Here is a 56,244-nt window from a genome sequence, read left to right as displayed (position 1 = left end):
GGTCTGCATCGGCCTGTCGGACGACCAGCTGGAACTGCTGGGCCAGTCGAAGGATGCGCTGAAAGTCAGCCGGCGCGACCTGGCCTACGTGCTGGCCACGAAAAAGCTGGGCGCCACCACCGTGGCCGCCACCATGATCTGCGCGCGCCTGGCCGGCATCGAGGTGTTCGTCACGGGCGGCATCGGCGGCGTGCACCGCGGCGCCGAGACCAGCTTCGACATCTCCGCCGACCTGCAGGAACTGGCGCAGACGGGCGTGGCCGTCGTGTGCGCCGGCGTGAAGTCGATCCTGGACATCGGCCTGACGCTGGAATACCTGGAGACGCACGGCGTGCCGGTCATCAGCGTGGGCCAGCCGGGTTTCCCCGCCTTCTTCACGCGCGAAAGCGGTTTCAACGCCGACTTCCAGCTCGACAGCCCGGAAGACCAGGCACGCTTCATCCGCACCAAGTGGCAGCTCGGCCTGGCCGGCGGCGTGGTGGTCAGCAATCCGGTGCCGGAAGCGGCGGCCATGCGCAACGACGAGATCGACGGCATCATCGCCCAGGCGCTGCGCGAGGCCGACGAACAGGGCGTCAAGGGCAAGGCCGTCACGCCCTTCCTGCTGGCGCGCATCAAGGAACTGACGGGCGGGCGCAGCCTGGCCACGAACATCGCCCTCGTCAAGCACAATGCCCTGGTCGGCGCGCGGCTGGCCGTCGCGCTGGGCAGGACGGCCCACGAGTAAGACCCAACCGCAGCAAGCATTGCGAGCACGCCCATGTCGATCGACCTGAAGCAGTTGAAATACTTCCTGGCGGTGGCCGAAGAAAAGAGCTTCAGCCGCGCCGCCGAACGCCTGCACATCTCGCAGCCTCCCCTGTCGCAGCAGATCATGAAGCTCGAGAGCGAGCTCGGGGTGCGCCTGTTCGCGCGCACCACGCGCAGCTTCGAGCTGACCGTGGCCGGCAAGGCCTTGATGCACGAGGCGGCCGACCTGCTGGGCCGCATGCGCATGACCATCGACACCATCCGCCAGATCGACCGCGGCGAGGTCGGAAGGCTGCGCGTGGGCATCGTGGGCTCGGCGATGTGGGGGCCGATCCCGGGCCTGCTGGAGCAGTTCCAGAGCCAGTACCCGCGCGTGACCTGGACCATCCACGAACTCGGTCCGAACGACCAGTGGGATGCGCTGCGCGCGAAGCAGATCGACGTGGGTTTCTGGCGCGAGCCGCGCGTGGACGACGACGCGCTCAGGCACGCCAGCCTGCGCCAGGAGCTGGCGTTCCAGGAGAGCTTCTGCGTGGCCGTCAATGCGCGCCATCCGCTGGCGCAGCGGGACGCGGTCGACCTGGCCGACATCGCGGGCGAGCCGATGCTGACGCTGCACCTGGACCAGTCGGCCGAGCCGCGCTACCTGATCCAGTGCTGCGTGGCCGCCGGCTTCCAGCCCACCATCTTCCAGGAAGCGGCGGAGCCGCAGACGCTGCTGGCCATGGTGGGCGCGGGCCTGGGCGTGGCCCTGATGCCGCAGACCACCAGCCGCATCGGCTGGCCGGGCGTGCGCTTCCTGCCCATCCGGGCCGACGCGCCGTCGGCCAACCTGTACATCACGTATCCGGTGCAGGACGACGCGCCCGTGGTCAGGGCCTTCCTCAACATCCTCCATCCAGCGGAATAGCGTGCAATGGTGGGCACGGCCGTGCCCACCCTACCGTGGTCGCGGCAGCGACGCGATCAATGCGTGGCGCCGCCCGCCTCGGTTACGTCCTCGTCGGCCGTGACGCTCACCTCGACGGCGATGCGCAGGCCGTCGACGATGTCCTTCAATGCCATCGAGGGCGGACGCTCCGGACGGTCGGCCGCCTGCTCGGGCAGGAAGGGCACGTGGATGAAGCCCGCCTTCAGGGCGCTGTGGCCGACGGCATGGTGCATCAGGCCGTAGAACACGTGGTTGCAGACGAAGGTGCCGGCCGTCTGCGAGACGCCGGCCGGGAAGCCGCGCAGGCGCAGCGCGCGCACGATGGCCTTGATCGGCAGCGTGCTGAAATAGGCGGCGGGGCCGCCCGCGATGATCGCCGTGTCGACCGGCTGGGCGCCCGCGTTGTCGACGATGGTGGCGTCGTCGATGTTGATCGCCACCCGCTCGACCGAGATCTCGGGACGGCCGCCGGCCTGGCCCACGGCGATGACGATGTCCGGCTGCACGGCCGCCACGGCTTCCAGCAGCGCGACGTTCACGCGCCCGAATTCGCAGGGCAGCTGGCGCGCCACCACCTGGAAGCCGGGCCCGGACCAGCCGTCGAGCGCGCGCGCCGCTTCCCAGGACGGATTGATGGCGGCGCCGTTGAAGGGCTCGAAGCCGGTCAGCAGGATGGTCTTGGTGGCGGTCGGTGTTGCGCTGGTGGGGGTCGTCGTCGTCATGTTTCGCTCATTCGTACATCAGTGATGCATCAGGAAATACAGCAGGAAGATGTTCGCGACGAGCACCGGCAGGGCGGTCGGCACCTGGGCCTTGATCACGGCGTGCTTGTCCGGCAGTTCCAGCAAGGCCGCCGGCACCACGTTGAAATTGGCCGCCATCGGCGTCATCAGGGTGCCGCAGTAGGCGCTGAACATGCCGATCGCGGCCATCACGGCCGGATTCGCATGGTAGCTGCCGACCAGCACCGGAATGCCGATGCCGCCCGCGATCACGGGAAAGGCCGCGAAGCCGTTGCCCATCACGACGGTAAATAATGCCATGCCGATGCAAAACGCGGCGCAGGCGAGGAATGGCGAATCGAGCGGGATCGCCGTCGTGACGACGTGGGCCACCGCCTTGCCCACCCCTGCCTCGGCGAACAGCAGGCCCAGCACGGCCAGCATGTGCGGCAGCACGACGGCCCAGCCCATCGCGTCGACCAGGCGGCGCGCCTCGCGCACGCCCTGCCACGGCGTGGCGCGGGTGACCACGCAGGCCAGCGCCAGCGCGGCCACGGCGCCACAGCCCATGCTCACCAGCGTCAGGTTCTTCGGATCGAGCAGCGGACGCAGGTCGACCGTCGCATCCTTGAGCAGCGTGGAGCCGATCACGGTGACGACGGGAATCGCCAGCGCCGGCAGCAGCAGCCTGCCGCCCAGGCGCGCGCTGCTGGCAAGACGTTCGTCTTCCGGCGGCACGGCGGCGCGTCCGGGGCGCACCAGGCCGCAGCCGGCGACGAGCGCCATCGCGATCATCAGCGCTCCCGCCGCCGCCGCCGGCAAGCGCTCGCCTGCCAGGTACAGCAAGGCGTACATGCCCCAGAACAGCGCGGTGGAGAAGCGGCGCGGATTGGCGCGGTCGCGCAGATTCATGACGGCGACGGCTGCGAACAGCAGGCCCACCAGCACGTAGAAATGGTCGATCGAGACGATCATCGCGCCACCTCGCGGCGCAGGCGTGCGTCCAGCCGGCGCAGGTTCCAGGCGTGCACCACGAACGCCGTGATGGCCGTCGGGATGCCCCACAGCGCCATGTGCAGCGGATCGACCTCGATGCCTTCGGCGCGCAGGATGGTCTGCATCAGCACGATGGCGCCGAAGGCGACGAAGATGTCCTCGCCGAAGAACAGGCCGACGTTGTCGGTGGCCGCGCTCATGGCGCGGATGCGCAGGCGCTGCGCCTCGTCCAGGGTGCCGCCCCGTTGCTGCGCTGCCGCCTCGGCCGCCGCCTCGGCCATGGGCGCCACCAGCGGGCGCACCATGTTCGGATGGCCGCCCAGGCTCGTCAGGCCGAACGCGGCCGCCGTCTCGCGCGCCAGCAGGTAGACGGTGAGCAGGCGCCCCGCCGTGGCCGAGCGCACCCGGGCGATGCGCGTCTGCGCGTACTCCTTCAGGCCGAAGCGTTCGAGCAGGCCGATCGCGGCCAGCGGCAGCAGCAGGATCAGCGGCAGGTTGCGGGTCTTGACGAAGGCGCTGCCCAGGGTCTCGAGGATCTGCAGCGGCGCCATCGCCGCGGCGGCACCGGTGACGCCGCAGGCGGCGACCACGACGAGCACCGGATGGGCGCGCAGCAGGAATCCGGCCACGACGACGGCGATGCCGAGCAGCGGCCACAGGTTGACGGCGGTATGCATGGGATGTCGACTGAGTTGTTGTTGTAAGAATATTACCTCAGTGCTCGATCCATCATGCATGAGCCGGCGCCGCGGCCGTCGTCCGCGGCGGCGTCGCTTTTACGCAGGATAACGCCGACCTGCACACGCCGGCTGGCGCATATTGAGCGCACGCATGATGCTCGCCGCCCCGCACCGTAACCTCTTTCCGTCTTTGCTCATCGTTCCGGGACCGATCATGCGTGCCTTCACTTCCCCTTCTTCACGGCTGTCGTCCTGCCTGCTGGCGGCGGTCGTCGCTGCCGGCCTGAACGGCTGCGGCGGCGAAGTCGCCGTCGGCTTCGGCTGGCATTCCGGGCCGCACTGGCCCGACCATCCGGACTGGCCCAGCTATCCCGACCGTCCGCAGGGCGCGACGGGCCTGTTCCCGATCGCCGGCGACATCTGCGGCCAGTGCACCACCACGCGCGACGGCACGGGCCCGGACGCGCGTTTCAACGCGCCGCAAGGCATCGGCGCCGACGATGCGGGCAACCTGTACGTGGCGGAGCCGGCCAGCGCCGTCATCCGCAAGATCACGCCGGCCGGCGTGGTCACCACGCTGGCTGGCAGTCCCGGCGTCATTGGCCAGGCGGATGGACAGGGCGCCGCGGCGCGCTTCAACACGCCCACCCGGCTCACCACCGATGCCGGTGCCAACGTCTATGTCACCGACACGGGCAATTCCACCGTGCGCCGCATCACGTCAGGGGGACTGGCCGGCACCGTGGCCGGCAGCGGCAGCTGCGGGAGCCAGGACGGCCGCGGCACGTTCGCGCAATTCTGCTCGCCGCGCGGCATCGCGCTCGACCGCCACGGCAACCTGTGGGTGGCCGACAGCGGCAACCACACGGTGCGCCGCATCGACCAGGCCGGCAACGTCAGCACCGTGGCCGGCAGCCCCGGCGTGTGCGGCAGCCGCGACGGCAAGGGCGGGCAGGCGCGCTTCTGCGACCCGCAAGATGTCGGCGTGGACCAGTGGGACAATGTGTACGTCGTCGACACGGGCAACTCGACCGTGCGCATGATCGACGAGGACGGCACGGTGACGACGCTGGCGGGCCAGGCGGGGCAATGCGGCAGCAACGACGGCAGCCCGGGCGTGTCGCGGCTGTGCGCGCCGTCCGGCATCGCCGTCGAGGGCAACGACCTGTACGTCACGGACACGGGCAATGCGACGGTGCGCCGCATCAACCTCGACAACGTCACCAGCACGGTGGCGGGGGTGCCGGGCCGCCAGCAGATCGTGCTGGGCGCCCTGCCCGGCGGCCTGGAGCGCCCGATCGGCATCACGCTGGCGCCGGACCGCTCGTTCGCGCTGACCGCGCACAATATGGTGGTCAAGCTGCTGCCGCCGCGCTGAGGCGCGGCAAGCCGGCGTCTGTCGAACGGCTCGCTGCGTCAAACTCGATGCGACAGACTCAAGGCGGCAGACTCAATGCGGCAAATGCAGGCGTTCGAGCAACAGGTCGAGCGGTGCCCAGCCGTCCGCACCGGCTTCGATCGACGCAGGCGCCACACCCTGGATGACGTCGCGCTTGAAGGACTGCGGGGCAAACCAGAGCCGGCCATCACGCCTGACCACCTGGGACCAGCGCACCCGGTTGCCATCCAGGTGGACGAGGATGGGGCCATGCTCCAGCGGAAACACCAGCTGCCCCCACTCGCCCATGCCGTTGTCGACATCCTTGAGACCGGGCTTGTCGTCACCGAGCAGCACCTGCTCGATGCGGAAGCGGGTGTGCTGGCAGCCGCCTTCGTTGCTCACGCACACGAAGGGCCGGCCATCGGGCGTCGTCGTCGGGCACGAGGACGGGCACTCGGGTGCGCCGCGCGGCACCAGCGTGATCCGCTCGACGCGGCCGACCAGCAGCGATTCCCCGGCCAGTGCCGGAATCCCGGCGCCGCACAGGGATGCCGCAGCGAGTGCCATGCACCAAAGGCGGCGCATCGATGCCTCAGGCGGGCCGCACGGGCGTCGCCGCGTCCTTGCCGATCGCCGTGTTCCACTGGCGCACGCGCCAGCTTTTCACGAGACCGTGGGTGACGTAGGGGTCGGCCTGCGCGAAGCGTTCGGCCGCCTCCGGCGAATCGCCGGAGAACAGCAGCAGCGCGGTGTCGAACGGGTCGGGCAGCGCGCCGGCGATCACGAGTTCGCCGCGTTCGTGGGCATCCCAGCCCAGTTTCAGGTGCGCGTCGCGGAATTCGCCGCGGCGTTCGAAATAATCGTCGGACAGCTCATACATCAAGAGGTAGTGCACGTGGTCTCCCTGACAGGTGGTCGAAAACACAATGAGTGTAGACCATATCGGGCAAGCCTTCAGGCCGGTCGCCAGCGCCACGCGACACCGTATCAGTGCCCACCGTTCCCGGCCGCGCGCAGGGCCGCGGCCTGCGCCACGATGGCGGCCGCATGCCGGCTCGCCTGCGCCACCTGCGCGGGACTCAAGTCCTTGCCGACGATGTGCAGGAAGGGACCGTTGAACGGAATCGCCTCCTGCTCCGCCGCGCCGTCGAGCTCGACCATGATGTCACGCAGCGCCATGCCGTAGGCCAGCGCGTCCTGGGGGTTGACGACGATGGCCGGATTGTCGAACAGCAGGCCCGTGAACAGCAGGTACAGCCCGGTCCAGCTGCCCTGTTCCGCGCGTCCCCGCGCCAGACCGCTGACGCGCTCCTTCCATTCCCTGACGAGCGGATCGTCGGGCCGGGTCTGCAGCGCACTGGGGTCGCCGAACGGCCCCTCCTCCAAGAGTGGCCCGAGCGCCTCGTCCAGGCCGCCCCGTGCCGCGCGCTCCAGGTAATCGGTGCGCGCCATCTTCATCCGCTCCGTCAGCGCGCCGCAGAAGCGCGCGGGGTCGGCGATCGGCTCGGCCACGGCCGTGTCGAGCCGCGTCGCGGGCTGCGGCAGGCGGCCGTCGCGCTGCCAGGCGCTGCAGGCGTTCAGCAGCCACCAGGCGCGGTAGGCATCCGTGGGGTCGGCGCTAGCGCCCAGTGTGTCGAGACGCTGGGCCAGGGTGGCGGCCGGCGGCGGCATCGGTGCCGCCGGCGCGGCCGTCAGCCGCTCCGACAGCCAGGGTTCCGGCGACATGGCCCCTGGCGCCGGCGCGGACGCCAGGACGGCTGGCACGTCCACGGGATCCGTGCCACCGGCATCGCGGCGCGCCAGCGAAATGCCCAGGCAGGCGCCGAGGCCGAGGCCCATCGCCAGTACTGCCGCTGCCGTCTTCGTCCGTTCTACGCTGCCCCCCACCGCCTCCAATTCCTGGCGCCAGCCTAGCAAAGGGGAAGGATGCCAACAACGGGCGCGCTGTAACAAGCTGTTGCAGGAATACCAATCCGGCCTTTCTGTAGCCTATAGTCAACACTTTTGATGGGCAGCGCACGGAAAAACGGCGTGGCAGGCGTAGACTGAATGCATGAGCAAACGCGCGAGCATGGCGCAAACGAAAGCAAGAGCAAGAGCACGATCGGCAGCACGACCAGGAGCACGACCAGGAGCACGATGATGAGCACGATGAGCACCCGCAACAAGATTGCCGCCGGCATGGCCGGCTTCGCCAGCATGGTCTGGCTGGGCCTGACGGCGGCCGTGGCCGCCAACCAGCGCCGCCTCGTGTTCAATCCCAACGTCGAGCGCGAAGTAAAGAGTCCGCGCAGCAGCGGCCACCGCACCCGCCCCGTCGTGCTGCGCGCGAAGGACGGCACGCGCCTGTCCGGCTGGCTGATGACGCCGCGCATCGCGGGCCGCCACCCGGCCGTCGTCTATTTCGGCGGACGCTCCGAGGAAGTGTCCTGGGTCGTGCGCGACGCGGGCAAGCTGTTTCCCGACATGGCCGTGCTGGCCGTGAACTACCGCGGCTATGGCGAGTCGCATGGCGTGCCGGCCGAGATCCACATGGTCGAGGATGGCTGCATGCTGTTCGACTGGATGGCGGCCCGCGTCCACGTCGACCCTGACCGCATCGCCGTGGTCGGGCGCAGCCTCGGTTCCGGCGTGGCCGTGCAGGTCGCCAAGGAGCGGCCCGCCCATTCCGTCGTGCTGATCACGCCTTACGATTCGATCGTCGCGATCGCCAAGCGCAAGTTCCGCGTGATGCCGGTCGAGTACATGCTGCGCCACCGCTTCGAGTCGATCAAGTACGCGCCCGCGCTCAAGGCGCCGACCTATGTGCTGCGCGCGGCCAGCGACGACATCGTGCCCCACTCGCACACCGACCAGCTGGTCGCCAAGCTGGCCACGCTGTGCGGCGACGACGTCGTGCCCGGTTCCGACCACCTCGACATCCCCTACCTGGAAGACACGCAGGCGCGCATCGCCCGCTTCCTCACGACGCAGTTCGCCCGTCCGCTCGAGGCCGCCGCCGGCGGCACCGCCACGCTGCCCGCCATCCTCGAGACGGCGGCGCAGGCCGACGGCATCGTGCTGGCAAGCACGGCCCAGCTGGAAGAAGCACACCATTGATGCCCGCTCGACGCCCATTGGCGTCATGACGCTGCCAATTATTTGTGGTTTTCCGTGAGAAAGTGCCAAAAGTTGTCGCCATTTATATTTCAACTAAATAAATTGCGAAGTAAAATCGAATTTGCCACGAGTAAACGGACTGATGCATAGTTGCCAAGCCGGATCGCGCCGACCGCCGCCATGCGGGAGCGCACCGCCCGCTGTACCGGGCCCGGCGTCCGGCCCCGACGCGATCTCCATCGCGACCCCAGGACTTCTTCAGTGTTGAGCGAGCCGCCGGCGTTTGCGCCGCGGCCACGCCATGTCCTGCCGTCGCGAGCGCCCGTGCAAAGCCGCCCAACGCAGCCGTTGTGCCGGTTACAATATAGGATTCCCAGGAGCACACCATGAGATTCAAGCAGTTCAGTATGGCGATCGCGGCCTTCTGCCTCGCCGGCGGCGCCGCTGCCGCTGCGATGCCCAGGTTCGCCGTCGTCTACGATGCTGGCGGCAAGTTCGACAAGTCGTTCAACCAGTCCGCGGCCGAGGGCGTCGAGCGCTTCAAGAAGGAAACCGGCCTGAACGTCTTCGAAGCCCAGGCCAGCAGCGATACCCAGGCCGAACAGGTGCTGCGCGCGCTGGCGCGCAAGAAGCTCGAGCTGATCGTGTCGATCGGTTTCTCCCAGACCCAGGCCGTGCAGAAGGTCGCGGCGGAATACCCGAAGGTGCACTTCGCGATCATCGACGGCAATGCCGTCGGCAAGAACATCAATTCGATCCTGTTCAAGGAACAGGAAGGCTCCTACCTGGTCGGCATCGCCGCGGCGATGGCCGCCAAGTCGGGCAAGGTCGGCTTCGTGGGCGGCATGGACATTCCGCTGATCCGCGCCTTCGCCTGCGGCTACGTGCAGGGCGCGAAGGCCGTCAATCCGAAGATCGAGGTGCAGCAGAACATGGTGGGCACCACCGCCGCGGCCTGGAACGACCCGGCCAAGGGCGGCGAGCTGGCCCGCGCCCAGTTCGACCGCGGCGCCGACGTGGTGTTCGCCGTGGCCGGGGGTTCCGGCCTGGGCGCGCTGCAGATGGCCAAGGCCAAGGGCAAGCTGGCGATCGGCGTGGACTCGAACCAGAACGACGTGCAGCCCGGTTTCGTCCTGACCTCGATGGTCAAGCAGGTCGGCAACGCCGCCTACGACGCCTTCACGCAGGCCAAGAACGGCCAGTTCCAGGCCGGCATGAGCTACAAGGGCCTGAAGGAAGGCGGCGTCGACTGGGCGCTCGACAAGAACAACCGCGCCATCGTCCCGGCGGCGATGGAGCAGCGCGTGACGGCGGCCCGTGCCGACATCATCAGCGGCAAGATCAAGGTCGTCGACTATCGCGCGGCCGGTTCCTGCCCGCAGTAAGCGCATCGATTTACCCGTACCACGAGGAAGCGCGCCGCGCCGGTCAGTCCGGCGCGGCGCGTTTTTTGAAAGCATGCATTCCAAACCAACGACAACAGACCGCTATGCAGCCAGCCGTAGAATTTCGCAACATTAGCAAAGCCTTCGGGGCGGTGCAGGCGAATGCCGACGTCAGCTTCGCGATCGCCAAGGGCTCGATCCACGGCGTGATCGGCGAGAACGGCGCCGGCAAGTCGACCCTGATGAGCATCCTGTACGGCTACTACAATGCCGACGACGGCCAGGTGCTGATCGACGGCCAGCCGCAGGACATCCGCACCAGCCACGAGGCCATCGCCCTGGGCATCGGCATGGTGCACCAGCACTTCATGCTGGTCGAGAACATGACGGTGCTCGACAACGTCATGCTGGGCAACGAGGGCGGCATCAAGCTGGCCGCCAAGCGCGGCGAGGTCGAAGCCAGGCTGCGCGAGATCTGCGCGCGCTACCGCCTCGACGTCGACCCGCGCGCCACCGTGCACGACCTGTCGGTGGGCGCCCAGCAGCGCGTCGAGATCCTCAAGCAGATCTACCGCAGCGCCGAGATCCTGATCCTGGACGAGCCGACCGCCGTGCTGACGGCGCAGGAGACGGCGTCGCTGTTCGAGATCCTGCGGCTGTTCAAGGAACAGGGCAAGACCATCATCCTGATCACCCACAAGCTCCAGGAGATCATGGACATCACCGACGAAGTGACGGTGATGCGCGCCGGCCGCGTGGTCGGCGCCGTCCAGACCCGCGAGACCTCGAAGGAGCAGCTGGCCAACATGATGGTGGGCCGCCCGATCCAGAGCGAGCTGCCGCGCGCGCCCTACAAGCCGGGCGCCGAGGTGATGAAGGTGTCGAACCTGCAGCTGAAGGATGCCAACGGCGTCGCCCTGCTGTCCGACATCGACTTCACGCTGCGCGCGGGCGAGATCGTCGCCATCGCGGGCGTCTCGGGCAACGGCCAGAGCGAACTGCTGGAGATCCTGTCGGGCATGCGCCTGCCGACCTCCGGCCGCGTCGAATTCCTCGGCAGCGACCTGCCCTATGGCGGCCGCGCCAACGCCGACGGCCTGCCGGCCACCTTCCGCCGGCTGGGCATCGGCCACGTGCCGGAAGACCGCCTGCGCGACGGTGTGATCAAGGATTTCTCGGTCATGCAGAACACCGTGTTCGGCTACCAGGACGAGGTCAAGAACCGCGTCGGCCTGTTCGACTTCAAGAAGATCGCCCAGCGCTGCGCGGGCCTGATGCAGGCCTTCGACGTGCGTCCGAACAATCCCGACCTGCGCATCGGCCTGCTCTCGGGCGGCAACCAGCAGAAGGTCGTGATCGCGCGCGAAGTCGCGGCCTGCCCGAAGCTGATGCTGGTGGGCCAGCCGACCCGCGGCGTCGACATCGGCACCATCGAAAGCATCCACACCCAGCTGCTGCGCCTGCGCGACGAAGGCGTGGCCATCCTGCTGTCCTCGGTGGAACTGGAAGAAGTGCGCGCGCTGGCCGACCGCATCATCGTGATGTCGGGCGGACGCATCACCGGCATCCTGCCGATCGACGAATTCGACACCACCCGCATCGGCCTCTTGATGGGCGGCTTGCACAAGTCCTGATCCGACATGAAAAAGACTGAACTACCTCGCTGGGCCACGGGTTTCGTCCTGCCCATCCTGAACCTGCTGTCGGCACTCGTCGTGGCCGGCTTCGTCATCCACCTGCTCGGCGAAAGCCCGACGGAATCGCTGGCGATCCTGTTCGACAGCGCGATCGTGAACCCGGAAGGCCTGGCCTACACGATGTTCTACGCGTCGACCTTCATCTTCACCGGCCTGGCGGTCTCGATCGCCATGCAGGCGGGCCTGTTCAACATCGGCGCCGAAGGCCAGATGTACGTGGGCGGCCTGGGCCTGACGCTGGCCATGCTGGCGTTCGACGCCCACCTGCCCGGCTGGCTGCTGATCCCGGCCGGCATGATCGGCGCCGCCCTGTTCGGCGCGCTGTGGGCCTTCCTGCCCGGCTACCTGCAGGCCAAGCGCGGCAGCCACGTGGTGGTCACGACCATCATGTTCAACTTCATCGCCGCCAGCCTGATGAACTACCTGATCATCAAGATGATCCCGGCGGGCGAGCAGAACCCGGCCTCGCGCGTGTTCTCCAGCGCCGCCGAGCTGCCGCTGCTGAACGCCTGGTTCCCCGTGCTGGGCGACACCCCGCTCAACATCTGCTTCCTGCTGGCGATCGCCGCCCTGGTACTCTACCGCTTCGCCGTGTGGCGTTCGTCCTGGGGCTACAAGCTGCGCGCCACCGGCCTGAACGCCCACGCCGCCCACTACGCGGGCGTGCGCATCAGCCGCACCATCATCGTGGCGATGCTCGTCTCGGGCGCGCTGGCGGGCCTGGCCTCGGTCAACTCGATCCTCGGCTCGACCCACTACCTGTCGCTGAACTTCCCGGCCGGCGCCGGCTTCATCGGCATCGCGATCGCGCTGATGGGACGCCAGACCCCCGTCGGCATCTTCCTGTCCTCCGTGCTGTTCGGCGCGCTGATCCAGGGCGGCTTCGATCTGTCGCTGGAAAAACCGAACATCCCGCAGGAGACCTTCATCTTCATCCAGGGCCTGATCATCCTGTTCTGCGGCGCGATGGAAAACTTCTATGCGCCGGCCCTGCTGAAACTCATCAACCTCACGAGCAAGAAAGAGGCATGACATGGAAGACTTCCACATCGCCAGCATCATCGTCTCCACCATCCGCAACGCGCCGGTCCTGATGTTCGCCGCCATGGCGGGCCTGTTCGCCGAACGTTCCGGCGTGGTGGACATCGGCCTGGAAGGCAAGATCCTCGCCTCGGCGTTCGTCTCGGCCGCCGTCGCCTATTCGACCCAGAACCCGTGGTACGGCATCCTCGCCGGCATCGCCGTGTCGGTGGCGCTGGCGATGGTGCAGGCCTTCGTCTCGATCACCCAGAAGGGCAACCAGCTGGTGTGCGGCATCGCGATCAACATCGCCATGAGCGGCCTGACCTTCGTGCTGGCGCAGTTCTTCTTCCAGCAGGGCGGACGCACGCCGGACCTGGGCGGCGCGCGCCTGGCCGACGTGGTCCTGCCCGGCACCGCCGCGCTGGAGAACATCCCCTTCATCGGCTGGCTGTACGGCCACGTGATCGGCAACCAGTCGGTCCTCGTGTACCTGGCCTTCCTGCTGGTGCCCGTCGTGCACTGGGTCGTCTACCACAGCCGCTTCGGCCTGCGCCTGCGCGCCTGCGGCGAGAACCCGCACGCGGCCGACGCGGCCGGCGTCTCGGTCGAGCGCACCCGCTACCTGGCGATGTTCGTCGCCGGCGTGCTGTGCTCGTTCTCGGGTGCCTACCTCGCCATCGTCCAGAGCGGCTTCTTCCTGCGCGACATGTCGGCCGGCGCGGGCTACCTGGCGCTGACGGCCCTCGTGTTCGGCAACTGGCGTCCCGTCTACACGGTGCTGGGCTGCCTGATGTTCGGCATGTTCGGCGCGATCCAGATCCAGCTCGAAGGCGTCGACCTGCCGGTGGTGGGACAGATCCCGGGTTCGCTGATCCAGATGATCCCGTACGTCGTGACGGTGCTGGTGCTGGCGGGCGTGATGGCCAAGTCGGTGGCGCCGAAGGCGATCGGCAAGCCGTTCGTCAAGTCGCGTTAAGCGCGTCAAGCGCGTCAAGCGCAAACGCCATGGTGGGCATCCCTGCCCGCCATGGCGTTCGTCTTTCCTTCATTCGTTGGAATACGCCGGCCGCTGCGACCGCGCGAACGTCCACGCCAATCCCACCCCCGCCGACGTCCCCGTCGACTTGCGCAGCAGCGGACTGTCCTCGTTGGCCGCGCCCGAATACGATTCCACACGCACGAAGCCGAACAGGCGCAGGTCCGGATCGACTCGCCAGGTGCCGCTCACGCCCGTGCGCACGAGCAGCAGGCCGGCGTCGGCCCGGTACGCCGCACGGTCTGGCGTCGCGTACTGCGGCGCCACCTCGTAGAAATAACGGTTGATGCGGCGGTCGCCGAACACGGCGCCCAGCTGCGCCTCCAACGTCCAGCGCGCGCCGTCGCCGCGCGTTTCCCACACGAGCCGCGGCTCCGTCGTCCAGCCCTGGCGGCGCAGCCCTCCCCTGCCCTCGATCACGGCGCGCAGCGGCAATTCGGCGCGCAGGCGGCCGCGCTCGCCGAAGTCGGCGAATTTGTATTTCACGCGCGGGCCGAATTCGACCAGCGTGCCGAGGTCGGGCATGCCGCGGCGCGCGGCGACGTCGTCCGAATGGGCGGGCAGCGCGCCGGAAAAGCCGATGTCGAACTCGACGCGGTCCGTATTCAGCAGCCGCGCGCCCACGCCGTTCTGGTCGGCGCGCAGCACCTTGCCGCGGTAGAGGAAGTACGGCAGCACGAGGCCGCGGTTGGAGCGGTCGTCGGCGCCGGGATAGGCGGGCATGGTCAGGGCGGCGGCGCCGATGCCGGCTTCCCACAGGGGGAGCGTGCGTTGTTCGGCGGGGTCGGCAGGGTCGGCGGCGGCGCTTGCCGAGGCGGCAAGCAGGATGGCGGCCAGGAGGGGTGGTGTCTTCATGATCGTCGGCGTGGTGGAGGCGCGATCATTCTACCGCCATCGAAACGTCGCCCCTGCGCAGGCAGGGGCCCAATTTGTGCGAACGCTACGTCTGCGCCGGCAGCACTTGGGCCCCTGCCTGCGCAGGGGCGACGGGTCAAACGGGACGGCTTACGGCCAGATCGCCTGCAGCAGCTCGGCCAGGTGATAGCCGCCCTTCACCAGCTGGGTACGCGCCAGCGCCGAACTCGGCACCGGGTAATCCTTCGGCACCTCCAGCGTCCAGGTGTAATAGGTCTCGCCCTTCTTGCTCGTCTGCGGCGTCAGCTTGCCGACGGTGACGCCCGCATAGGCCTGCTTGGAGGCCACGAGCGCATCGTCGGCCCACTGGTAGGCCCAGGTGATCGGCGCGCCCGTGTTCGGCGCCAGCGCTGGCCTGGAGTCGATCGCCCACTGGGCGAACTGGTCCGGCGTCTTCACGCGGTTGCGGCGGAAGGCGTAGTCGACCGTGGTGCTGTCCCAGTAGGAGTGGAACGGCTTCGTCAGCGCCTTCGGCACGCCCGGCTTGACTTCCTTCGGCTCGCCCGGCGGGATGACGCCGGCGCTGATCTTCTCGAGCCAGTCCTCGTTCATCAGCAGGTTGTTGCCGCCGCGCGAATCGAAGACGGCCGTCTCGTCGATCTCGGCCTGCGTCTTCGGCACGACGAACTTGCCGTCCTTGGACACGAAGGCCGCACCCACGTGCAGCGGCTGGTGGATGTCGCCGACCAGGTGGACGACGAGGATCAGCGCCTGGCGCTTGCTGAACTTGTGCGGGTTCGTCTCCGGCGTGTCCTTGCCCTGCAGGACGGAGATCGCCTGCTTGAGCGTCTGCACGATGTCGACGTCGGCCGTGCCCACGGCGCCATCGTGGTAATGGTCGAGCTGGAACGGCACGTCCGTGTAGTGGTATTCGCTGTGGCGCGGATTGGCGTTCACGTACTCGATCATGTCCGGCGTCTGCGGACCGCACCAGTTGCCCTTGACGCAGTCGGGCCAGGTGGAGACGGATTGCAGGGTTTCGCCCTGCAGCAGGATGGCCTTGACCTGGATTTCCGCATCGCTGCCCTTGAGCAGGCGGTCGGCGATGGCGCCCACGGCGCGGTGGCCGTCGGTGCCCCAGGCCAGGGCGCCCTGCGAGACGAAGGCGCCGGCCAGTGCGATGGCGCAAGCGAGTTGTTTCATGGTGGTTCCTCGGTTCGGTATGGAATTCAACGCAGCTTCGTGATCGGGGATTGCGCGGCCACACCGGCCGCGCCCGTTTCGGGATGCTGCTTCAGGAAGGCGATCAGCGCATCGAGGTCGGCGATGCCCGTGTCCTTGCGATTGCTTCCTTGCGCGAACATCGGGAAGCCGTCGCCCCCTTCGGCCAGGAAGTTGTTGGCGACGACGCGGTAGGTCTGCTTGTCCTGGACCGCCTTGCCGTCCACCTTCAGGCTGCCCGGGACGATGCGGCGGCCCTTCGGCTGCGTGCTGTCCCACTGGTAAGCGAGGTTGCGCGACGCCCCCAGCGTGGTCGAGCCTTCCTTGCGGTCCCACTGCTGTTCCAGCAGCGTGCGCAGCTGCGCGCCCGTCAGGTCCATCAGGACCAGGGTATTGTTGAACGGGGACACGGCCTGGGCCTGGCCGAACGTGACGACGCCGCCGTCTCCCGACTGCAGGTCGTTGCGCATGCCGCCCGGGTTCACGAAGCCGACCTGCGCGCCCTGCCCGCGCACGGCGGCCAGCGCGGCATCGGCGACCACGCCGCCCAGCATCGACTGGCCGGCATCGTTCTGCTTGCGGGTCACGAGCGGCGCGGCGATGCGCGCCACTTCCTTGTCGAGCACGGCCTGGCTGCGTGCGCGCACGTCCTTCAGCCATGCCGTCAGTTGCGCATCCGGGGTGAAGGCGCCCGGCGCCATCACGACGTTGCGCACGTCGATGTCCTCGACGGTGCCGCTGACGGGGTCGACCTTCATCTTGATGCGCGACAGCAGGTGGCCGTAGGCGTCGCCCTGGGTCACGACGCGGCCGTCGACCTTGCACAGGTAACCCTTGTGCGAGTGGCCCGAGATGACGAGGCGGATGGCCGGATCGAGGCGCTTGACGATGCCGACGATCGGACCTTCGAGGCCGTCGCAATAGACCTTGTCGAACGGTTCGCCCGTGTGGCCGCCTTCATGGATCAGCACGACGAAGACCTGGGCGCCGGCCGCGCGCATGGCGGGCAGCTGGGCGTTGATGGCGTCGGCCTCGTCGCCGAACGCCAGGCCGCGCACGCCCGACGACGTCACCACCGACGGCACGCCCTTCAGCACGGCGCCCACGAGGCCGACCTTGACGCCCTTGACGTCGACGACGCGCCACGCCGGCACGAGGGTCTTGCCGGTCTCCGTATCGGTGACGTTGGCGGCCAGGTAGGTGTAGCCGGCGCCCTTGAAGCCCTGGTCGTAGCGGCAGGCCTTTTCCGGACGCGGCGAATCGCAGCCGCCGTGCTGCTGGCGCAGCAGTTCCTTCTTGCCCGGATCGAATTCGTGGTTGCCCAGCGAGCTCGCGGCCAGGCCGATGCGGTCCATGGCGGCCAGCGTCGGCTCGTCGGCGAACAGGCCGGACAGCGCCGGGCTGGCGCCGATCAGGTCGCCGGCGGCGACGAGCAGCGTGTCCTTGTCTTCCTTGCGGAACGCCTGCATGGCGCCGCCGATCAGGTCGATGCCGCCGGCCTGGATCGTCACCGGTTCCTTCGCGCCCGGCGGCGTGTAGGTGTAGCGGGTCGGTTCCAGGTTGCCGTGGAAGTCGTTCAGGGCGACCAGGTTGATCTCGACGGGCGCGGAAGCGGTCGGTGGGCGGGATGCGGGCGTGGACGGCGCCGTGGCGCAACCGGCCAGCAGCAGGGCCAGCACGGCGCTGGAGACGAGGGTACGTGGGAACATTCGGTAAATACTTTTCGGAGTTGAAAGTAAAAGCGGGCCCGAAGGCCCGCTGAATGAAGCATTGTACGCTGCCGGGGACGTCACAACCATCCCCGGCCGGCGCGGTACGGCTTAGAAGTCGACCGACAGGGTCGCCGACACGAAGCGCGGCGAGCCTGCGTAGTAGAACACGTTCTTCGCAGCGTAGGTGCCGTAGGCGCGGGCGTTGGTCACGCTCTGCGACGACGGGTTGTAGTACTCCTTGCTGAAGATGTTGCTGGCGTTGAAGGTGATCTTCGGATTCTTCGCATAGCCCCAGTCAGCAAACTTGTAGCCGCCGTCGATGCCGAACAGGGTGTAGCCCGGCACGGTTTCGTCGTTGGTCAGCGTGGCCTGCTGCTTGCCGGTGGCCTTGCCCGTCAGGCGCGCCCAGAACGGACCGTTCTCGTACTGGATCGAGAAGCCGGCCTTCTGCTTCGGCGACAGCGGGAACTCGTTGCCGGCGGTCGGCAGGAACTGGTTGGTGCCGACTTGCAGGTTCTGCTTGACCTCGGTGTGGAGGTAGCCGTACGACACATAGGCGGACCAGCCGTTGATCGGGGTGTTGCCCGCTTCGACTTCGAAGCCGTAGTTCTTGACCTTGCCGACGTTGGTGGTCGAGCTCAGCTGGCTGATCGGGTCGAAGGCGGTCGCCATGCGGTCGCGGAAGTCGGTCGCGTAGACGTCGAAGGTACCGATCCAGGACTTGGCCTGGTGGCGGATACCGGCGTCGAAGCTGTACGATTTCTCGGGCTTGACGTCGTTGGTGATGGTGACGGCGCCCGTTTTCTGGTCGACCTTGATGTTGCCGTTGGTGGTCGCGTACACGAAGTTGCCCGGGGCCTTCATGTTCTTGGCCAGCGACGCGTACAGCTGGTCTTCGTTGGTCAGGTTGTAGCGGATGCCGAACTGCGGCAGCACGTCGTCATAGGTACGCTTGACCTGGTACATCACGTTCGCGCCCGTGCCTTCGTTCGGGAAGTTCTTGAAGTCGCGCTTGATGTGCGGAGTGCGCAGGCCGACGTTGATGCTCAGGCGGTCGTCCAGGAACGAGATGGTGTCCTGCACGAAGGCCTGGTAGGCGGTCGACGTGGTCTTCCAGTCGCGGCCCTGGTACAGGCTGCCGTTGGCGCGCTGCAGGCGGTCTTCGTCGATCCAGATGTCCGACATGTTGCCGGCATTGTCCACGCGCACGGCCGGCTGGGTCTGCTGGTGGCTGGCACGCTCCCACCACACGCCGGCGAGGACGTTGTGGTTGGCGACGGTCCAGTTGACCGAGGTGGTCACGCCCGGACGGCTAGTCTGGGTGACGCTGGCGCTGCCGACGATCACGCTGTCGAGCTTGTCGCCGTCGCCGTTCAGGTCGACGCCGCCGCCGATCAGGCCGGTGGCTTCCGACAGCAGCTTCTGCTGGGTGCCGCCGTTACCGAAGCCGTACCAGTAGTAAGGCACGATCTTCAGGTCGAGGTTGTCGGCCAGGCGGAACTTGGCGGTCGCCGACGCGATGGCGTTCTTGAACGGGTTGTTGGCCAGTTTGTAGAAAGCCGGCGACTGGTTGACGTCGACGTCGGCCTTGCCCGGGGTCGGGGTCTTGTGGCCGGCGAAAGTCGGCGCGAAGTCGTAGTAATAACCGTACTTGGCGAAGTCGGCGCGCGAGTAGCTCTGGAAGTTGTTGTTCTTCGCTTCGTTCCACAGGATCGTCGCGTGGATGTAGTTGAAGCGGTCCCAGTCGTAGTTGTAGCCGGCGTCGATGTGGTTACGCTGGGCTTCGCCCTCGCCTTTCCACTTGTCCGCCTTGGCGCGCGAGACCGAGATGAAGGCCTTCGACTTGCCGCCCGGCAGCAGGCCAGTGTCGTAGCGCACATAGCTCTTGTACATGTTCAGCTGACCGAAGGTCTGCATGAAGCGCACGCGCTGCTTGTCTTCCGGGTTGCAGGTCACGATGCCGAAGTTACCGCCCGATGCGCCCACCTGCGGCGAGTCGACGTCGGTCGAACCCTGGGTCACGAAGGTCGAGCAGGTGTTTTCCTGGTCGACGTATTCCTGCGGGTAGATCGAGAACGAACCCGAGTCGTTGACCGGTACGCCGTTGATGGTGGCGCCGATCTGGTCGCTGTTGAAGCCGCGCAGGGTCAGGCCGCCGCCGAACAGGCCGGTCGCATCGTAGTTGAAGCTGTTTACCGACGGCAGCAGTTCCAGCGCCTGGTAGGCGTTACCGGTCGGACGCTGCTTTTCCAGCTCCTGTGCGGTAATGGTCGAACGTGCTTTCGGTGCATCTTCCAACACCATCAAACCCATACCCGTCTTCTTGCCGGTAATGACCACTTCGCGCATCTGGCCTGCGTCGGCGTCGGTCTTCTGCGTGGCAGTCTGGGCGTGCGCCGCGGTCGCCAGGCATGCCATGTGGCATGCGACGGCGATCAGGCTCAAGCGCAGCTTGGGTTGGTGGTTAAAAGCGGATTGCATCAAGAACTCCCTAGAGTTTATTGTAAAAATTTCAACAGCAGCTATATTCTTGCAACTTCTGTATTCGGAGCATGGGTATGCTCCAAAAAAACAAAAAACGGTAGTGTAGAGGACGGATATTTCAGGCTGATGACCAATCGGCTGTGGATGCTTTTGTTTCGCCGATCTGGCGGAGCGGGGAAAACTTGCTAATTTTTCCAGCTCCAGCGTTCGATCATGCATGAGCCCTTCATGCCTGACAAATATGTTTTCTCTTAAACATTTATACGGAAACCGTATAAATTAGCGAGGAAAACCAACTTTGTTTTTCATCTCTGTTGTGCACTGCACTACGTAAACCGACGGCGCGATTATAGATGAGGCATGCTTTTGCGAAATTTTTTTGCCACTTTTTTAAGCATCCGCAGTGAGAAAGCGTGATTTTTGTCGCGCGGTCACCACATCGGTTACAGGCGTGAAGCGCCATACCGTCGTCATATGACAACGTTGCGGGCAGGAATACCGGCGGCAGGACGCCGCCGGTGGAGGGAATCTCGCGAAACGCTCAGCGCTTGGCGCTGCTGCGTTCCAGCGCCGCCATGTCGGCTTCGAACTTGGCGAAGCGCGCATCGAGCTGGCGTGCCAGGCGCGCCTTGCCGTCCTTGTCGAGGAAGCTGTAGCGGATGCTGTCATACGCCGTCTTCTTGATTTCCGCGTAGCTCGGCTTGTAGCGGCTGGCGAACAGCACGTATTCGTTGGACAGCGTGTGGCGGGTAACGCCGGCGTCGTCGGTCGAGATCACGTAGGGCACGCCGTACTTGCGGTACAGCGTGACCGGGTGGTTCTCGCCTTCGATGCCGCTGATGAAGGCATTCGAGGTCAGGTTGATCTCGACGGGGATGTCCTTGGCGCGCATTGCTTTCATCAATGCGGGGGCATTGGTCTCGTGGGCCAGGTCGATGCCGTGGCCGATGCGGTTGGCGCCGGCGATGTTCAGGGCCTGGTCGATATGGTACTGCAGGTCTTCCGGACGCACGTCGCCCAGCGCCAGCTCGCCCGCATGCATGGCCACCTTGACGTCCGGGTAGACCTTCTTCAGGAAGCGGAACATCTTCATGTGCAGCGTGTAGTCGCGCATCGGCACCATGCGGCTTTCCTGGCCGACGATGTTCACGCCGACGATCTTGCCGCCGCGGTGCGCCGCCTTGAAGGCCGACACCATCGACGAGAACACCTGGGACGGATTCAGCAAGCGCAGCACGTACAGCTGGTAGCGCATCGTGAAGCGCTCGTCGTCGATGCCGGCCGCTTCCTTGTCGATCGCGGCGACGAAGTCGGCCAGGTTGGCGGTGAATTTCGCATCCTGGTCCAGCGCCGTCATCCAGCCGCGCAGCTGCACGTCCAGCGCGGCATCGTTCTCGGCGTTCTGCCAGGCCTTGGCGTCGAAGTCGGCGTTCGCGACGAACGGCGCCAGCTTGTACATGGTCTCGATGTAGGCGACGTTCTCGCGCACCGCGCGTTCCTTCAGCTCGACCAGGCCGTCGTGGAAGTTGCCGCTGTCCGCGACGGGGCCGAAGTAGCCGAAGGTCGAGAAGAACTGGCGGTCCGGCGGCGGCTGGTCGGCGCCGTGGTTGTGGAAGTCCTTGCTCGACCAGCGCTGCAGCAGCTCGCGGTAGGTCTGGTCGTCGGCATAGACTTCGGCCGTCGTCAGGCAGGTGCGCGCCGCCGCCGGCTTGGCGCGGTCCGCGTCGATGGCGGCCTTGTCGGTCACGATCGTGTAGCTGCGCTTGTCGACGCAGAAGCCGCGCTTTTCCAGGAAGTCGACATAGGTCTCGGCATACACGGCGCCCGAGTAATGGTGATGCAGGTCGCCGCCCTTGGGCATCTGCGAGAAGAACAGCGTCAGTTCGGCCGTCTTCGGCGTACCTGCGATCAGGGCCGCGTAGTGGCGCGCGGTGGCGGCTTCGTTGGGGCTGGCGGCGGGCGCCGGCGTGCGGGCGGCGGCCGGGACGGCGAAGGCGGCGGCGACGCTGATGGACAGGGCGGCGGCAAGCAGGTTTTTCTGCATCATATGGTCTCGGGTAGTCGGTTGGCCCGTCGCCTGCGCAGGGGCGACGGTACTGGAATGCTCAGGCCTGCCGTTCTTCCCCAGCCCGCTCATGCACCAGCAGCCCCGCCGCATAGGTGGCGCGGATGGCGCGGTCGTCGCCCAGCAGGGCCAGCGCGAACAGCGTTTCCTCGAGGCTGTCGGCATTCGCCGTGCGGCGCGCCAGCAGCGGCGTGGCCCTGGGGTCGAGGACGATGAAGTCGGCCTCGGCGCCGGCCGCGAAATTGCCGATGGTGCCCTCGAGCTGCATGCTGCGCGCGGCGCCCAGCGTGGCGAGGTAGAACATGCGCAAGGCCGGGAGATAGCTGCCTTTCAATCGTGCAACTTTATACGCTTCATTCATTGTTTGCAATATCGAGAACGACGTGCCCGCGCCCACGTCCGTGCCCAGCGCGACCATGGCCCCGGCCGCGTCGGCGCGCGCCAGGTCGAACAGGCCGCTGCCCAGGAACAGGTTCGAGGTCGGGCAGTGGGCGATCGCCGATCCCGTATCGGCCATCAGGCGGAAGTCCTCGTCGTCCAGCCAGATGCAGTGGCCGAACAGCGCGCGCGGGCGCATCAGGCCATAGTGCTCGTACACGGACAGGTAGCTGCGCTGCTGCGGGAACAGTTCACGCACCCAGGCGCACTCGTCGCGGTTCTCCGCCACGTGGGTCTGGATGATGGTGTCCGGCCAGGCGCGCGCCAGCTCGCCGGTGGCGGCCAGCTGCGCCTCGGTCGAGGTGGGCGCGAAGCGCGGCGTGATCGCGTACATGGCGCGGCCCTTGCCGTGCCAGCGGCGGATCAGGTCTTCGCTCGCGCGCATGTCGGCCGTGTCGCGCAGGAAGTCCGGGCAGTGGCGGTCCATCAGCACCTTGCCGGCCGCCATGCGCAGGTTGCGCGCGGCGCTCGCCTCGAACAGCGCATCGACGGAGTGGGCGTGCACGGTGCAGTAGACGGCGGCCGTCGTGGTGCCGTTGCGCAGTAGTTCGTCGAGGAAGAAGTCGGCCGTGGCGCGCGCGTGCGCCGGGTGGGCGAAGCGGCCCTCGGTGGGAAAGGTATAGGTCTCCAGCCAGGGCAGCAGGCCCGGGGCCGGCGAGGCGATCATGTCCGTCTGCGGGAAATGCAGGTGGGTGTCGATGAAGCCGGGGCAGATGATCTTGCCGGACCAGTCGGTGACGGGCGTGCCGGGCGGCAGCGTGCCCGCCAGCGCGGCATGATCGCCGGCCGCCACGACGCGCCCCTGCGCATCGACGACGAGCAGGCCGTCCGCATGCCAGGCGTGGGCCGCGTCGGCAAACGCCGGATCGGCGTGGAAATGCAGCAGGCTCGCGCGGAAGGCCTGCAAGGTGGAGGGTACGTTGGACATCAGCTTCTTTCGGGTAATGCGTGGCCGGGGCCGGGCGCGAACGCCCGCTCCCAGGCCATCAGCAGTTGCGCGGCCACGGCCACGGCGATGACGGCGGGCTGCTTGCCGTCGATGCCGGGCACGCCCACGGGGCAGACCATGGCATCGAGGCGCGCGCCGTCGACACCGCGCTCCAGGAGGCGGCGCTCGAACTGCTTGCGTTTCGTATCGGATCCGATCAGCCCGAACCAGTCGTCGGTCGGGCGCTTCAGGATGGTTTCGGCCAGGCGCTGGTCGAGCGCGTGGCTGTGCGTCATGACGAGGAAAAACGTGCCCGGCGCGGCGTGCTGCGCCAGCGCCTCGGGCGCGTCGGTCGCCTCGACGGTCACATTATGCGGCAGATTCGCCGGGAACATGGCGTCGCGCTCGTCGACCCAGGTCACGCGGCATGGCAGCCCGGCCAGCGCGCGCACGATGGCGGCGCCCACGTGGCCCGCGCCGAACAGCATCACCCGGGCACGCGGCGCCGCCACCAGGTCGGCCAGCCAGCGCCGGCCTTCCGCATCGCGCAGCAGGTGGGTAGCGGCCGCACGGTCGAACGCCGGTCCCGGCCCCGCCAGGGGCTTGCCGTCCCCGTCGCACAGGGCCAGGTCCGGCGCGCCGTCGAAGGCGACCAGGCGCCAGGTGTCGGCGTGGCGGCGCGCCGCCAGTGCGGCCAGGTGCGCGCCGTCGGCATGCTCGAAAGCGAGATGCGCCACGCCGCCGCAGCATTGGCCCAGGCTGGGGCCGAGCGGGAAGCGTTCCAGGCGGCGCGCCTCCCCGCTCGCCAGCATCGCGCGCGCGATCTCGACGGCGCGCAGTTCGAGGTGGCCGCCGCCGATCGTGTCCCACTGGCGTGCGGCGTCGACGAGCATGCGCGCACCGGCCTCGCGCGGCACCGAACCTTCGACCCGCGCGACCGTCACCAGCACGGCGGGCCGCGCCGCCGTTTGCAGCCAGTCGTCCATGTCAGCCTTCGGCGAAGGGGGAGGCTTCGACCGCCGCGACCGCATCCAGGATCGCTTCCGCCGTCGCCGGCGCCCGCAGCGGCGGGTTCACACGGTGTCCACCGACGCTGGAGATGGCGTCGCGGATGGCGAAGAACACGGAGAACGGCAGCAGCAGCGGCGGTTCGCCCACGGCCTTGGAGCGGTGGATCGAATCCTCGACGTTGCGGTTATCGAACAGGCGCACGCGGAAATCCTCGGGGCAGTCGGACACGGCGGGGATCTTGTACGTCGACGGCGCATGCGTCATCAGCTTGCCGCCGTCGTTCCACCACAATTCTTCCGTCGTCAGCCAGCCCATGCCCTGGATGAAGGCGCCTTCGACCTGGCCGATGTCCAGCGCGGGATTCAGGGAGTTGCCGGCGTCGTACAGGCAGTCCGCGCGCAGCAGCTTCCATTCGCCGGTGAGCGTGTCGACCACCACTTCGGCCACCGCCGCGCCGTAGGCGAAATACGAGAACGGACGGCCCGTCATCGTCTTCGCATCCCAGTGCAGGCCGGGCGTGGCGTAGTAGCCGTCCGACCACAGCTGCACGCGCGACAGGTAGGCGCGGGCGACCAGTTCGCCGAACGGCACCTCATGGCCGTCCACGAACACGGTGTCGGCGGCGAAGCGCACGTCGTCGGCCTTGCCGCCCCAGGTCCTGGCCGCGTAGTCCGCCAGGCGGTCGCGGATCTGGCGCGCCGCGTCCTGCGCGGCCTTGCCGTTCAGGTCTGCACCCGTCGACGCGGCCGTGGCCGAGGTGTTCGCGACCTTGTCCGTGCGCGTGGCCGTGATGCGCACGCGCGCCAGGTCCACGCCCAGCTCGTGCGCCACCACCTGCATCACCTTGGTGTTGACGCCCTGCCCCATCTCGGTGCCGCCGTGGTTCACGAGGACGGAGCCGTCCACGTACACGTGCACGAGGGCGCCGGCCTGGTTCAGGTGGGTCACGTTGAAGGCGATGCCGAACTTCACGGGCGTCAGCGCCAGGCCTTTCTTCAGCACGGGACTCGTGCGGTTGTAGGCGTCGATGGCCGCGCGGCGCGCGCGGTAGCCGCTCGTCGCCTCCAGCTCGTCGACCAGTTCGTGGATCACGTTGTCGACGATGGTCTGGCCGTAGGGCGTGACGTTGCGATCTAGCTTGCCGTAGAAATTCAGCTTGCGGATGTCGAGCGCGTCGCGGCCCAGATTGCGGGCGATCTCGTCGAGCACGTACTCCATCGCGATGGCACCCTGCGGCCCGCCGAAGCCGCGGAACGCCGTGTTCGACTGGGTGTTCGTCTTGCCGCAGGCGGCGCGGATGTCGACGTCGGACAAATAATAGGTGTTGTCGAAGTGGCAGACGGCGCGCGTGGCGACGGGGCCGGACAGGTCGGCGGAAAAGCCGGCGCGGCTCACCATGTCGACCTTCGCGGCGACGATCCGTCCCTCGTCGTCGTAGCCGACCTCGTATTCGTAGTGGAAGCAGTGGCGCTTGCCCGTGACGAGCATGTCGTCGTCGCGGTCCGCGCGCAGCTTCACCGGGCGCCCGCTCTTCTTCGCCGCGACGGCCGCCGCCGCCGCCCACAGGGCCGACTGCGACTCCTTGCCGCCGAAGCCGCCGCCCATGCGCCGGCATTCGACCGTCACGTGGTGCGAATGCAGGCCCAGCGCGTGCGCGACCACGTGCTGCATCTCGCTCGGGTGCTGGGTCGAGCACTGCACCAGCATGCCGTCGTTTTCCTGCGGGATCGCGTAGGCGATCTGGCCTTCGAGGTAGAACTGTTCCTGGCCGCCCACCAGCAGCTCGCCCTTGACGCGGTGCGGGGCCCGCCCGAACGCGGCCTCGGCGTCGCCGCGCTGCAGGCGCATCGGCGGCAGCACGTACGATTGCGCGGCGCGCGCCGCCTGCGGCGTCAGGATCGCCGGCAGCTCCTCGTAGGTGACGTTCGCCAGCCGTGCGGCGCGGCGCGCGTCCTGGTGACTGTCGGCGACGACGATGAAGATCGGCTGGCCCACGTACTGCACGAGGCCATCGGCCAGGATCGGATCGTCGTGGATGATGGGACCGCAGTCGTTGGTGCCGGGGATGTCGCGGGCCGTGTAGACGGCGCGCACGCCGCGGCTCGCCTTCACGGCGGCCAGGTCGATATCGAGGATGCGCGCGTGTGCCTTGGCCGACAGGCCCAGCGCCCCGTGCAGCGTGCCGCGCACTTCGGCGATGTCGTCCGTGTAGTCGGCCTGGCCGAGCACGTGCAGGCGCGCCGATTCGTGCGGGCGCGAGCGGCCGACCTGGGTCCAGGCGGCGGTGTTCAATACGGGGGTGCCGGCATCGTTCATCGTGCCCTCCTCAAGCCTGCGCGAATGCGTTCAGTGCCGCCGCCGGCAACGGATCGTCGCGGCGCGTCTCGTACCAGTAGCGGCGCAGCAGGTTCTGCGCCGCCTTCATGCGGTAGCCGCTTGAGGCGCGCATGTCGGACAGCGGCGCGTAGTCGCGCGCCAGCGCGGCCATCGCCTCGTCCAGTGCCGCCTCGTCCCAGGCGCGGCCGCGCAGTGCCCCTTCCGCCTGCGCGGCGCGCTTCGGCGTCGCCGCCATGCCGCCGAATGCGATGCGGGCATCGCGCACGATGCCATCGTCCAGCGTGAAGGCGAAGGCGGCGCACACGGCCGAGATGTCCTGGTCGAAGCGCTTGGCCAGTTTATAGGTGCGCAGCACCACGCCCGGGCGCGGCAGCGGCACGCGCACGGCGGCCACGACCTCGCCGGCCCGCAGGTCCTTGACCTGGTAGCCGAGATAGAAATCCTCCAGCGCCAGCGTGCGTTCGCCGTCGGGTCCGCGCAGGACGATGCTGCTGCCCAGCGCGATCAGCCACGGCATCGAGTCGCCGATCGGCGAACCGTTGGCGACGTTGCCGCCCAGCGTGCCGGCATGGCGGATCGGCAGCGAGGCGAAGCGCTGGCGCAGCTCGCCCAGCTCCCCGGGATAATGGCGGCACACGGCCCCGTACGCGTCTTCCAGCGTGACGCCGGCGCCGATCTCGAGGAAGCCGCCGGCCTCGCGCACCGTCTTCAGCTCGGCCACGTGGCCCAGGTAGATGATGTCCGCGAGCACCCGCATCTGCTTGGTGACCCACAGGCCGACGTCCGTCGAGCCGGCCAGCAGCACGGCCTCGGGATGTGCGGCGCGGGCGGCGACGAGTTCGTCGAGCGTGCGCGGCGCGTGGAAGGTCTGGCCGGCGAAGCCGTAGACGGTGCCCGCGTCGCGCTGCAGGCCACGCAAGGTCTCGGCCAGCGCGGCGCGGTCGAAGGCAACGGGCGGCAGCTCGCCCATGCGGCGGGCGGCATCGATGATGGGACGGTAGCCCGTGCAGCGGCACAGGTTGCCGGACAGGGCGTCGTCGATCTGGCAGCGCGTGGGGGCGCGCCCCTCCTGATTCAGGTACATGCCCCACAGCGACATGGCAAAGCCCGGCGTGCAGAAGCCGCACTGCGAACCGTGGCATTCGACCAGCGCCTGCTGCACGGGGTGCAGGGCGCCGTCCGCCTGCTGCAGGTCCTCGACGGTGAACAGCACCTTGCCGTCCAGCGTCGGCGTGAACTGGATGCAGGCGTTCACGGCCTTCATCTGCAGCTCGCCATCCTCCAGCGTTCCGACCACGACCGTGCAGGCACCGCAATCGCCCTCGGCGCAGCCTTCCTTGGTGCCGGTGCAATGCAGGTCTTCGCGCAGGTGCTGCAACACGGTCTGCGTCGGCGCGACGCCATGCACTTCGTGCACGTCGCCACGGAAATAGAAACGGATCGGTTCAGACATCTTGGCCTCGCAATGGTCCCATCGTCCGAGGCTACCATCCCGCGCGCCGCAGCTTATAAGAATTTTTTGATAAGTGTTATCAGCGAATAACAATGATCACAGCAACACCAGCTCGATGCGGCGGTTGCGCGCACGCCCTTCCGCTTCGGCGTTCGACGCGACGGGCGCGAAACTGCCGGCGCCATGGGCCACCACGCGCTTCCCGTTCACGCCATACGTCTTGACGAGGGCGGTGACCACCGCCTCGGCACGACGCTGCGACAGGGCCGTGTTGGCCTCGACGTCGACGTCCGCGGCGATGTCGGTATCGGTGTGGCCGACGATGGCCACCCGCAGCATGGGGTCTTTCTGCAAGGCCAGCGCGACTTCCTTCAATTGCGCCTTCGCCCCGGCCTTCAGCGTCGACTTGCCGTCGTCGAACGCGATGGCATACAGCGGCACCCTGCCCTCGGCCTTCATCGCCTCGAGCAGCCCATCCGCCCTGATCGTCGCCGTCGATGGCGCCTGCCGTTCCGTGCTTTCCCGGTGGTCGGCCGCATGGGCGGGCAGCAACGGGGCGGTGGCGACGAGCGCGGCGGCGAACAGGCTGGCGAATCGGTGCATGGGTATCCTCGCTAAACAGATGAAGGCCAGAATATAACGATTTCCGCCGCCATCCGGCGCACGGCCGCGGGCGCCAGCAGGGTCAGGGCGCGGCACGCCAGGGATGCACGTCCTGCCAGTGGCGCGCGATGTCGATGCGGCGCGCGATCCATACGTGGTTGTGGCGCTGCACGTAGTCGAGGAAGCGCGCCAGCGCCGCCGCGCGCGCCGGACGGCCGACCAGGCGGCAGTGCAGGCCGATCGACAGCATCTTCGGCTGGTTCAGGCCATTCGGGTCGCCCTCGGCATACAGCACGTCGAACGCATCCTTCAGGTAGTCGAAGAACTGGGTGCCCGAATTGAACCCCTGCATGGCGGCAAAGCGCATGTCGTTCGTGTCCAGCGTGTACGGCACCACGAGGTGCGGACGCTTGGCATGCCAGCCGTTGGCGTCGGTGAACGACACCTCGGTCCAGAACGGCAGGTCGTCGCCATAGTGGTCGGCATCGTAGACGAAGCCGCCATGCTCCAGCACCAGCCGGCGCGTATTCGGCGAGTCGCGTCCCGTGTACCAGCCCTGCGGCGCTTCTCCCGTCAGTGCGCGGAGGATGTCCACGGCTTCCTTCATGTGCGCGCGCTCGGTGGCTTCGTCGACGTTCTGGTACGAGATCCAGCGCAGGCCGTGGCAGGCGATCTCGTGGCCCAGTTCGCGGAATGCCGCCACCGCTTCCGGATGGCGCTTCAGGGCCATCGCCACGCCGAACACTGTCAGCGGCATCTGCCGCTCCTCGAACAGGCGCAGGATGCGCCACAGCCCGGCGCGCGAACCGTATTCGTACAGCGATTCCATGCTCATGTGGCGCATGGGGAAGGACTGGGCGCCGATGATCTCCGACAGGAAGGTTTCCGAACCGGCGTCGCCGTGCAGCACGTTGTTCTCGCCGCCCTCCTCGTAGTTCAGCACGAACTGCAGGGCGACGCGCGCCTGGCCCGGCCATTGCGGGTGCGGCGGGTTGCGGCCGTAGCCGACGAGGTCGCGCGGATAATCTCGGTAGGTGTCCATGGGCGCTCGCGAAGATGGGTATATGTTCCATCATATATTGCAGGAAGGACATCGTTATATCATCTGCCGCATACGCCTGCTCAGGCGCCACGTATAGGAATCACCAATGGGAAAACTCAGCACCCACGTACTCGATACCGCCCACGGCCGGCCGGCCGCGGGCGTGGCGGTGGAACTGTTTGCCGTCGCCGGTGGCAGCCGCACCCTGCTCGCCAGCACGGCCACGAATGCGGACGGGCGCTGCGACCGGCCACTGCTCGAGGGCGACGCCCTGCAGACCGGCCAGTACGAACTGGTGTTCGCGGCCGGCGACTATTTCGCGGCCCAGGGCGTGCAGCTGCCGTCCCCGCGCTTCGTCGACCGCGTGACGATCGCCTTCGGCGTGGCGGATGCGCGCCAGAACTACCACGTGCCGCTGGTCGTCACGCCCTGGTCGTATTCGACCTACCGGGGCAGTTGAAAACCCGGGGTGGGCAGGTGTGCCCACCCTGCCGAAGCGTACGAGGCCAACAAGAAGAAATTGCTATCCTTGGCTCCGGGAGGATTTCAATGTCTTTGCACGTCGTCCATTTCATCGGTCCCATCAACGCGACCACGGCCTGCACCGTGCGCAACCTGTGCCTGCAGGCGCTGCAGAGCGGGGCCACCGAGATCGAACTGCACATGTCCACTGAGGGCGGCAACATGACGGCCGGCTTCGCGCTGTACTTCTTCCTGAAATCGCTGCCGCTGCCGCTCACCACCTGGAACGTGGGCAGCGTCGAGTCGGTCGGCGTCGCCATCTTCCTGGCCGGGCAGAAGCGCTATGCCTGCCCCGGCACCCGCTTCCTGGTCCACCCGCTGCACTGGGGCTTCGGCAACCTGGTGGCGGCCGACCACGCCCGCATCTCGGAATGGCGCGACTGCCTCGACTTCGACGCCGAGCGCTACGCGTCCATCTTCGAGGAAGCCACCCGCGGCGCGCCCGCGCCCCAGGACATCCGCGGCTTCCTCACCAACAGCGCGCGCATCTACACGGCCGACCAGGCCGTCGACGCCGGCATCGTCCATGCTGCGCGTCAGGCACGGCTGCCGGAAGCGGGTACCACCGCCCACTGGTGGAATTGACGAAATCGTTCAAGATCTTGCGTAAAAAGATGTCTGTTTAGCGCAACAATATGTCGACCCTCATACTTGAAACCGAAAACTGATTGTCGCTTTTCCTTGCGGCAAGTTTTGGTAACCCTATACAATCAATTTCGGCAATTCAATCTCGGTGATGCGTACATACGTTACGTCATCCCTCCTGCCTTCCAATAAGAAGAACTTTCCCAAACGCGGTTTTTGTAGGTATTCCATGAAAAAACGACTCATCGCGGGCATGCTGGCCATGCCCCTGGCCATCTCTTGCGCCTATGCGCAGGACACGTCCAACCTCCGCATCAGCGGTTTCGGCACCGCCGCCCTCACCTGGACCAATAGCGACAAGGCCGAATTCGGCCGTCCGAACCAGGCGCATGGCGCCGACAAGGATCCGACCACCGGCGTCGATTCCAACCTGGGGCTGTAGGCCGACTACGCCGTCAACAGCTGGCTGTCGCTGACGGGCCAGGGCCTGGTGCGCAAGGATGCCGAGGATGACTTCGGCGCCGAACTCTCGTGGGCGTTCGCCAAGGCCAAGGTCTCGGACGACGTCAGCATCCGCGTCGGCCGCATCGGCCTGCCGATCTTCATGATCTCGGACTACCGCAACGTCGGCTATGCCAACACCTTCCTGCGCCCGCCGGCGGAGATGTACTCGCAGGTCACGTTCAACAGCGTCGACGGCGCCGACGTCACCTGGCAGCGCAGCTTCGGCGACACGACCTATACCGCGCAGCTGGCCGTCGGCAGCACCGAGACCAAGATCTACGGCGGCCCCACGCTGGACGCACGCCGCCTCACCGCGCTGAACCTGGTAGCCGAACACGGCCCGCTGACGCTGCGTTTCGGCCGCGCCGACACCCGCATCACGCTGAACAACCAGCAGTCGATCAACACGCTGCTGACGTCGCTGCGCACGGCCGGTGCCGGCTACCGCATGCCGGCACTGGGCCAGCTGGCCGACGACATCGCCGTCGACCACAAGAAAGCCTCGTTCACCTCGGTGGGCGCCGCGCTCGACTGGAACAACATCGTCGTGCAGTCGGAGTACGCGAAGCGCAAGACGGACAGCTACCTGAACGACACCTCCTCGTGGTACGTGATGGGCGGCTACCGCATCGGCAAGTTCCTCCCCTACTACAGCCATGCCAAGCTGAAGATCGACGGCTCGGTCGACAACACCGTCCCGGCATCCTGCCCGGCCGGCTACCCCGCCGCCTGCGGCCCCACGCTGCGCGCCCTGTCCGGCGCCGTCGCCACGCTGCGCTACAGCGGCCTGTCGCAGGGTGCCCAGACCACGGACACCATCGGCGTGCGCTGGGACTTCTACCGCTCGGTGGCGCTGAAGGCGCAGATCGACCGCGTGCATCCGGATGCCGGCAGCGGCCTCCTGATCAACCCGCAAGCCGGTTTCCGCGGCCCGGTCACCGTCGGCGCCGTCGCGCTCGACTTCGTATTCTGAGGAGGACGCCATGCACAAGCTGATCAATGCAGGCATCGCCGCCGCCCTCCTCGCCGCCTCCGTGCCGGCCATGGCCGAAGTGGTCGTGATCGTGAACCCGAAGGCGTCCGAATCCTCGATGAGCAAGGACCAGGTCGCCCAGTTCTTCCTCGGTAAATCGAGCGCCATGGCCCCCGTCGACCAGCCGGAAAGCGCCGCCATCCGCACCGAGTTCTACAAGAAGGTGACGGACAAGGACGCGTCCCAGGTCAAGTCGCTGTGGTCCAAGCTCGTCTTCACCGGCAAGGCCACGATGCCGAAGGAAGCCGCGGACAGTGCCGCCGTGAAGAAGATGGTGGCGGCCGATCCGAAGGCCATCGGCTACATCGAGAAGAGCGCGCTCGACGGCAGCGTCAAGGCCGTCTACACGGCGCAATAAAAAATAGCCGGCAGCAGCCGGCAACAGCATGCCCGCCTCCGGCCGCGCCGGCGGCGGGCTGTCACCCAGGAGCGACAGCATGAGCATCAAGCGCAGGATTTGGGCACTTCCGGTCATCTCGACCGTCATCTTCGGACTCGGGGTCGCGATCAGCGCCAGCTTCGCGACGGGCGCCCTCGGGTCCATCCACAGGACCGAAAGCGTCGACTATCCGGTCCTGGACATCTCGAAGGCGCTGGCGACGGAGATCGAAGGCGTCACCAACGGACTGCGCGACGCCGTCAGCGAAGGCGACAAGGCGCGCCTGGCTCAGGTGAACGACCAGGCCAACAAGGTGCGCAGCCACGTCGCCAGGCTGGGACAGCTCGACGGCATGGCCGAGACGGGCCAGCGCCTGACCAAGGATTTCGACGACTACTATGCCCCCGCCGTGTCGGCCGCGAAGATCATGCTCGAGATGGAACAGGGCGACCCGCAGGCCACCGTGACGCGCATGCAGGGCGCGCTGACCAGGCTCAACGCCGACGTCGCCAAGTTCGGCGAAACGGCGCAGCAGCGCTTCACCGACGGCGTCCAGCATAGCGAGAGCAGCGTGCGCCGCGTGCTCGTCACCACCATCGTCACCGCCCTGGCCGTGCTGGCCGCGCTGGCGCTCGTGTCGTGGTACGTGGTGCGCACGATCTGGCAGCAGCTCGGCGGCGAGCCGGAATATGCGCGCGAGATCGCCCGCGCCGTCGCCGCCGGCGACCTGTCGATGGAGATCCGTACCGAAGCCGGCGACGGCGCCAGCCTGCTGGCCGCGCTGCGCGACATGCGCGAACGCCTGGCGGGCATGGTGGCCGGCATCAAGGGCTCGGCCGAGACCATCGCCGGCGCCAGCGCCGAAATCGCCACCGGCAACGCCGACCTGGCCAGCCGTACCGAGACCCAGGCCAGCCGCCTGGAGCACACGGCGCGCGAGATGGAAGCGCTGACCGATACCGTGCGCGCCAACGCCGCGAATGCGGAGCAGGCCAACCAGCTGGTGCTGTCGGCGAGCGGCATCGCCACCCGCGGCGGCGAAGTGGTCGGCAACGTGGTGCAGACGATGGGCGCGATCAATGCCTCGGCGCGCCAGATCGTCGAGATCATTTCCGTCATCGACGGCATCGCCTTCCAGACCAACATCCTGGCGCTGAACGCGGCCGTGGAAGCGGCCCGCGCCGGCGAACAGGGCCGCGGCTTCGCCGTCGTCGCTGGCGAGGTGCGCAACCTGGCCCATCGCAGCGCCGCCGCCGCCAAGGAAATCAAGGCATTGATCGGCGACTCCGTGGCGAAGGTGGACGCGGGCAGCGCCCTGGTCGACCAGGCCGGCGCCACGATGGAGCAGATCGTCGACGCCGTGCGCAAGGTGCACGACATCATGGCCGAGATCAGCGATGCGGGCCGCCGCCAGCGCGAAGGCATCGAGCAGATCGGCGGCGCGATCGACGACATGGACCGGATGACGCAGCAGAACGCGGCCCTCGTCGAGGAAGCATCGGCCGCGGCCGAATCGCTGACCGAGCAGACCGGCCAGCTGTCCGGCGCGCTCGCCGTGTTCAAGCTGGAAACCGGCGCGCCGGCCCTGCCTTCCTCCGGCACCACGCGCCTGGCGCTGGCGCGCGCCTGAAGCGTCGTCCCTGCGCAGGCAGGGACCCAAGTTCTGCCAGTGTCGTCGGTGCTTGCAACATTGGGTCCCTGCCTGCGCAGGGACGACATTCATCACGCGTCGCATCTTTCTCGCGACCGCATCAAACAATCCCCTGAAACTGCCGCGTCCGGCACCGGTCCAATCCGGGCTTGCACATCCGGCATCGCCGGACTGCGCCAAGCGATGCCGACTTTGCAGGTTTTACGGGAGATCCGATGTCACGCTGTCATGACCCAGCCGTCCACGTGGTATGCATGCCTCTTTCCGGGGGCCAAATGCTTGACCAATTTGATGCCTGCGGGCATCATCGCTTGAATCCCTCGGGGCCGTTCGTCCTGCCCTGCCCCCTGTCGTCCGTTCGACCTTAACCATATGGCAGCAGTCCTCCCCAACACCACCACCGGTACGGCGTTGCCGGGGTTGGCGCGCGCCCTGCTGCAGGCGGGAAGGCTCAGTCCTGCCCAGGCGGACGGCCTGCAAAAGAAGGCCGTGGCCGACAAGGCCGGCTTCATCGATACCCTGCTCGGTGCCGGCCTGATCGATGCCCGCGGCCTGGCCGCGTTCTGTTCCGAGACCTTCGGCTACCCGCTGTTCGACCTGTCCACGTTCAGCCCCGAGGCGCTGCCCGCCACCGCCATCGACGCGCGCCTGATGCAGACGCAGCGCGTGGTGGCGCTGTCCCGGCGCGGCAACAAGATGTCGGTGGCCGTGTCCGACCCCACCAACACCCAGGCGCTCGACCAGATCAAGTTCCAGACCGAGTCCACGGTGGAACCTGTCATCGTCGCCCACGACGTCCTGCTGGCCCTCCTCGCCGCGCTGGCCAAGAATGCCGACCAGGACCTGAGCGACCTGGCCGGCGAAGAAGCCGAGATCGAATTCGCGGAAGAGGACACGCAGACGCAGGCGCCGGAAAGCGCGCCGTCCGAGGTCGAGGACGCGCCCATCGTGCGCTACCTGAACAAGGTGCTGCTGGACGCGATCACGCTGGGCGCGTCCGACATCCATTTCGAGCCCTACGAGAAGCAGTACCGCATCCGCCTGCGCGTGGACGGCGTGCTGCGCGACCACCTGGCGCCGCCGCTGTCGATCCGCGACAAGCTCGTCTCGCGCATCAAGGTGCTGGCCAAGCTGGACATCTCGGAAAAGCGCGTGCCGCAGGACGGCCGCATGCGCCTCGTGATGTCGCCGACCAAGACCATCGACTTCCGCGTCAGCACGCTGCCGACGCTGTTCGGCGAAAAGACGGTCATGCGTATCCTGGACGCGACCCAGGCCCAGATGGGCATCGACGCGCTGGGCTACGAGCCTGACCAGAAGGCCCTGCTGATCGACGCCATCACGCGGCCCTACGGCATGGTGCTGGTGACGGGACCGACGGGTTCCGGCAAGACGGTGTCGCTGTACAGCTGCCTGAACCTGCTGAACAAGCCCGGCATCAATATCTCGACCGCGGAAGACCCGGCCGAGATCAACCTGCCCGGCGTGAACCAGGTCAACGTCAACGAAAAGGCAGGCCTGACCTTCCCCGTGGCGCTGAAGGCCTTCCTGCGCCAGGACCCGGACATCATCATGGTCGGCGAGATCCGCGACCTGGAAACGGCGGACATCGCCATCAAGGCGGCGCAGACGGGCCACATGGTGTTCTCCACGCTGCACACCAACGATGCGCCGTCGACGCTGACGCGCCTGATGAACATGGGCGTGGCCCCGTTCAACATCGCCTCGTCCGTCGTCCTGATCACGGCGCAGCGCCTGGCGCGCCGCCTGTGCGCGTGCAAGCAGCCGCTCGACATCGGCCGCGACGTGCTAAAGGCGGCGGGCTTCCGCGACAGCGACCTGGAGGGCGACTGGAAGCCCTACGGCCCGGTGGGCTGCGAACGCTGCCTCGGCTCCGGCTACAAGGGCCGCGTGGGCATCTACCAGATCATGCCGATCACGCCCGCCATCGAAGCGCTGATCCTGGCGCACGGCAACGCGATGCAGATCGCCGCCCAGGCCGATGCCGAGGGCGTGAACTCGCTGCGCCGCTCCGGCCTCATGAAAGTCAAGCAAGGCATGACCAGCCTCGAAGAAGTGCTCGGCTGTACCAACGAATAGGACCCACCATGGCTACGACTTCGACCGCCCGCATGCGCGGCGCCGCCAACGGCAAGATCAAGGAATACATCTTCGCCTGGGAAGGCAAGGACAAGACCGGCAAGACCGTGCGCGGCGAGATGCGCGCCGGCGGCGAAACCATCGTCAACGTGACCCTGCGCCGCCAGGGCATCATGATGACGAAGATTAAAAAGAAGGCCTACCGCAGCGGCAAGAAGATCCAGGACAAGGACCTGACCCTGTTCACGCGCCAGCTGGCCACGATGATGAAGGCCGGCGTGCCGCTGCTGCAGGCCTTCGACATCGTCGGCAAGGGCCACGCCAACCCGTCGATGTCGCGCCTGATCATGGACCTGCGCGCCGACATCGAGACGGGCACGAGCCTGAACAACGCCTTCCGCAAATACCCGCTGTACTTCGACCCGCTGTTCTGCAACCTGGTGGGCGCCGGCGAACAGGCCGGTATCCTGGAAGACCTGCTCACGCGCCTGGCCATCTACAAGGAAAAGACGCTGGCGCTGAAGTCGAAGATCAAGTCGGCGCTGATGTACCCGACCTCGATCATCGCGATCGCCTTCATCGTCACGGCCGTCATCATGATCTGGGTGGTCCCCGCGTTCAAGTCCGTGTTCTCCAGCTTCGGCGCCGACCTGCCCGCCCCGACCCTCATCGTGATGGGCATCTCCGACTTCGTCGTGGCCTGGTGGTACGTCATCTTCGGCGGCCTGTTCGCCGGCCTGTACTTCTTCTTCCAGGCCTGGCGCCGCTCGCTGAAGGTGCAGCAGGCGATGGACCGCTTCCTGCTGCGCGTGCCCGTCTTCGGCGACGTGATCCGCAAGGCGACCATCGCGCGCTGGACCCGCACGCTGTCGACCATGTTCGCCGCCGGCGTGCCGCTGGTCGAGGCGCTGGACTCCGTCGGCGGCGCCTCCGGCAACGCCGTCTACCTCGACGCCACGAAGAAGATCCAGAACGAAGTCAGCACCGGCACGAGCCTGACGGTGGCGATGCAGAACGCGAACGTGTTCCCGAACATGGTCACGCAGATGGTCTCGGTCGGCGAGGAATCGGGCGCGCTGGACGGCATGCTGGGCAAGGTGGCGGATTTCTATGAAGAAGAAGTCGACGAGGCCGTCGCCGCGCTGTCGTCGCTGATGGAGCCCCTCATCATGGTGGTGCTGGGGGTGCTGATCGGCGGGCTGGTGATCGCCATGTATCTGCCGATCTTCAAGCTGGGGTCGGTGGTCGGCTGATGCGGAGCGGCCCGGGCGCCGCTTCCGCCGCCGGCAGGCGCGTGCGCCCGCCGGCACCCGTCACAGGAAGGTACCCGCCTGCAGGTCGGCGTACGCGCGCCGGATCCCGTCCATGCTGCCGGCCACGAACGGCCCGTGCGCCACGACGTCCTCGGCGATCGGTTCGCCGCTGTAGGCGACGATGCGCACCGGGCCGCCGCTCCGGACCGCCAACGCCGTCGGCGTGGCCGCGACGGCCAGGCGCAGCACGTCGCCCGCCGCCACGGCCCGTCCGCCGATGTCGGCGGCGCCGGAGACCACGTACAGGAACGTACGCCCCGGCGGCAGCACGGTCTCGATCGACCCGCCCCCGTCGGATGCGATGTCGCGCAGCGTCATCGGATACCGGCTCCATGCTCCCGGCGCGCCTTCGCCATACACGCGCACCGTCATGCCGTCGCCATCTTCTACCCTGGCCTGCGCGCGGCGCTGGTCGCGCGAGCCGGGCGGCGCGGCGCGCAAGGCTTCGGGCAGGTTCAGCCACAACTGCAGCGCATGGACCGTCGTGCCGTTCGCGGGACGCCCGCCATGGACGATGCCGCTGCCGGCCGTCATCCATTGCACGTCGCCAGGCAGCGACACGCCACGGTTCCCCAGGTGGTCCCCATGTTCGAGTTCGCCGGACAGCACGAACGTGACCGTCTCGAGGCCGCGGTGCGGATGGTCGTGGTAGCCGTCCTGGGGTTCGATGAAGTCTTCCACCAGCAGCACGAAGGGCGAATTGGCGCGCAGGTCGTCCGGCGCGATCACCTCCCGGTTGAGGACGCCCGGACCGAGCGGCCGTTCGCGTCCGACGCGCGTGACGCGCTCGATGCGCGCGGGCGCAATGGGGGTCTCGGGGCGGGGGGATTGCGGCAACATCATGGCTCCTCCATGGCAAATGGTCGGTCATGCGCTCCCGGCGCTGCGGCGGGGGCTGGACTAGAATAGGAACGCATGATTGAAACCACAAGAGGGCACAAATTTGTTACCCGGTCGAACCCACGTTCCGCACGACTGCCGCATCGTCGCCGACGTGCTCGCCAGGATCGGCGACAAGTGGTCCGTGTTTGCCGTGATGCTGCTCGGGGAACGCGACTACCGCTTCGCGGAACTGCAGCGCGCCATGGGCGGCATCTCGAAGCGCATGCTCAGCCTGACGCTCAAGCGCCTGGAGCGTGACGGACTGCTGGTGCGCACGACATTCGACACGGTGCCGCCTGCCGTGTCGTATGCGCTGTCGCCACTGGGCCGCTCGCTGCATGGGGCGGTCGAGGCGCTCGGCCATTGGGCTGTCGACAACCACCTGGCCATCGCCGCGGCACGGGTCCGCTTCGACGCAGGCGCGCCGGCATCCGGCGTCAGCGCGGAAACCGCAGCGTAAATACCGCTGCCTCCCCTGCCTTGCTGTCCACGCTGGCCCGTCCGCCATGCAACGCCATGATCGCCCGCACGATCGCCAGCCCCAGGCCGGACGACGTGCCCGACGCCCTGGCCGGATCCGCCCGGTAGTAGCGCTCGAACAGCCGCTCGGCATGATCCTGGGGAATGCCGTCCCCGCTGTTTTCCACCGATAGCGCCAGCCATGACCCTTCCTCGCGCGCCGCCATGCGGATGCGGCCGCCCTCGGGCGTGTGCGCCACCGCATTCGACATCAGGTTGTTGACGGCGCGGCGCAGCAGCACCGGGTCGGCATTCAGCGCAAGGCCGGGCGCCACGTCCAGCTGTACCGTCACGCCCTTGTCCTCGGCCAGCATCTCGAAGTAGTCGCGGATGTTCGCCAGCTCCGCTGCCAGGTCCAGGCGGTCGCGGTGCACGGCCAGCTGGGCGTTGTCGGCGCGGGCGAGGAACAGCGTGTTCTCGATCATGCGCGACAGGCGCTCGTATTCCTCGATGTTCGATGCGAGCAGCGCCTGGTATTCCTCGGCCGGGCGCTCGCGCGACAGCGCCACCTGGGTCTGCATCATCAGCGCGTTCACGGGCGTGCGCATGTCGTGCGCGAGGTCGGCGGCGAAGCCGGACAGGCGCTGCACGCCTTCTTCGAGGCGGTCCAGCATGGCGTTGAAGGCGATCGACAGCTCGCGCAGTTCCGCCGGCACGGCGTCCAGCGACAGGCGCGTGGTCAGGCGCTGGGCGTTGATGTCGTTGGCCTTGGCGACCATGCCGTGCAGCGGGCGCAGGCCGCGCCGCACGGCGACGAAGCCCAGCAGCGTGGCGACGACGGCGCCGGCGGCCAGCGCGCCGAGCAGGTCGAGGGCGTAGCGCTTCAGGATCGCGAGGCGGTCCGAGCGCACGCGCGCCAGCGTCACGTGCAGCACGTCCTTGCCGCTGGCGGCCTGCATCGACAGCAGGCGCGCGGGGTGGGCGGGGTCCTCGAACATGCCGATGTCGGCGGTTCCCGGCACGCGGTCGGGCGGCACGACGGGCGGCAGCGCGGACCGGGGGACGTGGCGGTTCGGCATCGTGGTGGCCAGCACCCTGCCGTCGGGCGACGCCACTTCCATCATGACGCCGTCCTGCCCCATCGCGCGCCCGAGCACGGCCTGCATCTGGCGCGGCATGCGCTCGTCGGGCGGCAGCGTGCGCAGCATCTCGCGCACGAGGGCCGCCTTGTTCAGCAGGTCCGTGTCGTCGCGCCGGCCCATCTGCATGGCGAGCGTCTGGTACAGGTAGGCGCCGACGGCGACGAACACGGCGGCGGCGATGGCCGCGAACAGCAGGCCGAGACGCAGCGCGATCGACATGGGACTGCGGGGCCGCTGCGCCATCAGCCGCGCGCCTCCATCACATAGCCCATGCCGCGCACGGTGTGGATCAGCTTCTGCGGATACGCGTCGTCGACCTTGGCGCGCAGGCGCTTCACGGCGACGTCGACGACGTTGGTGTCGGAATCGAAGTTCATGTCCCACACCTGCGAGGAGATCAGGGAGCGCGACAGCACTTCTCCCTGGCGCCGCGCCAGCAGTTGCAGCAGCGCGTATTCCTTGGGCGTGAGGTCGATGCGGTCGCCGGCGCGCACCACGCGGTGGCGCAGAACGTCGATTTCCAGGTCCGCCACCTTCAGCACGTCCGGCTCGCGCACGGGGGCGCGGCGCAGCAGCGTGCGGATGCGCGCCACCAGTTCGGCGAACGCGAACGGTTTCACGAGGTAGTCGTCGGCGCCCAGTTCCAGGCCGCGCACGCGGTCCGGGATTTCGTCGCGCGCCGTCAGCAGCAGCACGGGCACCTGCTTCTGCTCGCGCAGCTTCTGCAGCACGGACCAGCCGTCCATCTTCGGCAGCATCACGTCCAGCAAGACCAGGTCGTAGTCCTGTTCCAGCGCCTGGTGCAGGCCGTCCGGACCCGTGCGCGCCAGGTCCGCCGTGAAGCCGGATTCGCGCAGGCCCTTGTGCAGGTAGTCGCCCGTCTTGGGCTCGTCTTCGACAATCAGTATGTGCATGGCATTTCTCCTGGCGGTCATTGTGCCGCAGTTCGATCCGGGCGGGGATGACAATTCGGACAGTGGGCTGTCACCGAATTGTCATTCGTCCGTCACCCGCGCGTCAGCGGCGCCTGCCTAGACTGCAGCCATGCCACCGCGGAGACATCCCCATGAAGAAGATCCACGCCACGCTGCTGGCACTGTGCGTCGCCTCGGCGGCCGGTGCCCAGGAGATGCACGGTATGCAGGACATGCACGCCATGCACCATGAAGAAACGCCAGCGCCGAAAGCCTTCGTCGCCAGCAGCGACAAGCCGTTCGCGCAGCTGATGGACGAGGCCATGGCCATCATGGACCGCGACATGCAGGCCGCGCCGATGAACGGCCATCCGGACCACGACTTCGTGACGATGATGCTGCCGCACCACCAGGGCGCCATCGACATGGCCAAGGCCGTGCTGCTGAGCACGAAGGACCCCGAATTGCGCAACCTGGCGCTCGGCATCATCGCCGAGCAGCAAAACGAGATCAACGTGATGCAGGCCTGGCTGCAGCGCCACCCCGACCACAAGGAGAAACCATGAAGAAGGTCGTCCACCTGCTGGCGCTGGCCGGCATCGTCGGGGCCGCGCAATCCGCGCTGGCCCTGCCCTCGCCCACGGACCGCGTCTACACGGCCGACCAGAACACGAATACGGTGTCCGTGTTCGATCCGTCGACCAACAAGCTGCTTGGCCAGATCAAGCTGGGGAACGGGCGTCCGGACGTGCTCTCCCCGCTGTACCGCGGCGAGATCAACGTGCACGGCATGGGCTACTCGCCCGACCACAAGACCCTCGTCGTCATCTCGAACGGCTCCAACTCCGCCACCTTCATCGACACGGCGACCAACAAGGTCAAGGGCAAGACCTACGTCGGCCGCTCGCCGCACGAAGGCTTCTTCACGGCGGACGGCAAGGAGGTCTGGGTCGTCGTGCGCGGCGAGGACTATATCTCCGTGATCGACCCGAACACGTTCAAGGAAACCCGGCGCATCCAGACGGCCGTGGGCCCGGGCATGGTGCAGTTCATGCCGGACGGGAAGCTGGCCTTCGCCGTCTCCAGCTTCACGCCGCAGGTCGACGTGATCGACGTCGCTTCGCACAAGGTCGTCAACAGCATCCCCGTCGTAAGCCCATTCTCGCCCTTCCTGCAGTTCACGCCGGACTTCAAGGAGATGTGGATGACGCACAAGGACGTGGGCAAGGTCACGCGCATCGACACCCGCACGCAGAAGGTGGTGGGCGTGATCGACACGGGCTTCATCACCAACCACCTGGCCTTCGCCACGGTCAAGGGCAAGGTGTATGCCTACGTCTCGGTCGGCGGCGAGAATTGCGTCAAGGTCTACACGACCGACAAGGAAGCGAAGCTGGTCGCGACGATCCCGACCGGCGCCCTGCCGCACGGCGTCTGGACGGCGGACGACAGCAGCCGCGTCTACGTCGGCCTGGAAAACGGCGACGGCATGCAGGTGATCGACCCGGCCGTCAACAAGGTGGTCGCCACGGTCGGCGGCGGCCAGGCGCCGCAGGCGCTGATCTACCTGTCGCACGTGGCCGCGCCGGGCAGTGCGGAAAACCTGGTGCCGCGCGTGAACCAGGACTCCGTCAACGTCCCGTTGAAACCCGTGCACGACAAAGGGAAAGGATTCATCGTGGCGCGCCAGCTGGGCGTCGTCGATGCGCTGGAAGTGTCCGTCTACCAGCTCAAGCCGAACACGGACTACAGCGTGTACCTGGGCGGCGCGCAGGCCGGTTCGCTGCACACGGACGCCAAGGGCATGGCCAACGGCACCATGATCGGGCCCGTGCGCACCTTTGCGCAGGCCGGGCAGGCGGAGCAGATGCCGGCCAGCGCGAGGGTGCTGGTGATGGAAGGGACGACGGCGCCGGATGCGGGCGCTGCGGTGCTGACCAATTGACGCCGTCGCCCCTGGACTGACGCCGTCTCGCCCCTGAGCTGACGCCGTCGCCCCTGCGAAGGCAGGGGCCCAATTTTTGCAAGAGCCGCCGAAACGCGAACAAAATTGGGTCCCCGCCTTCGCGGGGACGACGTTGCTTAGGCCAGTTTGTCCAGCGTGATCGGCAAGTCCCTCACCCTGCGCCCGCAAGCGTTGTAGATCGCATTCGCGATCGCCGCGCCCGTGCCCGTGATGCCGATTTCTCCGATGCCCCGCGCGCCCATCGGCGCGTGCGGATCGGGGATGTCGGTCCACATGACGTCGATCTCGGGCACGTCCAGGTGCACCGGCACGTGGTACTCGGCCAGGCTCGGGTTCATGATGCGGCCCATGCGCCCGTCGAACTCCGTTTCCTCCATCAGCGCCAGGCCCATGCCCATGATCATCCCGCCGCGGAACTGGCTCGCGGCGGTCTTCGGATTGATGATGCGGCCGCAGTCGAAGGAACCGAGCAGGCGCGCCACGCGCGGCTCGCCGGTGATGGCGTTCACGCGCGCTTCGCAGAAGATGGCGCCGAACGAATGCATCGACCAGTGCCGGGTCTCCAGCGGCGGCGGCGCTTCCGCCTCGACGACGATCTCGTCGCGGCCCGCATCGTCCAGCAGCATGGCGTAGCTGACGAAGCGCTGCGGCTCGGCGGTCTTGCACAGGCCGCCGTCGCGCGCATGGACCTCGTCCACGCCCAGGCCGTGCAGCGGCGATCCCTTCGGCGCCAGCGCCAGCAATTCCTTGGCCAGCGCCTCCCACGCCACCTTCACCGCAAAGCCGACCGATGCCGTCTGCTGCGAGCCTCCCGCCAGGATCACGCCGGGGAAGGCCGAGTCGCCGTAGGCAAAGTGCACGCGCTCCAGCGGCAGGCCCAGGCGCTGCGCCGCGATCATCGCGTGCGTGGTCGCGGTACCCATGCCCATCTCGTGCGCCGCCGCCTCGACGTAGGCGTCGCCATCCTTCGTCAGGCGGATGCGTGCGGCGCCGCCCGGCATGCGGTAGTACGGATACGTGGCGGTGGCGCAGCCCAGGCCGACGAGCCACTCGCCTTCGCGCCGCATGCCCGGGCCCTGGCGTCCGCTCCAGCCGAAGCGCTCGGCGCCGCTGCGGTAGGCCTCGACGAGATGGCGCGACGAGAACGGCGTGCCCTCGGTCGGGTCCTTGTCCGGCTCGTTGCGGATGCGCAGCGCGATGGGGTCCATGCCCAGCTTGTCGGCCAGTTCGTCGACGGCGGACTCCAGGGCGAAGGTGCCGACCGCCTCGCCCGGCGCCCGCATGAAGGTATTGGCCAGGGTATCCATCTTGACCGTCGCCACGTTCAGCTTGATGCTGTCGGCGGCGTAGACGCACTTGGCCGGCATGATGAACGGTTCGGGCATCTGGTTATGGTCGGTCATGACCGAGATGCCGGTATGGATCAGCGCCTGGAAGCGGCCGTCGCTGGCCGCGCCGATGGCGACGCGCTGCTCGGTGAGGGAGCGTCCGCCGACGACGCGGTACACGCCTTCGCGCGAGAGCATCATGCGCACCGGCCTGCCGGCCAGCTTGGCCGCCGCCGCCGCCAGCACCTGGTGCTGCCACAAGGCCTTGCTGCCGAAGCCGCCGCCGACGAAGGGCGAGCTGACGTGGACTTGCTCCTCGCGGATGCCGAACACCTGCGCCAGCGACCATGCCGTGTGCGCCACCGCCTGGCTGGCGTCGTGGATGGTCAGCTCGTCGCCGTTCCAGGCCACGGTGGCCGCATGCAGCTCGATCGGGTTGTGGTTCTGGGCAGGGGTCGTGTAGACGGCGTCGACGCTGACGGGCGCCTTGGCCAGCAGGCTGTCGGCGTCGCCGATTTCCACCTTCAGCGGCTCGCCCATGAAGCTGGCATCCTCGATGCCCCTGGCCTTGGCCGCGTCCAGCGTGGTGGTCGCTCCCTCCGTCAGGTAGGTCACGCGGACCAGCGACCTGGCATGGTCGGCCTGCTCCTGCGTTTCGGCCAGCACCAGCGCGACGGGCTGGCCGTTCCAGTGCACGCTGCCGTCCTGGAAGATCGGCAGCGCGTCGCCGCCGCCCGCCTTGGGCGCGGTCAGGAACAGGGGCAGCGGTTTCATCTTCGGAGCGTTCTCGTGCGTCATCACGAGCACGACGCCGGGCGCCGTCTCGGCGCGGCCCGTGTCGAGGGTGGCGATGCGGCCCCTGGGCACGGTGCTGTAGACGAGGGCCGCGTAGACCATGTTCTCGAGCCGGATCTCGGCGGCGAACGGCGCCTGCCCCTTCACTTTCAAGGGGCCGTCGACACGGGAGACGGGCTTGCCGATGTAGCCGTCGCGCTGCTCGATCAATGGGTCCGGCTCGCCGCCGGGCATCCAGCCGTCGGGGGCCATCTCGACGGCCTTCTTCATCACTTTCTGCGCGGTTTCCTGAATGACGTTGCTCATGGCTGGCCTCCATTCGGTCCTTTTGCAGCCAGCCCGGCCAGCACCGCCACGATGGTGCGCTCGGCCAGGCCGATCTTGAATGCGTTGTCGTGCAGTGCGCGCGCGTCGGCCAGCTCGGCTGCGGCGGCGGCACGGAAACTGTCCTCGACGGCAGGCTGGCCGCGCAGCGCCGCTTCCAGCTTCCAGGCGCGCCACGGCTTGTGGGCGACGCCGCCCAGCGCCAGGCGCACGTCCTTCACCACGCCGTCGGCGACGTCGAGCATCGCGGCCACCGACAGCAGCGCAAACGCATAGCTGGAGCGGTCGCGCACCTTGCGGTAGGCGGCGCGGCCGGCATAGGCCAGCGGCGGCAGCGCGATCGCGGTGATCAATTCGCCCGGCGCCAGCACCGTGTCCAGCTCCGGATGGTCTTCCGGCAGGCGGTGCAGGTCGGTCAAGGCCAGCGTGCGCGTGCCGTTCGCCCCTTCCAGGCGCACGGTGGCGCCCAGCGCCGCCAGCGCCACGCACATGTCGGACGGGTGCACGGCCACGCAGGCGTCGGAGGCGCCCAGGATCGCATGCATGCGGTTGAAGCCGTCGATGGCGTCGCAGCCCTGGCCGGGCGAGCGCTTGTTGCAGCGGGCGCCGTCGTCGTCATAGAAATACGTGCAGCGGGTGCGCTGCAGGATGTTGCCGCCGACGGTGGCCATGTTGCGGATCTGGGCCGAAGCGCCGGACACGATGGCGCGCGCCAGCACCGGAAAGCGGCTGCGCACGGCCGGATGCGCGGCCACGGCCGTGTTCTTGGCGGCCGCGCCGATCACGATGCCGCCGTCGGGACGCTCCTCGATGGCGTCGGACAGGCCCGTGACGTCGACCAGGGAAGCCGGATGCTCGATCGTCTCGCGCAACAGGTCGACCAGGTTGGTGCCGCCGCCCAGGTATTTCGCGTCGGGCATGGCGCCCATGCGGATGGCCTCGGCGGCGCTGGCGGCGCGCGCATAGGTAAATGGAATCATTGCGCACCCCGCTGCTGGTGGTGCACCTGGATGGCGGCGACGATGCCGTTGTAGGCGCCGCAGCGGCACAGGTTGCCGCTCATGCGTTCGCGCAGCTCGTCGTGCGTGAGTGCGATGTCCTCGTCTTCGAGGTCCTCCGTGACGTTGCTGGGCACGCCGCGCTGCAGCTCGCCCTGCATGCCGATGGCCGAACAGATCTGCCCCGGCGTACAGTAGCCGCACTGGAAGCCATCGTGCTCGACGAAGGCCTGCTGCAGCGGATGCAGCTGGCCGTCGGCGGCCAGGCCCTCGATCGAGAGCACCGAACGGCCGGCATACTGGACGGCCAGCGCCAGGCAGGACAGGATGCGCTCGCCGTCGACGAGCACGGTGCAGGCGCCGCAAGCGCCCTGGTTGCAGCCCTTCTTGGTGCCGGACAGGTGCAGGTGCTCGCGCAGCAGGTCGAGCAGTGAGACGCGCGGGTCGGCCGGCAGGGCGACGTCCGATCCGTTGATATTGATGGTCATAGGCATGACGAACATCCTTTGTGCGAATTGATCAATGGAAAGAATTTTCTTTCCGAAAACACTTTCTATTTGGAATCTTTATATTGCGATTAACATATGGAGCAGCATAGGGTATCGTCGCGTCGCGTTAAATGACATGCCGGTACTTTTCGATTTTTTGCCTATTCCTGTCATGCGCAATCAATCCGGGCCGAACCGAAAACCAGCTCGGTTGTCGTGCCGGCGCCGCGAAGAGGCCCGCAAACGGGGTGAATCCGCCTACAATAGGTTGATTCAAAGAATCACTCTCATCCATTCATTCCATGCCCCTGGACTCCCTGCTCTTTGCCGCTCCCGCCACCCTGTCCGTCACCCTCGTCGCCGGCCTGCTGGGCCTGCTGATCGGCAGCTTCCTGAACGTGGTCGTGCACCGCCTGCCGATCATGGCGCAGCGCGAACTGGAGAACTACATCGCCCACGAGGCCGGCAAGGAATTGCCGCATCAGGACCGCTTCAACCTGATGGTGCCGCGCTCGCGCTGCCCCCACTGCGGCCACCAGATCGGCGCGCTGGAAAACATCCCCGTGGTCAGCTGGCTGGCCCTGCGCGGCAAGTGCAAGGCGTGCAAGGCGCCGATCTCGGCCCGCTATCCGCTGGTGGAACTGGCGACGGGCGTGCTGTCGGCGCTGCTGGTCTGGCGCCTCGGTTCGGGCGCGATGGGGCTGGCGGCGCTACCCTTCGCCTGGCTGCTGATCGCCATGACGCTGATCGACTACGACACCAAGACGCTGCCGGACGACCTGACCTATCCGCTGCTGTGGCTGGGCTTGCTGGTCAACCTGGGCGGTACCTTCGTGCCCCTGCGCGACGCCGTGATCGGCGCGATGGCCGGCTACCTGGCGCTGTGGTCCGTCTACTGGCTGTTCAAGCTCGCCACGGGCAAGGAAGGCATGGGCTACGGCGACTTCAAGCTGCTGGCCGCGCTGGGCGCCTGGCTCGGCTGGGCGATGCTGCCGACGATCATCATCCTGTCCTCGGTGGTCGGGGCCGTGGTCGGCATCGGCCTGATCGTGTTCGCCAAGCGCGCGCGCGACAACCCGATTCCGTTCGGACCGTATCTCGCGGCGGCTGGTATCATCGCACTCCTGTACGGATTACCGCTCACCCGCTACGCGCAGGGCCTGCTCGTCTGATCGTCGCGCGGTCCGGGCGCCGGCTCCAGGATCGCATGGACACACCAGACCAACACACGGCCGCGCCCGTTTCACGATTTGCCGTCGGCCTCACCGGCGGCATCGGCTGCGGCAAGACCACGGTGGCCGACCTGTTCGCCGCGCGCGGCGCGACGGTCATCGACACCGACCAGATCGCCCACTCCCTCACCGCCCCGCACGGCGCCGCCATGCCCGCCCTGCTCGCCGAATTCGGTCCCGAATTCGCGACGCCGGACGGCGCCCTGGACCGGACCCGCATGCGCGCCCTCGTGTTTGCCGATCCCGGCGCCCGGCAGCGGCTGGAAGCGATCCTGCACCCGCGCATCCGCGAGGCGACGGCCGCGGCCGCCCTGATCGCCACCGGTCCTTACACGATCTTCGTCGTGCCCCTGCTGATCGAGTCCGGCACCTGGCGCGAGCGCGTCGCGCGCATCCTGGCGATCGATTGCCCCGAAGAAGTGCAAGTGGCCCGCGTGATGGCCAGGAACGGCCTGGCGGAGGCCCAGGTGCGCGCCATCATGGCGGCCCAGGTCAGCCGCGGCGAGCGCCTGGCGGCGGCCGATGACGTGGTCCTCAACGATGACGGCCTGGCAGCGCTGGTGCCCCAGGTGGACCGGCTGCACGCCGCGTATATGGTCGAAGCGGAAAAACTGGCGGCACGGGCGAACGAGCGTTTGTAATTTTTTGCATCATGGTTCAGAATGCGAAAAGTTGCTCGCAAGCCTGGTATCCCACATTCAAAGGAATGTCATTTTGATCGTCTATGAATACCCCTTCAACGAGCGCATACGCACGTTGTTGCGGCTGGAGGACTTGTACGAGAAGTTCAAGTTCTTCGTGAAGCAGGAGCATCCCCTGCAGCACCATGTCGCCCTCGCGACGATCTTCGACATGCTGGAAGTGGCAGGCCGGGCCGACCTCAAGTCCGACCTGCTGCAGGAACTGGAGCGCCAGAAGCAGAGCCTGCTGGCCTACCGCAGCAATCCGGCCGTTGCCGCCGAGACCCTCGACGCCGTCCTGTCCGAACTGGACGCCGTCAGCAAGGAACTCGTGACGGCCCAGGGCAAGACGGGCCAGAACGTGCGCGACAACGAATGGCTGATGAGCATCCGCGGCCGCACCGTCATGCCGGGCGGCGCCTGCGAATTCGACCTGCCCTCCTACCACGCCTGGCAACGCCGCCCCGCCGAGCAGCGCCAGGCCGATATCCAGGGCTGGTTCGCCCCCCTGGCTCCCGTCTGCGACGCGCTGTCGCTGGTGCTGCGCCTGCTGCGCAATTCCGGCACGCCCGTGTCCATGAAGGCCGCGTCCGGCAGCTACCAGCAAATGCTGCAAGGCAAGGTCTACCAGATGCTGCGCCTGTCCGTGGACGAGGCCAGCGGCGCGATTCCCGAGATCTCCGCCAATAAATACATGCTGTGGGTGCGCTTCACGACCCAGGGCGGCGACCTGAAGCCGAAGCCCCTGGAAGAAGACGTGCCCTTCGAACTCACCCTCTGCAATTTCTGATTCAAGATTCTGGAAACACTATGACCGTCGTATCCTGCCCGACCTGCGGCAAGAAGGTCGAATGGACGGAGGCGAACAAGTTCCGCCCCTTCTGTTCCGAACGCTGCAAGCAAATCGACCTGGGCGCCTGGGCCGAAGAAAAGTACACGATTCCCGGTGCGCCGCCTGGCGATGGGCACGACGAGCAGGTAGACAAGGAATAGCACCGTCGCCCCTGCGCAGGCAGGGGCCCAATGTTGCGGGCGCAGTCGACGCGTCGAACTTGGGCCCCTGCCTGCGCAGGGGCGACGTGTCATTCGGCGTAACGGACTCGGTCCAGCCACTCCAGCAGCGGAATCGTCGCCGGCAGCAGCGGGCTGACCGCATACGCCCCCTGCCAGGCGAACGCCTGCCCTTCCAGGCTTTGCGGCTCGCCTTCCCATTCGCGGCTGATGTAGAAATACAGGCGCACGTGCGCGTGTTCGTACACGTGCTCCACGCAGCACCACGGTTCCGCGCTCAGCACCTTCACGCCCAGTTCCTCGACGAACTCGCGCTGCAGCGCGTGGAAGATGTCCTCGCCCGGCTCGACCTTCCCGCCCGGGAATTCCCAGTAGCCCGCATAGGGCTTGCCCTCCGGGCGCTGGCCCAGCAGCACGTCCCCGTTCGGGCGCATCAGGACGCCCACGGCGACGTCGACCGGTTTCTTCGCCGCCTCAGGCATCGGCCGCTCCCGGCTCTGCTGCGGATGCCGCCGGCAGCTTGCCCGCGTAATCCTTGGCGAACTGCCAGGCCACGCGGCCCGAGCGCGAGCCGCGGCCCAGTGCCCAGCGCAGCGCGTCGGCGCGTGCCGCCTCGATCTGCGCCGGCGTGCAGCCGAAGCTGGCCAGCCAGTGGCCGACGATGTCGAGGTAGTCGTCCTGCTTGAACGGATAGAACGACAGCCACAGGCCGAAGCGTTCGGACAGCGAGATCTTTTCCTCGACCGTCTCGCCCGGATGCAGGTCGCCGTCATCGCCGTGTCGATAGCCGGCGTTGTCCGACATCTTTTCCGGCATCAGGTGGCGGCGGTTCGAGGTCGCGTAGATCAGCACATTGTCCGACTGCGCCGCGATGCTGCCGTCCAGCGCCACCTTCAGCGCCTTGTAGCCCGCCTCGCCCTCCTCGAAACTGAGGTCGTCGCAAAAGATCACGAAACGCTCGGGACGGCCGGCGACGAGGTCGACGATGTCCGGCAGGTCGGCCAGGTCGGCCTTGTCGACTTCGATCAGGCGCAGGCCCTGCGGCGCGAACCCATTCAGGCAGGCCTTGATCAGCGAGGACTTGCCGGTGCCGCGCGCGCCCGTCAGCAGCACGTTGTTGGCCGGGCGCCGTTCCACGAACTGGCGCGTGTTCTGCTCGATCTGCGCCTTCTGCGGACCGATGTGCTGCAGGTCGTCCAGGCCGATGCGCGAGGCGTGCGCCACGGCCTGCAGGTATTTCGCGTTGCCCGCCCCCGCGCGGCGGCGCCAGCGGAACGCGTAGCCGTGCTTGAAATCCGGCTCGCGCGGGGCGGCCGGCGGCAACAGGCTTTCCACCCGCGCCAGCAGCGCTTCCGCCCGGTGCAGGAAGGTGTCCAGCTGGTTCATGCGCGCCTCAGGAACGGTAGTCGGCGTTGATCGACACGTAGTCGTGCGACAGGTCGCAGGTCCAGACGGTGGCGTCGGCGTCGCCGCGGTTCAGCAGCACGCGCACCACGATCTCGGCCTTCTTCATCACGCGCTGGCCATCCTCTTCCTTGTAGTCCGGATTGCGGCCGCCCGCCTTGGCGACGAGGACGTCGTCCAGGTACAGGTCCAGCTTCGTGGTGTCCAGGTCGTCGACGCCGGCATAGCCGATCGCGGCCAGGATACGGCCCAGGTTCGGGTCGGAGGCGAAGAACGCCGTCTTGACCAGCGGCGAGTGCGCGATCGCATAGGCGATCTTGCGGCACTCCTCGCGGTCGCGGCCCTGCTCGACGGCGATGGTGATGAACTTGGTCGCGCCTTCGCCGTCGCGGATGATCTGCTGCGCCAGGTGCGTGGAGATGCCGGTGACGGCGTCGCGCAGCGCTTCGTAGTCCGCGCCCTCGGCCTTGTCGATCACGAGCGAACCGGCGCCGGTCGCCACCACGATGAAGGAATCGTTGGTCGACGTGTCGCCGTCGATGGTGATGCAGTTGAAGGAGCGGTCGGCGGCATACGTCACCAGCGCGTCCAGCACGGGCTGCGCGACCTTGGCGTCGATGGCCAGGTAGCCCAGCATGGTCGCCATGTTCGGCTTGATCATGCCTGCGCCCTTGCTGATGCCGGTCATGACGACCTGGTGGCCGCCGATGCTGGTGGTGACCGATGCCGCCTTCGGCTGGGTGTCGGTGGTCATGATCGACTCGGCCGCGTTGAACCAGTTATCGGCTTTCAGGTTGGCGATGGCCGCGGGCAGCGCGGCGACGATCTTCTGCACCGGCAGCGGTTCCAGGATCACGCCGGTGGAGAACGGCAGCACCTGCTGCGCGTCGATGCCGAGCAGGCGCGCCAGTTCGGCGCAGGTGGCTTGCGCCTTCTCCAGGCCCGGCTCGCCGGTGCCGGCGTTGGCATTGCCCGTGTTGACCACCAGCGCGCGGATCGGCTTGCCGCCCGCCTTGACGGCCGCCAGGTTGGCCTTGCTGACCTGGACCGGCGCGGCGCAGAAGCGGTTCTTGGTGAACACGCCGGCGACGGTCGCGCCTTCGGCGAGCTTCATCACCAGCACATCCTTGCGGTTCGGTTTCTTGATGCCGGCTTCGGCATAACCGATTTCGATGCCGGCGACGGGGGTCAGTTCGGCGGCGACGGGCAGGGGGGAATTGACGGCCATGGCGTTCTCTAGAGGGAAAGATTGTCGAATCCGTTATTGTACCGCCAGCCACCCTCCGCATGAATCGTGACATTTGCGGATACCTAGTTGATAATGAGAAACACATAAATAAAACACAACACCAGGGACTACCGTGAAACCGACCCCCATGCGCGGTGCCGCCGCTGCCGCCGCCGGCGCCGCCCTGCTGGCCGCCCTGCTGTCCCCCGCCGTGGCGCCCGCCGCCGACGCCGGGCCGGCCGCCAGGAACCCCTCGCCCGCGGCGGGCGCGCTGCAGGCGCTGCTGCGCGAACTGCAACGCCCCGAAGACCGCAAGCTGCCGGCCACCGTGCAGCTGGAACGCATCGCCACGCGGCAGCCATCCGGCGCGACGGCCGAGCGGCTGCGCGCCAGCTTCGGCACCGACCGCCTGTACACGCTCGAACGCCAGCCGCCCCAGCCAGGCCGCAGCGACTGGCGCCTGGCGATCCCGGCGCTGCATCATGCGCCGGCCGAAGGCACGGCCTTCGACTGGACCGAGGGCCGCGTCGACTTCCAGTTCAATCCGGCCGGCACGACGGCCCGCGTGCGCGGTGCGATGGACGCCTTGACGGCGCAGGACGCGACGAACCGCTTCACGGCGCGCGGCATCGTGCTGGACAGCGACCAGAAGCGCGGCAGCGACGCGCTCTGGTACGGCAAGGCGCGCGTCGCGGTCGCCAGTGTGGACGTGCTGGCCAAGGAGCAGAACATGGCCCTGGACCTGAGCGGCTTGAGCGTGGACGTCGCCGTGACGGACAAGCGCAAGACCGCCGACATCGGCTACGACCTGCGCGTGGGCCGTGCCGCCGTGGCCGGCGAGCAGGTCGATGCGCTGCGCTTCGCCCTGCGCCTGACGAACCTCGACAAGGCCTCCCTGCTGGCACTGAGCGATGCCGAGGCGCGCAGCACGGCCGGCGCCGGGACGATGACGCCGCGGCAGCAGGCGGCCGCGCTCGCGCCGCTGATGCAGGGCCTGGGCAAGGCCGTGCTGGCGCGCGGCACCGCCGTCGAGATCGAGGAGATCAGCGCCGCGTACCACGGCGCCAGGGCCGTCATCAAGGGACGCATCGCCCTGCAGGGCGCCACGCAGGCCGACTTCGACGATCCCAAGGCGCTGCTGAGCAAGCTGGTGGCGCGCTTCGACGTGCGCGTGCCCGTCGCGCTGGTACGCGAGATCGCCGGCACCGTGGCGATGAAGCAGGCGGCCCAGCAGGATCGGGCGAGCGATGCGCAATCGGTCGCCCAGCTGCGCCAGAGCATGACCGACGTCGTGGTCGGCAGGCTGCTCGGCGGCGGCTTCGCGCGCCTGGACGACGACGTGCTCGTGTCCACGGTCGAATGGCGCGACGGCACGCTGCGCGCCAACGGCAAGCCGGTGCCGCTGCCGACGCCGACGCCGGACGGTTCGCCAGCCCAGGCCGCGGCGCGCGTGCGCGGCGCCGACATCCTGCAGGCGCGCCGCCTCGACGGCAGCTGCACGATGCCCGACTATCCGGACGAGGTGGTGCGCCAGGACCTGGCGCTGGAGGCGGTGTTCGCCTTCGTCGTGAGCGCCGACGGCAAGGTGGCGACGCCCACCGTCGCCAGGCCGAGCGCCTTCCCCGAGTACGACCGCAGCGTGCTGGCGGCGCTGGCCCAGTGCCGCTATGCGCCGGCCCTGCGCCGCGGCCAGCCGTTCGACCTGGCCACCACCTGGCGCCTCGTGCGCGTGCCGGGTACCCAGCGGCCGTGAAGCGGACGCGGTAACATGCGGCCATTCAACCGGAGCCATCGATGACGGAAAACCAACGCGACGTACTGAGCGCCTGCTTCTCGCTGGGCCTGGTGCTGGCCGCCCTGTTCGTGACCCAGCGCTTCCTGCTGCCCCTGCTGTGGGCCGCGATCCTGTGCATCGCCACCTGGCCCTTGTACCGGCGCATGGTGTCCGCCACGGGCGGGCGCGAGGTGATCGCCGCCGTACTCGCCACCGTGGTCGCCGCGCTCGCCTTCGTCACGCCGCTGGCGCTGGCCGTGACCCAGGCCGCGCACCAGGCCCCGGCGCTCGCCCAGTTCATCGCGAGCGCCAACACCGGAGGCCTGGCGCCGCCCGCCTGGGTGGTCCGCATCCCCTTCGCCGGCACCGAGATCCAGGAATGGTGGATTGCCACGCTGGGCCAGCCGCACGGCCTGGCGCACCTGCTGCACGGCAGTTCCGTCGCCCACCTGCAGTCGGCCAGCGAGGTGCTCAAGCGCACCGGCGCCGGCTTGCTGCACCGCCTGATCGACGTCGGCTTCGCCATCCTGTGCCTGTTCTTCTTCTACAAGGACGGCAAGGCCCTGCAGCGCCAGGTGAACGCCATCGGCGCGCACCTGATCGGCGAGGTGCGCTGGACGCTGTACGCGCTCAAGGTACCGGTCGCCGTGCGCGCCACCGTCAACGGCCTCGTGCTGGTGGGCCTGGCCGAGGGCGTCCTGCTCGGCATCGGCTACCGGATCGCGGGCGTGCCCTCGGCCGTGCTGTGGGCGGCCGCCACCGGCGTGCTCGCCATCATCCCGTTCGGCGCCCCGCTGGCCTTCGGCGCCGTCGTCCTGCTGCTGCTCGCCAAGGGCGCGACCGTCGCCGCCATCGCCATCGCGGCCTGGGGCGCCATCGTCCTGTTCGTGGCCGACCATGCCGTGCGTCCCGCCATGATCGGCAACGCCACCAAGCTGCCCTTCCTGGCCGTGCTGATCGGCATCCTGGGCGGCGTCGAGACGCTCGGCCTGATCGGCCTGTTCGTCGGCCCCGTCGTGATGACGCTGTTCGTCACGCTGTGGCACGAGGAACGGCACCTGCGCCATCCGCTACCGTGACGTTTTCCCGAACTTTTTCTTGACCCTCACGCTACGTCAGGCTTGAAGCTGGCTGCACGCTGGAGAAAGGAGCCGACCGATGCTGACAGTAGGTGAACTCGCCGCCCGCGCGGGCCTCACGGTGCGCACGCTGCACCATTACGACAGCATCGGCCTGCTCCGCCCTCAAGCGCGTTCCGATGCCGGCTACCGGCTGTATGCCCGCGACGACGTGGCGCGCCTGCACCAGATCCAGGCCCTGCGCGCGTTCGGCATGCGCCTCGCCGACATCGGCCTTTACCTGGACAGCCCGGATGCCTCGCCGCTGGCCGTCGTCGAGCAGCAGCTGGCGGCGCTGGAGCGCAGGATCGCGGAGGCATCGCGCATGCGCGACGCGCTTGCCGACCTGCGCGGCCAGCTCGCCCGCGGCGAAGCGCCGGCCCTGTCCTCCTGGCTGACCACATTGCAGGAGATGAGCGTGTACGAACATTACTTTAGCAAGGAAGAACTGGACCAGTTGCCGCTGTACCGCGACGACAACGTGAAGGCGCAGATGCGCGCGCTGGTCGATGAAGCGGGTGCGCTGCGGCGCGCCGGGACCGCGCCGGCCGCCGCCGAGGCCAGG

52 protein-coding genes (2 of these 52 only partly in view) are annotated in these 56,244 nt (G+C 67.8%); 26 read left to right on the top strand and 26 right to left on the bottom strand.

What is annotated here, in order from left to right:
- Positions 1–727 carry the 3' portion of a pseudouridine-5'-phosphate glycosidase gene (locus ACI1V7_RS10315; RefSeq protein WP_404531671.1) on the top strand. Its footprint begins 194 nt before the window's first position, so only the last 727 of its 921 coding nucleotides appear in the window; the start codon falls outside the window, past its left edge; the stop codon is at positions 725–727.
- A 33-nt stretch (positions 728–760) separates the two neighbouring features.
- The gene (locus ACI1V7_RS10310; RefSeq protein WP_404531670.1) at positions 761–1,660 is read left to right on the top strand and encodes a LysR family transcriptional regulator; all 900 of its coding nucleotides are present in this window, start codon (positions 761–763) and stop codon (positions 1,658–1,660) included.
- Positions 1,661–1,716: 56 nt separating this feature from the next.
- On the opposite strand, the gene pcp is transcribed toward ACI1V7_RS10310, so the two are convergent.
- From pcp to ACI1V7_RS10295, 3 genes are read right to left on the bottom strand one after another with little or no spacing between them, the layout of a single operon-like run.
- On the bottom strand, positions 1,717–2,403 hold the full coding sequence (gene pcp, locus ACI1V7_RS10305) for a pyroglutamyl-peptidase I (RefSeq protein ID WP_404531669.1): 687 nt from the start codon (positions 2,401–2,403) through the stop codon (positions 1,717–1,719).
- An 18-nt stretch (positions 2,404–2,421) separates the two neighbouring features.
- A complete protein-coding gene (locus ACI1V7_RS10300; RefSeq protein WP_404531668.1) occupies positions 2,422–3,378 on the bottom strand; it encodes a DUF979 domain-containing protein in 957 nt (318 codons plus the stop codon).
- Positions 3,375–4,076 (bottom strand): DUF969 domain-containing protein, encoded by a 702-nt coding sequence (locus ACI1V7_RS10295; RefSeq protein ID WP_404531667.1) that lies wholly within the window; start codon positions 4,074–4,076, stop codon positions 3,375–3,377. Before ACI1V7_RS10295 ends, ACI1V7_RS10300 begins: the two co-directional genes overlap by 4 nt.
- Positions 4,077–4,293: 217 nt before the next feature.
- On the opposite strand from ACI1V7_RS10295, the gene ACI1V7_RS10290 reads away from it, so the two are divergent.
- Positions 4,294–5,457: an NHL domain-containing protein gene (locus ACI1V7_RS10290; RefSeq protein ID WP_404531666.1), complete on the top strand. Its 1,164-nt coding sequence runs from the start codon at positions 4,294–4,296 to the stop codon at positions 5,455–5,457.
- A 72-nt stretch (positions 5,458–5,529) separates the two neighbouring features.
- Here ACI1V7_RS10290 and ACI1V7_RS10285 read toward each other — a convergent pair whose 3' ends face one another.
- The 3 genes from ACI1V7_RS10285 to ACI1V7_RS10275 form a co-directional block, all read right to left on the bottom strand.
- Complete coding sequence (locus ACI1V7_RS10285; RefSeq protein WP_404531665.1) at positions 5,530–6,027, bottom strand: hypothetical protein; 498 nt, start codon at positions 6,025–6,027, stop codon at positions 5,530–5,532.
- Between the two features lie 25 nt (positions 6,028–6,052).
- On the bottom strand, positions 6,053–6,355 hold the full coding sequence (locus ACI1V7_RS10280) for a YciI-like protein (RefSeq protein ID WP_404531664.1): 303 nt from the start codon (positions 6,353–6,355) through the stop codon (positions 6,053–6,055).
- Positions 6,356–6,447: 92 nt separating this feature from the next.
- Entirely contained in the window at positions 6,448–7,347 is a 900-nt protein-coding gene (locus ACI1V7_RS10275; RefSeq protein WP_404531663.1) for a hypothetical protein, read from the bottom strand.
- A gap of 294 nt (positions 7,348–7,641) precedes the next feature.
- Here ACI1V7_RS10275 and ACI1V7_RS10270 point away from each other — a divergent pair, with 294 nt between their 5' ends.
- The 5 genes from ACI1V7_RS10270 (at position 7,642) to ACI1V7_RS10250 (ending at position 13,640) form a co-directional block, all read left to right on the top strand.
- Positions 7,642–8,559 carry an alpha/beta hydrolase gene (locus ACI1V7_RS10270; protein ID WP_404532507.1) on the top strand — a complete coding sequence of 306 codons (918 nt, stop codon included), beginning with the start codon at positions 7,642–7,644 and terminating at the stop codon, positions 8,557–8,559.
- Positions 8,560–8,945: 386 nt separating this feature from the next.
- Positions 8,946–9,944: a BMP family lipoprotein gene (locus ACI1V7_RS10265; RefSeq protein ID WP_404531662.1), complete on the top strand. Its 999-nt coding sequence runs from the start codon at positions 8,946–8,948 to the stop codon at positions 9,942–9,944.
- A 104-nt stretch (positions 9,945–10,048) separates the two neighbouring features.
- Complete coding sequence (locus ACI1V7_RS10260) at positions 10,049–11,578, top strand: ABC transporter ATP-binding protein (protein ID WP_404531661.1); 1,530 nt, start codon at positions 10,049–10,051, stop codon at positions 11,576–11,578.
- 6 nt (positions 11,579–11,584) lie between these two features.
- A complete protein-coding gene (locus tag ACI1V7_RS10255; RefSeq protein WP_404531660.1) occupies positions 11,585–12,673 on the top strand; it encodes an ABC transporter permease in 1,089 nt (362 codons plus the stop codon).
- 1 nt (position 12,674) lies between these two features.
- Positions 12,675–13,640 (top strand): ABC transporter permease, encoded by a 966-nt coding sequence (locus ACI1V7_RS10250; protein WP_404531659.1) that lies wholly within the window; start codon positions 12,675–12,677, stop codon positions 13,638–13,640.
- 69 nt (positions 13,641–13,709) lie between these two features.
- On the opposite strand, the gene ACI1V7_RS10245 is transcribed toward ACI1V7_RS10250, so the two are convergent.
- From ACI1V7_RS10245 to puuE, 11 genes are all read right to left on the bottom strand, one after another.
- Positions 13,710–14,555: a MipA/OmpV family protein gene (locus tag ACI1V7_RS10245; protein ID WP_404531658.1), complete on the bottom strand. Its 846-nt coding sequence runs from the start codon at positions 14,553–14,555 to the stop codon at positions 13,710–13,712.
- A 150-nt stretch (positions 14,556–14,705) separates the two neighbouring features.
- Positions 14,706–15,758, bottom strand: a complete 1,053-nt coding sequence (locus ACI1V7_RS10240) for a S1/P1 nuclease (RefSeq protein ID WP_404531657.1) — start codon at positions 15,756–15,758, stop codon at positions 14,706–14,708.
- Between the two features lie 26 nt (positions 15,759–15,784).
- Positions 15,785–17,485, bottom strand: coding sequence for a bifunctional metallophosphatase/5'-nucleotidase (locus tag ACI1V7_RS10235; protein ID WP_404531656.1), 1,701 nt, complete (start codon positions 17,483–17,485; stop codon positions 15,785–15,787).
- Between the two features lie 111 nt (positions 17,486–17,596).
- On the bottom strand, positions 17,597–19,969 hold the full coding sequence (locus tag ACI1V7_RS10230; protein WP_404531655.1) for a TonB-dependent receptor: 2,373 nt from the start codon (positions 19,967–19,969) through the stop codon (positions 17,597–17,599).
- Between the two features lie 544 nt (positions 19,970–20,513).
- A complete protein-coding gene (locus ACI1V7_RS10225) occupies positions 20,514–22,019 on the bottom strand; it encodes an adenosine deaminase (RefSeq protein ID WP_404531654.1) in 1,506 nt (501 codons plus the stop codon).
- Positions 22,020–22,077: 58 nt separating this feature from the next.
- Entirely contained in the window at positions 22,078–23,403 is a 1,326-nt protein-coding gene (guaD, locus tag ACI1V7_RS10220) for a guanine deaminase (RefSeq protein ID WP_404531653.1), read from the bottom strand.
- On the bottom strand, positions 23,403–24,389 hold the full coding sequence (gene xdhC, locus ACI1V7_RS10215; protein WP_404531652.1) for a xanthine dehydrogenase accessory protein XdhC: 987 nt from the start codon (positions 24,387–24,389) through the stop codon (positions 23,403–23,405). Before xdhC ends, guaD begins: the two co-directional genes overlap by 1 nt.
- 1 nt (position 24,390) lies before the next feature.
- Positions 24,391–26,730, bottom strand: coding sequence for a xanthine dehydrogenase molybdopterin binding subunit (xdhB, locus tag ACI1V7_RS10210; protein ID WP_404531651.1), 2,340 nt, complete (start codon positions 26,728–26,730; stop codon positions 24,391–24,393).
- A 10-nt stretch (positions 26,731–26,740) separates the two neighbouring features.
- Positions 26,741–28,204 (bottom strand): xanthine dehydrogenase small subunit, encoded by a 1,464-nt coding sequence (gene xdhA / locus ACI1V7_RS10205; protein WP_404531650.1) that lies wholly within the window; start codon positions 28,202–28,204, stop codon positions 26,741–26,743.
- A gap of 96 nt (positions 28,205–28,300) precedes the next feature.
- A complete protein-coding gene (locus ACI1V7_RS10200; protein ID WP_404531649.1) occupies positions 28,301–28,807 on the bottom strand; it encodes an OmpA family protein in 507 nt (168 codons plus the stop codon).
- An 82-nt stretch (positions 28,808–28,889) separates the two neighbouring features.
- A complete protein-coding gene (gene puuE / locus ACI1V7_RS10195; RefSeq protein ID WP_404531648.1) occupies positions 28,890–29,849 on the bottom strand; it encodes an allantoinase PuuE in 960 nt (319 codons plus the stop codon).
- 106 nt (positions 29,850–29,955) lie between these two features.
- On the opposite strand from puuE, the gene uraH reads away from it, so the two are divergent.
- From uraH to ACI1V7_RS10155, 8 genes are all read left to right on the top strand, one after another.
- Positions 29,956–30,309 (top strand): hydroxyisourate hydrolase, encoded by a 354-nt coding sequence (uraH, locus tag ACI1V7_RS10190; protein WP_404531647.1) that lies wholly within the window; start codon positions 29,956–29,958, stop codon positions 30,307–30,309.
- An 89-nt stretch (positions 30,310–30,398) separates the two neighbouring features.
- Entirely contained in the window at positions 30,399–30,956 is a 558-nt protein-coding gene (locus ACI1V7_RS10185) for a ClpP family protease (protein WP_404531646.1), read from the top strand.
- 229 nt (positions 30,957–31,185) lie between these two features.
- Complete coding sequence (locus ACI1V7_RS10180) at positions 31,186–31,398, top strand: hypothetical protein (protein WP_404531645.1); 213 nt, start codon at positions 31,186–31,188, stop codon at positions 31,396–31,398.
- A gap of 48 nt (positions 31,399–31,446) precedes the next feature.
- The gene (locus ACI1V7_RS10175) at positions 31,447–32,433 is read left to right on the top strand and encodes a hypothetical protein (protein ID WP_404531644.1); all 987 of its coding nucleotides are present in this window, start codon (positions 31,447–31,449) and stop codon (positions 32,431–32,433) included.
- Positions 32,434–32,443: 10 nt separating this feature from the next.
- Positions 32,444–32,851 carry a type 2 periplasmic-binding domain-containing protein gene (locus ACI1V7_RS10170; protein WP_404531643.1) on the top strand — a complete coding sequence of 136 codons (408 nt, stop codon included), beginning with the start codon at positions 32,444–32,446 and terminating at the stop codon, positions 32,849–32,851.
- 79 nt (positions 32,852–32,930) lie between these two features.
- The gene (locus tag ACI1V7_RS10165) at positions 32,931–34,502 is read left to right on the top strand and encodes a methyl-accepting chemotaxis protein (RefSeq protein ID WP_404531642.1); all 1,572 of its coding nucleotides are present in this window, start codon (positions 32,931–32,933) and stop codon (positions 34,500–34,502) included.
- Positions 34,503–34,895: 393 nt separating this feature from the next.
- Positions 34,896–36,623: a type IV-A pilus assembly ATPase PilB gene (gene pilB, locus ACI1V7_RS10160; protein WP_404531641.1), complete on the top strand. Its 1,728-nt coding sequence runs from the start codon at positions 34,896–34,898 to the stop codon at positions 36,621–36,623.
- Positions 36,624–36,655: 32 nt separating this feature from the next.
- Positions 36,656–37,876 carry a type II secretion system F family protein gene (locus tag ACI1V7_RS10155; RefSeq protein ID WP_404532506.1) on the top strand — a complete coding sequence of 407 codons (1,221 nt, stop codon included), beginning with the start codon at positions 36,656–36,658 and terminating at the stop codon, positions 37,874–37,876.
- Between the two features lie 60 nt (positions 37,877–37,936).
- Here the strand turns inward: ACI1V7_RS10155 and ACI1V7_RS10150 are convergent, their stop codons facing one another.
- Entirely contained in the window at positions 37,937–38,779 is an 843-nt protein-coding gene (locus ACI1V7_RS10150; protein WP_404531640.1) for a pirin family protein, read from the bottom strand.
- A gap of 100 nt (positions 38,780–38,879) precedes the next feature.
- On the opposite strand from ACI1V7_RS10150, the gene ACI1V7_RS10145 reads away from it, so the two are divergent.
- Complete coding sequence (locus tag ACI1V7_RS10145; RefSeq protein ID WP_404531639.1) at positions 38,880–39,278, top strand: winged helix-turn-helix transcriptional regulator; 399 nt, start codon at positions 38,880–38,882, stop codon at positions 39,276–39,278.
- Here the strand turns inward: ACI1V7_RS10145 and ACI1V7_RS10140 are convergent.
- Together ACI1V7_RS10140 and ACI1V7_RS10135 are read right to left on the bottom strand one after the other, a co-directional pair.
- Positions 39,256–40,662, bottom strand: coding sequence for a heavy metal sensor histidine kinase (locus tag ACI1V7_RS10140; protein ID WP_404531638.1), 1,407 nt, complete (start codon positions 40,660–40,662; stop codon positions 39,256–39,258). The two genes, ACI1V7_RS10145 and ACI1V7_RS10140, sit on opposite strands and share 23 nt — an antisense overlap.
- Positions 40,662–41,333, bottom strand: coding sequence for a heavy metal response regulator transcription factor (locus ACI1V7_RS10135; protein ID WP_404531637.1), 672 nt, complete (start codon positions 41,331–41,333; stop codon positions 40,662–40,664). Before ACI1V7_RS10135 ends, ACI1V7_RS10140 begins: the two co-directional genes overlap by 1 nt.
- A gap of 152 nt (positions 41,334–41,485) precedes the next feature.
- Between ACI1V7_RS10135 and ACI1V7_RS10130 the strand changes: the two genes are divergently transcribed.
- Both ACI1V7_RS10130 and ACI1V7_RS10125 read left to right on the top strand, forming a co-directional pair.
- On the top strand, positions 41,486–41,899 hold the full coding sequence (locus ACI1V7_RS10130) for a DUF305 domain-containing protein (RefSeq protein WP_489672316.1): 414 nt from the start codon (positions 41,486–41,488) through the stop codon (positions 41,897–41,899).
- On the top strand, positions 41,896–43,278 hold the full coding sequence (locus tag ACI1V7_RS10125) for a YncE family protein (RefSeq protein ID WP_404531636.1): 1,383 nt from the start codon (positions 41,896–41,898) through the stop codon (positions 43,276–43,278). Before ACI1V7_RS10130 ends, ACI1V7_RS10125 begins: the two co-directional genes overlap by 4 nt.
- Before the next feature lie 137 nt (positions 43,279–43,415).
- On the opposite strand, the gene ACI1V7_RS10120 is transcribed toward ACI1V7_RS10125, so the two are convergent.
- Genes ACI1V7_RS10120 through ACI1V7_RS10110 form a run of 3 tightly spaced genes read right to left on the bottom strand, consistent with a single transcriptional unit; the run spans position 43,416 to position 47,238 of the window.
- Positions 43,416–45,728 carry a xanthine dehydrogenase family protein molybdopterin-binding subunit gene (locus ACI1V7_RS10120; protein WP_404531635.1) on the bottom strand — a complete coding sequence of 771 codons (2,313 nt, stop codon included), beginning with the start codon at positions 45,726–45,728 and terminating at the stop codon, positions 43,416–43,418.
- Entirely contained in the window at positions 45,725–46,726 is a 1,002-nt protein-coding gene (locus ACI1V7_RS10115) for an FAD binding domain-containing protein (RefSeq protein WP_404531634.1), read from the bottom strand. The genes ACI1V7_RS10120 and ACI1V7_RS10115 overlap by 4 nt, the downstream gene beginning before the upstream one ends.
- On the bottom strand, positions 46,723–47,238 hold the full coding sequence (locus ACI1V7_RS10110) for a 2Fe-2S iron-sulfur cluster-binding protein (RefSeq protein WP_404531633.1): 516 nt from the start codon (positions 47,236–47,238) through the stop codon (positions 46,723–46,725). Before ACI1V7_RS10110 ends, ACI1V7_RS10115 begins: the two co-directional genes overlap by 4 nt.
- A gap of 296 nt (positions 47,239–47,534) precedes the next feature.
- Between ACI1V7_RS10110 and ACI1V7_RS10105 the strand changes: the two genes are divergently transcribed.
- The 4 genes from ACI1V7_RS10105 (at position 47,535) to yacG (ending at position 50,137) form a co-directional block, all read left to right on the top strand.
- On the top strand, positions 47,535–48,404 hold the full coding sequence (locus tag ACI1V7_RS10105; RefSeq protein ID WP_404531632.1) for a prepilin peptidase: 870 nt from the start codon (positions 47,535–47,537) through the stop codon (positions 48,402–48,404).
- Between the two features lie 35 nt (positions 48,405–48,439).
- Positions 48,440–49,105, top strand: coding sequence for a dephospho-CoA kinase (gene coaE, locus ACI1V7_RS10100; RefSeq protein WP_404531631.1), 666 nt, complete (start codon positions 48,440–48,442; stop codon positions 49,103–49,105).
- A 73-nt stretch (positions 49,106–49,178) separates the two neighbouring features.
- Complete coding sequence (gene zapD, locus ACI1V7_RS10095; RefSeq protein ID WP_404531630.1) at positions 49,179–49,934, top strand: cell division protein ZapD; 756 nt, start codon at positions 49,179–49,181, stop codon at positions 49,932–49,934.
- A 20-nt stretch (positions 49,935–49,954) separates the two neighbouring features.
- On the top strand, positions 49,955–50,137 hold the full coding sequence (gene yacG / locus ACI1V7_RS10090; RefSeq protein ID WP_404531629.1) for a DNA gyrase inhibitor YacG: 183 nt from the start codon (positions 49,955–49,957) through the stop codon (positions 50,135–50,137).
- Positions 50,138–50,226: 89 nt separating this feature from the next.
- Here the strand turns inward: yacG and ACI1V7_RS10085 are convergent, their stop codons facing one another.
- The 3 genes from ACI1V7_RS10085 to argJ are packed head-to-tail and all read right to left on the bottom strand — an operon-like array spanning position 50,227 to position 52,787.
- Positions 50,227–50,637 (bottom strand): NUDIX domain-containing protein, encoded by a 411-nt coding sequence (locus ACI1V7_RS10085; RefSeq protein ID WP_404531628.1) that lies wholly within the window; start codon positions 50,635–50,637, stop codon positions 50,227–50,229.
- Positions 50,630–51,541 (bottom strand): ATP-binding protein, encoded by a 912-nt coding sequence (locus ACI1V7_RS10080; protein ID WP_404531627.1) that lies wholly within the window; start codon positions 51,539–51,541, stop codon positions 50,630–50,632. Before ACI1V7_RS10080 ends, ACI1V7_RS10085 begins: the two co-directional genes overlap by 8 nt.
- A gap of 7 nt (positions 51,542–51,548) precedes the next feature.
- Positions 51,549–52,787, bottom strand: coding sequence for a bifunctional glutamate N-acetyltransferase/amino-acid acetyltransferase ArgJ (gene argJ, locus ACI1V7_RS10075; protein ID WP_404531626.1), 1,239 nt, complete (start codon positions 52,785–52,787; stop codon positions 51,549–51,551).
- A gap of 133 nt (positions 52,788–52,920) precedes the next feature.
- Here argJ and ACI1V7_RS10070 point away from each other — a divergent pair, with 133 nt between their 5' ends.
- The 3 genes from ACI1V7_RS10070 to ACI1V7_RS10060 form a co-directional block, all read left to right on the top strand.
- Positions 52,921–54,540 carry a DUF945 family protein gene (locus ACI1V7_RS10070; RefSeq protein ID WP_404531625.1) on the top strand — a complete coding sequence of 540 codons (1,620 nt, stop codon included), beginning with the start codon at positions 52,921–52,923 and terminating at the stop codon, positions 54,538–54,540.
- Between the two features lie 41 nt (positions 54,541–54,581).
- A complete protein-coding gene (locus ACI1V7_RS10065; RefSeq protein ID WP_404531624.1) occupies positions 54,582–55,640 on the top strand; it encodes an AI-2E family transporter in 1,059 nt (352 codons plus the stop codon).
- Positions 55,641–55,719: 79 nt separating this feature from the next.
- On the top strand, positions 55,720–56,244 hold the 5' portion of the coding sequence (locus ACI1V7_RS10060; protein ID WP_404531623.1) for a MerR family transcriptional regulator. Its footprint extends 498 nt past the window's final position; only the first 525 of its 1,023 coding nucleotides appear in the window; its start codon is at positions 55,720–55,722; its stop codon lies off the right edge, out of view.

Source organism: Massilia paldalensis, from assembly GCF_044901715.1.
GTDB lineage: Bacteria > Pseudomonadota > Gammaproteobacteria > Burkholderiales > Burkholderiaceae_D > Telluria > Telluria paldalensis.
Note: the sequence above shows the minus strand (reverse complement) of the source record. Positions and strands in the feature narration are given on the sequence as shown.

What these genes read in the sequence shown, in the direction of transcription:
- ACI1V7_RS10310 (WP_404531670.1), top strand. Translation starts at nt 761, where the DNA reads ATGTCGATCGACCTGAAGCAGTTGAAATACTTCCTGGCGGTGGCCGAA.
- pcp (WP_404531669.1), bottom strand. Translation starts at nt 2,403, where the DNA reads ATGACGACGACGACCCCCACCAGCGCAACACCGACCGCCACCAAGACC.
- ACI1V7_RS10300 (WP_404531668.1), bottom strand. Translation starts at nt 3,378, where the DNA reads ATGATCGTCTCGATCGACCATTTCTACGTGCTGGTGGGCCTGCTGTTC.
- ACI1V7_RS10295 (WP_404531667.1), bottom strand. Translation starts at nt 4,076, where the DNA reads ATGCATACCGCCGTCAACCTGTGGCCGCTGCTCGGCATCGCCGTCGTC.
- ACI1V7_RS10290 (WP_404531666.1), top strand. Translation starts at nt 4,294, where the DNA reads ATGCGTGCCTTCACTTCCCCTTCTTCACGGCTGTCGTCCTGCCTGCTG.
- ACI1V7_RS10285 (WP_404531665.1), bottom strand. Translation starts at nt 6,027, where the DNA reads ATGGCACTCGCTGCGGCATCCCTGTGCGGCGCCGGGATTCCGGCACTG.
- ACI1V7_RS10270 (WP_404532507.1), top strand. Translation starts at nt 7,642, where the DNA reads ATGGCCGGCTTCGCCAGCATGGTCTGGCTGGGCCTGACGGCGGCCGTG.
- ACI1V7_RS10265 (WP_404531662.1), top strand. Translation starts at nt 8,946, where the DNA reads ATGAGATTCAAGCAGTTCAGTATGGCGATCGCGGCCTTCTGCCTCGCC.
- ACI1V7_RS10260 (WP_404531661.1), top strand. Translation starts at nt 10,049, where the DNA reads ATGCAGCCAGCCGTAGAATTTCGCAACATTAGCAAAGCCTTCGGGGCG.
- ACI1V7_RS10255 (WP_404531660.1), top strand. Translation starts at nt 11,585, where the DNA reads ATGAAAAAGACTGAACTACCTCGCTGGGCCACGGGTTTCGTCCTGCCC.
- ACI1V7_RS10250 (WP_404531659.1), top strand. Translation starts at nt 12,675, where the DNA reads ATGGAAGACTTCCACATCGCCAGCATCATCGTCTCCACCATCCGCAAC.
- ACI1V7_RS10245 (WP_404531658.1), bottom strand. Translation starts at nt 14,555, where the DNA reads ATGAAGACACCACCCCTCCTGGCCGCCATCCTGCTTGCCGCCTCGGCA.
- ACI1V7_RS10240 (WP_404531657.1), bottom strand. Translation starts at nt 15,758, where the DNA reads ATGAAACAACTCGCTTGCGCCATCGCACTGGCCGGCGCCTTCGTCTCG.
- ACI1V7_RS10235 (WP_404531656.1), bottom strand. Translation starts at nt 17,485, where the DNA reads ATGTTCCCACGTACCCTCGTCTCCAGCGCCGTGCTGGCCCTGCTGCTG.
- ACI1V7_RS10230 (WP_404531655.1), bottom strand. Translation starts at nt 19,969, where the DNA reads ATGCAATCCGCTTTTAACCACCAACCCAAGCTGCGCTTGAGCCTGATC.
- ACI1V7_RS10225 (WP_404531654.1), bottom strand. Translation starts at nt 22,019, where the DNA reads ATGATGCAGAAAAACCTGCTTGCCGCCGCCCTGTCCATCAGCGTCGCC.
- guaD (WP_404531653.1), bottom strand. Translation starts at nt 23,403, where the DNA reads ATGTCCAACGTACCCTCCACCTTGCAGGCCTTCCGCGCGAGCCTGCTG.
- xdhC (WP_404531652.1), bottom strand. Translation starts at nt 24,389, where the DNA reads ATGGACGACTGGCTGCAAACGGCGGCGCGGCCCGCCGTGCTGGTGACG.
- xdhB (WP_404531651.1), bottom strand. Translation starts at nt 26,730, where the DNA reads ATGAACGATGCCGGCACCCCCGTATTGAACACCGCCGCCTGGACCCAG.
- xdhA (WP_404531650.1), bottom strand. Translation starts at nt 28,204, where the DNA reads ATGTCTGAACCGATCCGTTTCTATTTCCGTGGCGACGTGCACGAAGTG.
- ACI1V7_RS10200 (WP_404531649.1), bottom strand. Translation starts at nt 28,807, where the DNA reads ATGCACCGATTCGCCAGCCTGTTCGCCGCCGCGCTCGTCGCCACCGCC.
- puuE (WP_404531648.1), bottom strand. Translation starts at nt 29,849, where the DNA reads ATGGACACCTACCGAGATTATCCGCGCGACCTCGTCGGCTACGGCCGC.
- uraH (WP_404531647.1), top strand. Translation starts at nt 29,956, where the DNA reads ATGGGAAAACTCAGCACCCACGTACTCGATACCGCCCACGGCCGGCCG.
- ACI1V7_RS10185 (WP_404531646.1), top strand. Translation starts at nt 30,399, where the DNA reads ATGTCTTTGCACGTCGTCCATTTCATCGGTCCCATCAACGCGACCACG.
- ACI1V7_RS10180 (WP_404531645.1), top strand. Translation starts at nt 31,186, where the DNA reads ATGAAAAAACGACTCATCGCGGGCATGCTGGCCATGCCCCTGGCCATC.
- ACI1V7_RS10170 (WP_404531643.1), top strand. Translation starts at nt 32,444, where the DNA reads ATGCACAAGCTGATCAATGCAGGCATCGCCGCCGCCCTCCTCGCCGCC.
- ACI1V7_RS10165 (WP_404531642.1), top strand. Translation starts at nt 32,931, where the DNA reads ATGAGCATCAAGCGCAGGATTTGGGCACTTCCGGTCATCTCGACCGTC.
- pilB (WP_404531641.1), top strand. Translation starts at nt 34,896, where the DNA reads ATGGCAGCAGTCCTCCCCAACACCACCACCGGTACGGCGTTGCCGGGG.
- ACI1V7_RS10155 (WP_404532506.1), top strand. Translation starts at nt 36,656, where the DNA reads ATGCGCGGCGCCGCCAACGGCAAGATCAAGGAATACATCTTCGCCTGG.
- ACI1V7_RS10150 (WP_404531640.1), bottom strand. Translation starts at nt 38,779, where the DNA reads ATGATGTTGCCGCAATCCCCCCGCCCCGAGACCCCCATTGCGCCCGCG.
- ACI1V7_RS10140 (WP_404531638.1), bottom strand. Translation starts at nt 40,662, where the DNA reads ATGGCGCAGCGGCCCCGCAGTCCCATGTCGATCGCGCTGCGTCTCGGC.
- ACI1V7_RS10135 (WP_404531637.1), bottom strand. Translation starts at nt 41,333, where the DNA reads ATGCACATACTGATTGTCGAAGACGAGCCCAAGACGGGCGACTACCTG.
- ACI1V7_RS10130 (WP_489672316.1), top strand. Translation starts at nt 41,486, where the DNA reads ATGAAGAAGATCCACGCCACGCTGCTGGCACTGTGCGTCGCCTCGGCG.
- ACI1V7_RS10125 (WP_404531636.1), top strand. Translation starts at nt 41,896, where the DNA reads ATGAAGAAGGTCGTCCACCTGCTGGCGCTGGCCGGCATCGTCGGGGCC.
- ACI1V7_RS10120 (WP_404531635.1), bottom strand. Translation starts at nt 45,728, where the DNA reads ATGAGCAACGTCATTCAGGAAACCGCGCAGAAAGTGATGAAGAAGGCC.
- ACI1V7_RS10115 (WP_404531634.1), bottom strand. Translation starts at nt 46,726, where the DNA reads ATGATTCCATTTACCTATGCGCGCGCCGCCAGCGCCGCCGAGGCCATC.
- ACI1V7_RS10110 (WP_404531633.1), bottom strand. Translation starts at nt 47,238, where the DNA reads ATGCCTATGACCATCAATATCAACGGATCGGACGTCGCCCTGCCGGCC.
- ACI1V7_RS10105 (WP_404531632.1), top strand. Translation starts at nt 47,535, where the DNA reads ATGCCCCTGGACTCCCTGCTCTTTGCCGCTCCCGCCACCCTGTCCGTC.
- coaE (WP_404531631.1), top strand. Translation starts at nt 48,440, where the DNA reads ATGGACACACCAGACCAACACACGGCCGCGCCCGTTTCACGATTTGCC.
- yacG (WP_404531629.1), top strand. Translation starts at nt 49,955, where the DNA reads ATGACCGTCGTATCCTGCCCGACCTGCGGCAAGAAGGTCGAATGGACG.
- ACI1V7_RS10085 (WP_404531628.1), bottom strand. Translation starts at nt 50,637, where the DNA reads ATGCCTGAGGCGGCGAAGAAACCGGTCGACGTCGCCGTGGGCGTCCTG.
- ACI1V7_RS10080 (WP_404531627.1), bottom strand. Translation starts at nt 51,541, where the DNA reads ATGAACCAGCTGGACACCTTCCTGCACCGGGCGGAAGCGCTGCTGGCG.
- argJ (WP_404531626.1), bottom strand. Translation starts at nt 52,787, where the DNA reads ATGGCCGTCAATTCCCCCCTGCCCGTCGCCGCCGAACTGACCCCCGTC.
- ACI1V7_RS10065 (WP_404531624.1), top strand. Translation starts at nt 54,582, where the DNA reads ATGACGGAAAACCAACGCGACGTACTGAGCGCCTGCTTCTCGCTGGGC.